Annotated in this window: 43 protein-coding genes, 1 tRNA gene and 1 riboswitch (1 of these 45 cut by a window edge); of the genes, 10 read left to right on the top strand and 34 right to left on the bottom strand. The window is 38.9% G+C overall.

All coding sequences use genetic code 11. From position 1 onward, the window contains the following. From EZ444_RS20485 to EZ444_RS20515, 7 genes are all read right to left on the bottom strand, one after another. Nucleotides 1–1,452 carry the 5' portion of a Gldg family protein gene (locus EZ444_RS20485; RefSeq protein ID WP_131611019.1) on the bottom strand. The gene continues 840 nt to the left of window position 1, outside the view, so the window shows 1,452 of its 2,292 coding nt (coding positions 1–1,452); it begins with the start codon at nt 1,450–1,452; the stop codon falls past the left edge of the window. A 31-nt stretch (nt 1,453–1,483) separates the two neighbouring features. After that, nucleotides 1,484–2,413 carry an ABC transporter ATP-binding protein gene (locus tag EZ444_RS20490; RefSeq protein ID WP_131611020.1) on the bottom strand — a complete coding sequence of 310 codons (930 nt, stop codon included), beginning with the start codon at nt 2,411–2,413 and terminating at the stop codon, nt 1,484–1,486. 50 nt (nt 2,414–2,463) lie between these two features. Beyond that, on the bottom strand, nt 2,464–3,822 hold the full coding sequence (locus EZ444_RS20495) for a RagB/SusD family nutrient uptake outer membrane protein (protein WP_131611021.1): 1,359 nt from the start codon (nt 3,820–3,822) through the stop codon (nt 2,464–2,466). A gap of 11 nt (nt 3,823–3,833) precedes the next feature. Next, entirely contained in the window at nt 3,834–7,463 is a 3,630-nt protein-coding gene (locus tag EZ444_RS20500) for a SusC/RagA family TonB-linked outer membrane protein (RefSeq protein WP_131611022.1), read from the bottom strand. Nucleotides 7,464–7,585: 122 nt separating this feature from the next. Further along, the gene (locus EZ444_RS20505; protein ID WP_131611023.1) at nt 7,586–8,782 is read right to left on the bottom strand and encodes a FecR family protein; all 1,197 of its coding nucleotides are present in this window, start codon (nt 8,780–8,782) and stop codon (nt 7,586–7,588) included. 86 nt (nt 8,783–8,868) lie between these two features. After that, complete coding sequence (locus EZ444_RS20510) at nt 8,869–9,459, bottom strand: RNA polymerase sigma factor (RefSeq protein WP_131611024.1); 591 nt, start codon at nt 9,457–9,459, stop codon at nt 8,869–8,871. Nucleotides 9,460–9,538: 79 nt separating this feature from the next. Continuing rightward, the gene (locus tag EZ444_RS20515) at nt 9,539–10,699 is read right to left on the bottom strand and encodes a cysteine desulfurase family protein (RefSeq protein WP_131611025.1); all 1,161 of its coding nucleotides are present in this window, start codon (nt 10,697–10,699) and stop codon (nt 9,539–9,541) included. A 59-nt stretch (nt 10,700–10,758) separates the two neighbouring features. Next, a riboswitch (SAM riboswitch) is annotated at nt 10,759–10,858 on the bottom strand. 184 nt (nt 10,859–11,042) lie between these two features. Between EZ444_RS20515 and EZ444_RS20520 the strand changes: the two genes are divergently transcribed. Both EZ444_RS20520 and EZ444_RS20525 read left to right on the top strand, forming a co-directional pair. Then, nucleotides 11,043–11,705: an HAD family hydrolase gene (locus EZ444_RS20520; protein ID WP_131611026.1), complete on the top strand. Its 663-nt coding sequence runs from the start codon at nt 11,043–11,045 to the stop codon at nt 11,703–11,705. An 18-nt stretch (nt 11,706–11,723) separates the two neighbouring features. Beyond that, entirely contained in the window at nt 11,724–11,993 is a 270-nt protein-coding gene (locus tag EZ444_RS20525) for a hypothetical protein (protein WP_131611027.1), read from the top strand. Nucleotides 11,994–12,010: 17 nt separating this feature from the next. Here EZ444_RS20525 and EZ444_RS20530 read toward each other — a convergent pair whose 3' ends face one another. Next, complete coding sequence (locus tag EZ444_RS20530; RefSeq protein WP_205945313.1) at nt 12,011–12,523, bottom strand: GNAT family N-acetyltransferase; 513 nt, start codon at nt 12,521–12,523, stop codon at nt 12,011–12,013. Nucleotides 12,524–12,673: 150 nt separating this feature from the next. Here EZ444_RS20530 and EZ444_RS20535 point away from each other — a divergent pair, with 150 nt between their 5' ends. Then, nucleotides 12,674–14,071, top strand: coding sequence for a DUF3943 domain-containing protein (locus EZ444_RS20535; RefSeq protein WP_131611028.1), 1,398 nt, complete (start codon nt 12,674–12,676; stop codon nt 14,069–14,071). A 78-nt stretch (nt 14,072–14,149) separates the two neighbouring features. On the opposite strand, the gene EZ444_RS20540 is transcribed toward EZ444_RS20535, so the two are convergent. From EZ444_RS20540 to EZ444_RS20565, 6 genes are all read right to left on the bottom strand, one after another. After that, on the bottom strand, nt 14,150–16,000 hold the full coding sequence (locus EZ444_RS20540) for an alkaline phosphatase (RefSeq protein ID WP_225874788.1): 1,851 nt from the start codon (nt 15,998–16,000) through the stop codon (nt 14,150–14,152). A 25-nt stretch (nt 16,001–16,025) separates the two neighbouring features. Then, nucleotides 16,026–17,558 carry a SusD/RagB family nutrient-binding outer membrane lipoprotein gene (locus tag EZ444_RS20545; RefSeq protein WP_131611029.1) on the bottom strand — a complete coding sequence of 511 codons (1,533 nt, stop codon included), beginning with the start codon at nt 17,556–17,558 and terminating at the stop codon, nt 16,026–16,028. Nucleotides 17,559–17,592: 34 nt separating this feature from the next. After that, nucleotides 17,593–21,081, bottom strand: coding sequence for a SusC/RagA family TonB-linked outer membrane protein (locus tag EZ444_RS20550; protein WP_225874789.1), 3,489 nt, complete (start codon nt 21,079–21,081; stop codon nt 17,593–17,595). 120 nt (nt 21,082–21,201) lie between these two features. Further along, on the bottom strand, nt 21,202–22,128 hold the full coding sequence (locus EZ444_RS20555) for a FecR family protein (RefSeq protein ID WP_131611030.1): 927 nt from the start codon (nt 22,126–22,128) through the stop codon (nt 21,202–21,204). Between the two features lie 57 nt (nt 22,129–22,185). Beyond that, nucleotides 22,186–22,782: an RNA polymerase sigma factor gene (locus tag EZ444_RS20560; RefSeq protein ID WP_131611031.1), complete on the bottom strand. Its 597-nt coding sequence runs from the start codon at nt 22,780–22,782 to the stop codon at nt 22,186–22,188. A gap of 151 nt (nt 22,783–22,933) precedes the next feature. Further along, nucleotides 22,934–23,269 (bottom strand): hypothetical protein, encoded by a 336-nt coding sequence (locus tag EZ444_RS20565; RefSeq protein WP_131611032.1) that lies wholly within the window; start codon nt 23,267–23,269, stop codon nt 22,934–22,936. Nucleotides 23,270–23,459: 190 nt separating this feature from the next. Between EZ444_RS20565 and EZ444_RS20570 the strand changes: the two genes are divergently transcribed. The 4 genes from EZ444_RS20570 to EZ444_RS20585 all read left to right on the top strand — a co-directional run bounded on the left by EZ444_RS20570 (nt 23,460) and on the right by EZ444_RS20585 (nt 30,656). Further along, complete coding sequence (locus tag EZ444_RS20570) at nt 23,460–24,668, top strand: glycoside hydrolase family 88 protein (RefSeq protein WP_131611033.1); 1,209 nt, start codon at nt 23,460–23,462, stop codon at nt 24,666–24,668. Nucleotides 24,669–24,671: 3 nt separating this feature from the next. Next, nucleotides 24,672–26,651 carry a heparin-sulfate lyase HepC gene (hepC, locus tag EZ444_RS20575; protein ID WP_131611034.1) on the top strand — a complete coding sequence of 660 codons (1,980 nt, stop codon included), beginning with the start codon at nt 24,672–24,674 and terminating at the stop codon, nt 26,649–26,651. Nucleotides 26,652–26,664: 13 nt separating this feature from the next. After that, a complete protein-coding gene (gene hepC / locus EZ444_RS20580; protein WP_131611035.1) occupies nt 26,665–28,641 on the top strand; it encodes a heparin-sulfate lyase HepC in 1,977 nt (658 codons plus the stop codon). A 77-nt stretch (nt 28,642–28,718) separates the two neighbouring features. Further along, on the top strand, nt 28,719–30,656 hold the full coding sequence (locus tag EZ444_RS20585) for a KUP/HAK/KT family potassium transporter (RefSeq protein WP_131611036.1): 1,938 nt from the start codon (nt 28,719–28,721) through the stop codon (nt 30,654–30,656). 14 nt (nt 30,657–30,670) lie between these two features. On the opposite strand, the gene EZ444_RS20590 is transcribed toward EZ444_RS20585, so the two are convergent. The 5 genes from EZ444_RS20590 to EZ444_RS20610 all read right to left on the bottom strand — a co-directional run bounded on the left by EZ444_RS20590 (nt 30,671) and on the right by EZ444_RS20610 (nt 36,664). After that, complete coding sequence (locus tag EZ444_RS20590; RefSeq protein WP_131611037.1) at nt 30,671–31,087, bottom strand: (R)-mandelonitrile lyase; 417 nt, start codon at nt 31,085–31,087, stop codon at nt 30,671–30,673. Between the two features lie 63 nt (nt 31,088–31,150). Beyond that, on the bottom strand, nt 31,151–31,642 hold the full coding sequence (gene msrA, locus EZ444_RS20595; RefSeq protein WP_131611038.1) for a peptide-methionine (S)-S-oxide reductase MsrA: 492 nt from the start codon (nt 31,640–31,642) through the stop codon (nt 31,151–31,153). A 115-nt stretch (nt 31,643–31,757) separates the two neighbouring features. Next, a complete protein-coding gene (locus tag EZ444_RS20600; protein WP_131611039.1) occupies nt 31,758–32,327 on the bottom strand; it encodes a DUF1579 domain-containing protein in 570 nt (189 codons plus the stop codon). A 200-nt stretch (nt 32,328–32,527) separates the two neighbouring features. After that, nucleotides 32,528–35,698 (bottom strand): chemotaxis protein CheB, encoded by a 3,171-nt coding sequence (locus tag EZ444_RS20605; protein WP_131611040.1) that lies wholly within the window; start codon nt 35,696–35,698, stop codon nt 32,528–32,530. A 120-nt stretch (nt 35,699–35,818) separates the two neighbouring features. Continuing rightward, nucleotides 35,819–36,664, bottom strand: a complete 846-nt coding sequence (locus tag EZ444_RS20610) for a helix-turn-helix domain-containing protein (protein ID WP_131611041.1) — start codon at nt 36,662–36,664, stop codon at nt 35,819–35,821. Between the two features lie 113 nt (nt 36,665–36,777). Here EZ444_RS20610 and map point away from each other — a divergent pair, with 113 nt between their 5' ends. Then, nucleotides 36,778–37,539 carry a type I methionyl aminopeptidase gene (gene map / locus EZ444_RS20615; RefSeq protein WP_131611042.1) on the top strand — a complete coding sequence of 254 codons (762 nt, stop codon included), beginning with the start codon at nt 36,778–36,780 and terminating at the stop codon, nt 37,537–37,539. A gap of 22 nt (nt 37,540–37,561) precedes the next feature. Here the strand turns inward: map and EZ444_RS20620 are convergent, their stop codons facing one another. Beyond that, complete coding sequence (locus EZ444_RS20620; RefSeq protein WP_131611043.1) at nt 37,562–37,954, bottom strand: RNA recognition motif domain-containing protein; 393 nt, start codon at nt 37,952–37,954, stop codon at nt 37,562–37,564. A gap of 187 nt (nt 37,955–38,141) precedes the next feature. Between EZ444_RS20620 and EZ444_RS20625 the strand changes: the two genes are divergently transcribed. Next, complete coding sequence (locus EZ444_RS20625; RefSeq protein ID WP_131611044.1) at nt 38,142–38,723, top strand: LOG family protein; 582 nt, start codon at nt 38,142–38,144, stop codon at nt 38,721–38,723. A 153-nt stretch (nt 38,724–38,876) separates the two neighbouring features. Here the strand turns inward: EZ444_RS20625 and EZ444_RS20630 are convergent, their stop codons facing one another. After that, nucleotides 38,877–39,752, bottom strand: coding sequence for an SDR family oxidoreductase (locus tag EZ444_RS20630; protein ID WP_131611045.1), 876 nt, complete (start codon nt 39,750–39,752; stop codon nt 38,877–38,879). 107 nt (nt 39,753–39,859) lie between these two features. On the opposite strand from EZ444_RS20630, the gene EZ444_RS20635 reads away from it, so the two are divergent. Next, on the top strand, nt 39,860–40,237 hold the full coding sequence (locus tag EZ444_RS20635; RefSeq protein ID WP_131611046.1) for a winged helix-turn-helix transcriptional regulator: 378 nt from the start codon (nt 39,860–39,862) through the stop codon (nt 40,235–40,237). 81 nt (nt 40,238–40,318) lie between these two features. Here the strand turns inward: EZ444_RS20635 and EZ444_RS20640 are convergent. From EZ444_RS20640 to EZ444_RS27455, 13 genes are all read right to left on the bottom strand, one after another. Beyond that, nucleotides 40,319–40,398: transfer RNA gene (locus EZ444_RS20640), tRNA-Leu, on the bottom strand. 60 nt (nt 40,399–40,458) lie between these two features. After that, the gene (locus tag EZ444_RS20645) at nt 40,459–40,743 is read right to left on the bottom strand and encodes a DUF3817 domain-containing protein (protein WP_131611047.1); all 285 of its coding nucleotides are present in this window, start codon (nt 40,741–40,743) and stop codon (nt 40,459–40,461) included. A gap of 80 nt (nt 40,744–40,823) precedes the next feature. Next, complete coding sequence (gene hscB, locus EZ444_RS20650) at nt 40,824–41,363, bottom strand: Fe-S protein assembly co-chaperone HscB (RefSeq protein ID WP_131611048.1); 540 nt, start codon at nt 41,361–41,363, stop codon at nt 40,824–40,826. 5 nt (nt 41,364–41,368) lie between these two features. Further along, nucleotides 41,369–42,703 (bottom strand): RIP metalloprotease RseP, encoded by a 1,335-nt coding sequence (gene rseP, locus EZ444_RS20655; protein ID WP_131611049.1) that lies wholly within the window; start codon nt 42,701–42,703, stop codon nt 41,369–41,371. 36 nt (nt 42,704–42,739) lie between these two features. Then, entirely contained in the window at nt 42,740–43,891 is a 1,152-nt protein-coding gene (locus EZ444_RS20660; protein WP_131611050.1) for a 1-deoxy-D-xylulose-5-phosphate reductoisomerase, read from the bottom strand. After that, entirely contained in the window at nt 43,892–45,424 is a 1,533-nt protein-coding gene (locus EZ444_RS20665; RefSeq protein ID WP_131611051.1) for a GH3 auxin-responsive promoter family protein, read from the bottom strand. A 9-nt stretch (nt 45,425–45,433) separates the two neighbouring features. Further along, nucleotides 45,434–46,219 (bottom strand): hypothetical protein, encoded by a 786-nt coding sequence (locus EZ444_RS20670; protein ID WP_131611052.1) that lies wholly within the window; start codon nt 46,217–46,219, stop codon nt 45,434–45,436. Then, complete coding sequence (locus EZ444_RS20675) at nt 46,216–47,184, bottom strand: glycosyltransferase (protein ID WP_131611053.1); 969 nt, start codon at nt 47,182–47,184, stop codon at nt 46,216–46,218. Before EZ444_RS20675 ends, EZ444_RS20670 begins: the two co-directional genes overlap by 4 nt. Nucleotides 47,185–47,187: 3 nt before the next feature. Further along, nucleotides 47,188–48,141: a glycosyltransferase family 2 protein gene (locus tag EZ444_RS20680; RefSeq protein WP_131611054.1), complete on the bottom strand. Its 954-nt coding sequence runs from the start codon at nt 48,139–48,141 to the stop codon at nt 47,188–47,190. Nucleotides 48,142–48,295: 154 nt separating this feature from the next. Next, entirely contained in the window at nt 48,296–49,522 is a 1,227-nt protein-coding gene (locus tag EZ444_RS20685) for a TlpA family protein disulfide reductase (RefSeq protein ID WP_205945314.1), read from the bottom strand. Nucleotides 49,523–49,527: 5 nt separating this feature from the next. Continuing rightward, the gene (locus EZ444_RS20690) at nt 49,528–50,862 is read right to left on the bottom strand and encodes a RagB/SusD family nutrient uptake outer membrane protein (protein ID WP_131611055.1); all 1,335 of its coding nucleotides are present in this window, start codon (nt 50,860–50,862) and stop codon (nt 49,528–49,530) included. Nucleotides 50,863–50,873: 11 nt separating this feature from the next. Continuing rightward, on the bottom strand, nt 50,874–54,464 hold the full coding sequence (locus EZ444_RS20695) for a SusC/RagA family TonB-linked outer membrane protein (protein ID WP_131611056.1): 3,591 nt from the start codon (nt 54,462–54,464) through the stop codon (nt 50,874–50,876). Between the two features lie 197 nt (nt 54,465–54,661). Continuing rightward, on the bottom strand, nt 54,662–54,852 hold a 191-nt coding region (locus EZ444_RS27455), incomplete at its 5' end, for a hypothetical protein (protein WP_205945306.1).

Here is a 54,852-nt window from a genome sequence, read left to right on the forward strand (position 1 = left end):
CATCGAATAGCGAAAGGTTTTCTCCTGTGCTACCATATTATAGCCACGGTCAGTCTTTCCATTACTTTCACGTTCACCGTGCCCGGTCAAAAAACCTACCTTTGGCAAGTCCATTACCAGTCTTTTTATTGCAGCAGTAATCTCAGCTTCTGATGGTTGACGACGCATGTCATCATATAAACGGAGAAATGTTTTTTGTCCGTTTTCACGTTCTAATACCCTTACAAAACGGAAATTTTCTGGTTCAAGATTTACTTTACCACTAATAGCCGAGTATGGGCTAATCTCAAAGTTCCATTGGTTAAATTTAATCAGGGTATCCAATCGCTGGGCATCATTCAATTTCGGATACATCCTATCCAGCTGTGGATTTTCTGAATGATGATGATAATACTTATAATCCATCTTGATATCCGGTTTAAACCTGATGTATTGTTCGAAATTTTCTACATCATTTTTATAGGAGATGGGAAGAGCGGTATAGCCGGTAGGATCAAGCATATTGCTATAGGTATGGATGCTAAAACCACCGGTTAATTTGGCCATTACTTCCTGACTGCTTTTTGTTAAGGTATTCTCTTTGGTGCGTGTCGCATCATAATATACTTTAAGCGATGGCATTGCACTTAAATAACCAATAAACATGGCCATAAAAAATACCCCTGCGTATTTGGCCAGGGTCAACATCCAGGATGTTTTTTGCCTACTTGCATGCAATTTGATGATGGTAAAGCCTAAGAAGAGCACAATTACGATGATAAAATACAGTACATCTTCGCTGGTGATCATACCAGAAATAAAGGTGCTGCTGCGCCCGGTTATGGCCAGCCAATAAGTTACATCACGTACAAATTCAATACTCTGCCCTACATCTTTTACATAACCAAGCAAAGCAAAAATACAAAGGGTACCTAAGGCTGCAACTACGCTATAAGAAGTTAAGGATGACATAAAAAGACCAATTGCCGCATAGGCACAAGTAAGCAGGTATAAACCCAATAAGCCGGTTAATAAATAGGGGATATCCACATTATCTACAGTAAAAATAGAGAAGATGGCCAGTATCCCTAGAACACCAATCAGCACCAAACCAAAGATCATTAACGAAAGGTATTTACCTAAAATGATTTGTGTGTTTGTAACTGGTGAAGAGTAAAACAGTTTAATGGATCCGCTGCTGAGCTCCCTGCTCATGATTCCCATGGTTAACAGCGGCATATAGAGGTACAAATAAGATTGTACTTTGGTAAATACACCTGCCCAGCCTCCAAATGTATTAATGGTGACACTGCTTAACGGCGTATTAATAGATTGTAGCCTAACCAGAAAATCGTAGGTCCCTGTAAATCCCATGCATACCTGGAAACTAAATATCACCAGGATTAGCCAGGCAACAGGAGAGTAAAACAGTACCTGAAGTTCTGTTCTTGCTATTTTATATATTGTTTTCATTTTTTTTTAATATGAGCGAAATCTGTTTGCGTTATTTTAATTTTTTCTTGCTTAATTCCGCGAAAACAGTTTCCAGTGAATTTTTCTCCAATGCTACTTCTATCAGGCGCCAGTTTCTGGCTACACTTGTTTCTACAAGTCGCTCGATTACATCCTGCGCATCTGTAAAACGTAAACGATACCTGATTCCCCCAAGTTCCTCCACACCTTCTATTCCAGGTATGGCAAGCAACTCTTCTACTGTAGGACTTGCCACCAGTGATACCACCAGTGTATTTGGTACAATGTAATTGTCAAATTCTGCCAGTGATCCGGAAAAAATCATACTTCCTTCATTGATCATCCAAATGTGGTCGCAAAGCGCTTGTACTTCCTGTAGGATGTGGGTCGAGAGGACTACTGTTCTTTCTTCAGCAATCTCTTTGATCAGCCCCCGTACTTCCAGAATCTGGTTAGGGTCTAATCCGTTGGTAGGCTCATCAAGCACCACAAAGTCGGGTTTATGGATGATTGCCTGTGCTATCCCTACCCTTTGCTGGTATCCGCCGGATAGGTTCCGGATTAAGCGTTTGTTGAAATGGCTAATACCGCATTTGCTCATTACTTCGGACACTGCTGCTTTTACCTTTTTTGATTCCATAAGCCTGATATTGGCACTATGGATTAAAAATTCTTCGACCGTAAGATCGTTCTGTAAAGGTGGCTGCTGTGGCAAAAAGCCAATATTACGTTTCGCTTTTTCAGGATGCTCACCAAGGTTAATTCCCTTGATCACAATGTCCCCGTGTGATTGCTTGATCACACCACACATCACATTCATGATTGTGGACTTGCCGGCGCCATTAGCGCCGAGCAGTCCATAAATTCCATTTTTTGTAAGTTCGAAATTAATATCGCGTACTGCCCACTGTACACTATAACGATGGGACAGACCTCTAACACTTACGATGGGTTCGTTCATATTTTTTGTTTGTTTTAATACCAGTAAAAGGATCGTTTGGGCCGATGTATTTATCTCGGATTCTGTACGATTTCGGGGTTTAATTGAATGTATTTTTCTGCAATACGGTAGGTATATCTATTGCTTTCAGGTGTAAGTGTATAAGTAACATCTTTAAAAACTCTGGTCACCGTGGTTATAAATCCAGGGTCCTGTCTTAAACGTCTCTGATCAAACCAGCGGAAACCTCGTCCTATAAACTCTCTCGTTCTTTCATCAATTACACGGTGCAAAGCTTCGTTACCTGTACTGGCAGTTAAGCCTACATAATGAGCATCATCAAAACGCTTTTTGCGTAATTCATTTAACGTGTTAATCGCCGCATCCGGTTTGTCTGCACGTGCTTCGCACTCTGCTTTAATCAACATCATTTCGGGTACACTAGGGCCAACATATGCGCCATCTACACTTAACCTGTGTTTATAAAAAACACGGTTATTGAAAGGAGCATTTGATTTAGTACGATCGGCAGTATACAACTGATACCGCAGGTCATTAAGATCATAAATGCTGATTGTATTTGCATTTATAGGCACATTTGGTAAGTATGATGCGGTACGCTTAAAAAATATTTCCTCAGGATTCGTTAACCTGTTTGGGAATGTCACATTTGGCGCAGTATACGCTTTAAGGTCAATTAATGTATTTTGAAGTGATAATGCCAGTTCACTATTGCGTTGTGCCTCAGAAAACTCCCTTGTATTTAAATACGTACGTGCCAGCAAGGCATATACAGCGGTTTTTGAAGGATTTGTGATAAAGTCTGCTCTATCAGCTAAATCCGGCAAAGCTGCATTCAGATCAGCTTTAATCTGATTATAGATCTTTTGCACACTTACCCTGGTTAAGTCGGTTGTAAACCTCGGCGTAAGCACCAAAGGCAAACCTGGATCAGTAGCCGCAGTTGCGGGGTCATACTGTTTTGCATACATATTAACCAGCGTAAAATAACTATATGCTCTATGTACCAAAGCTTCCGCCAATGCCCTTCTTTTTTGCTGATCAGTACCCCCTTGGCTATCCATTACACCATTGATTACAACATTACAGTTGAAAATTGTGTTATAGAACTTGCTCCATTCATTATCTTCTGCAGCCGCTTCATACATTCTATCTGCCCAGGTATAGGCATTTGCGCTCAACACATTTAAAGGATTTTGCCAGACTACCTCATCTGTTCCCATATCGTCGCTTGAAAGCACAGGACTAGAATAAGAAACTTCAAAAGTAATACCATAGTTAAGTAAAGCCTGGTAGTCTGAAGTAGCTGATAACACTTTCAAATTCTCAGGTGGAATTTCTACATATTTGCGGCAGGCAGCACAGCACAATACAGTACCGCAGATCAGTGTATATAATATTTTCTTCATTGTGGGACGAATTAAAGTGATAGTCTTAGGTTAAACACATAATTTTTTGTGGGAGGCAGATTATTATAGGCGTTGGTCATTTGATATTCCGGATCTATTCCTTCTTTATTCGCCACCCATAAAAGACCAAGGTTACTAACCGTTAAACCGCAATCTATGCTCTTAATAAAATGTGTTCTTTTTAATAAACTTCCAGGTACCCGGTAGCTAAGCGTAATCTGTTGTAGCCTGATATTACCTGCATCCCTTACATTCAGATCAGAATTCATAAACCTGCTGATGCTGGTTATACTTGAACCTGTTATTCCGGGAATGTCAGTGGTCGCCTCATCACCCGCTTTCCTCCACCGGTTCGTTAACCTGGTATTGTTGGCCAGCAGTCCTGAAAATTGCGCCGGACTAAATTCGTTGTCCACCGGATAGAACTGTTGATTGATCGTTTGCAATAAAAAGATATGTCCCAGATAATAAGTAGCCCTTACGGAAAGACTTAAGTTTTTATAGCTAACCGTAGTACCTAAACCGCCAAAATATGGTGCCGTTGTTCTCCCTTTATTAACAAGATCTTCAGGAGCCACAGTGTAGGTTTGATCTTTGGATGAGATCTTTTTTCCGCTTGCGTTATAGATTTGCGACTGACCTTTATCGTCCAATCCAGCCCAACGATAAACAAAGAAATTATCCACTGGTAAGCCTGTAATAATAGCTGAAACTCCGCCGTTAGCCAATCTATTCGGAAAACGTGAATCTGTAACCTTATTGGTATTGTAAGAAAGATTGAAATTTGAAGACCAGTTCCAATCTTTTGTCCTCACGGCATCCCCTGATATATTTAACTCTACACCATGTCCTTCTAAATCTCCTGCATTATAAGACAATGAGGAATAACCATAAGTAGAATTGAGCGGCAAGGACATAATAATGTCATAACTGCGCTTACGATAAATGTCAACGCCAACACTTAAACGGTTGTTGAACAAACCAGCATCTATTCCTAAATTTGTCGTCTTCGTTGTTTCCCAGCCAATATCCTGATTTGCAGGCGAGTTTATATAAACAAAAGGCAATTGGGTATACCCATCAAGTTGTCCGATACCTGCGATAGTTGAAAAATTAGCTGAGGTTAAAGGTGGATTTCCAGCTGTTCCTAGTGTAGCACGGATACTTAATGAATTGATCCATTCAATCTTATCCATAAAGCTTTCTTTCTTTATATCCCAGCGTAAACCTCCAGACCATAATGGAGTAGCTCTATCTCTCCTGTCTACCCCTAATAAGTTAATGTCATCAAAACGTACACTGGCAGTTGCAAAATATTTATTCAAATAGGAATATCCTGCACTGCTGTAATGAGAAAGGTTACGGGTGGTATTTCGAAAGATACTAGAATTTGTAAATGGAAAACGTCCTTGCCCCTGACCATAAATAGTAGCATAATTACCGGTACTTGTCGTGTTAACATTTACAGCAGAAGAAACATCTTCATTATAACCATATAATGTTTGTCCTGAACCAGTGCCTTTATTCTGACTGATCTCTGTACCCACAACCATATTAAACCTATGAACATCATTCCAGTTTTTATCAATATCTAGTTGAGCCCTCAAGCCATAAGCATTGCTGTTACTTCGGGTACTTTTGTAAATGCCACCTTTAGGAAAGCCAGAAACCAATTTCCCATTTACAGGCACCGTTCCAAGATTATACAATTCACGACCTAAATAACTGTCTAAGTTTTGAATTAAAACCTGGTCATTTAATGATTTCTGAAGCTGTCCTGATACTGATAAATTTAACCAATTTGTGATTTTACCCTTGATCGCGGCATTTACCCTTATGGAGTTTCTTTCAGTAATTGTGTTGTTGTAATTTAACTCGTCAATAGGATTATATGTCCAGGGCAGATGCTTATTGATCCGGATCAAACTATCTGCCGTATTTTTTTTAACAGTTACATAACTACCTATTCTATTGCCCTCGTCATCAACCAACATCTGGTAAGGCGCCATTCCATACCGACCAACACTTAAGGCCTGTATTGCAGCACTATTTACAGTCGATTTAGCATAAGTATAGTTTAATCCTGTACTCAATGAAAGTCGCTTATTTAAGAAATCGTTAGTTAAATTGGTGAGTACAGAATAACTTTCTCCACTGTTTTTCCTAAATACGGGTTGATCTTTGGTATAATTCCCAGAGACATAATAAGAACTGTTTTCAGCCCCTCCCGAAAAAGATAAATTGTGTTGTTGTGAGACTGCTCTTTGAAGCAAATACTCTTTTAACTGATCTGTATTTGAACGATTTGCCAGCACGTTTAAGGCTGCGTCTTTTTGAGCAGCTGTAATCTTCCCGCTTTTCGCATCAAACATCAATTGCTGAGCCTCAGAAACAGGTGCCTGTCGCCAGTCTGATGCAGGATTTAGAATAAATTTTTTATCAAATAGTTCCTGTTCAAAATCAATATACTGCTGATTTGTCATCGAGGTCATGTTCTTAAAATTAGCAGGTGCCGAGGTACTGAATGTCGTGCTAAAATTAATAGATGAAGTTCCCTTTTTACCTCTTTTGGTTGTTACAACAATAACACCATTTGCGGCATTAGCACCCCAGATAGCTGTTGCTGCAGCATCTTTAAGGAAAGTAATGCTCTCTATATCTGAAGGATTAAATGTACTGATGATCGCATTACCGGAAGTTTCTGGCTGGGTTGAATTTTTTGGATTTCCATCTAAGGTGCCAGATGTAATATTGGTTAAATTTTGATTTAGTGCGACAAAGCCATCTATAACAAGCAGCGGTGGACGTCCATTATAAGAGCTTACTCCTCTGATCTGAATTGAATTGTTTCTAAGATCAAACTTTACACCTGGTACTTTTCCTTCCAGGCGCTCCATTAAGTTTACACTTGGTGTTTCTTCAATTTCTTTAGCCGTTATTACTGAATATGAACCTGTTGTAGTTTTTTGCTTTAGCTGCTGATAACCTGTAGATACAATTACATCTTCCAGAACTTTAGTAGCTGCAAGCAGCTTAACGACCATACCGTCTTTAGCTTTCATCTCCTGCGCAAGATAGCCGACAGCAGATATGATTAATATATCGTCATCATTAAGGCCATAAAACATAAAAGTTCCCTGCTCATTGGCGACAACCATGCGGTTAGAGTTTTTAAGCTTAACGGTAACTTTAGGGATGCCATTACCGGTTTCTGCATCTATAACTTTACCTGTCACATTTACAGTCGCAAAAAAGCTGGTAACTTTGTCAAAAAATAGTGGCTCTTTTTTCTTAACAACAATGGTTTTATTGACCAGTTTATAAGTTAATTTTTGTGGTGTTAATACTTTATCCAGTACGACTTCCAATGGTGTGTTCTTGAATGAAGCATCTATTAGTTGTCTGTCGTTAACCTTCCCCTCTTCCCAAAATATATTGTAACCGGTCTGCTTCTTCACTTCCAGGAACAATTGCTTCAATGAAGCCTCTTTTTTATTAAAAGTTATCCTTTGTGCGAAGGTAGAAGCACTAACCTGTAGCAAGAAGGTGGTCATGATAAGTAGGATTAGCTTCATAATACGGAGTACTGAATTATTTATATAGGCAAAATGCCCAGATCTGTTTGGATCCTTAAATTTCATTACATTTGTTGTTTAGTGGTTTAGTTGTTATATGTGAATATGTCTCATCTGAATACCACTTATTGCCGGGGATGTTTGCCGCATTCCCGGTTTTTTATGGCATTCACTATAGTATAGTCAAATTATAGCATAGCGATTACCCTCCTTCCTTCAACTTTAAAGTGAACTGATCCTGTTGATTCTAATACTTCTAACAATTGGGATATATTTTTAAACCTGGACACTGTACCTCTGAAAGCCTGCGTTTTAAGTTCATTATTTTCAAACACCACTTCTACATCATACCAGCGCTCTACCTGCTTCATGATCTCTTTCAGCGTCTGACCAGTAAAAATAAAGGTGCCGTTTTTCCAGGCTACGGCTTCTTCAGTATCCACTTCAAAAACCTTCAATTGTTTACCTGCAACAACAGACTGTTGTCCGGGATTTAATACGACATCCTTAATACTGCTGTTGCCCATAAGGTCAGTAACGCGAACAGCACCTTCCAAAAGTGTCGTTTTAGTAGCTGCATCATCTGCATAACCTGTAATGTTAAAATGCGTACCGAGAACCTTAACTTCCTGCTTGCTTGTTTCTACTACAAAAGGATGCTGCTTATTTTTAGCCACCTCAAAATACGCTTCTCCATTCAATAATACCCTACGTTCTTTTTTACCAAACTGAACAGGAAATTTTAGAGATGAAGCGGCATTTAGCCATACCCTGGTCCCATCCGGTAATTCCACCTGATAAGTCCCGCCCCTTGGCGTACTTAATTTCACCTCATTATCTGGGGCAATTCCGTTACCAACCTGGGCTTGTTTTGAAGAAGCTACATCGGTACCATCGTTATAGGTTAATTTTCTTGCATCAATGACTACACCGGCTTTATTGTCGCTAAGCTGGAGTGTTTCCCCATTTGCGAGTGTTAGCACAGCTCTATTTTTTCCGGGGAGGATGTCTTTTGAAGTATTGGCTATACGTGAAGGTGTATTGGCAAAATAACTCGCATTAAAATAATATATACCTGCCGACAAAGCAATTATTAAACTGGCGGCAACGGCAAACCGTGGCCATAGTATTGTTTTTACTGTCGATTTTCTTGCTGCTTTAAATTGTGGTGTGCTGACGAGGTTTTGATAAAAAGAACCTATTTCTTCGGCTGTATAATTTTCCTCTGGACGGGTATTGTCCCAGATACCATCCATTGCAGCAAAAAGATCCTCATCGCGACCTCTAAGGTTAAAAAAACCAATCAATTCTGCATACTCCGATTGGCTGATGTTTCCATCTGCAAATTGCTGAAGTAAATTTATTATACGTTGCTTGTCCGCCATTTTTCACACTCCCTTTACATTGGGGTTATATTAGGCATTACAGGGCAAAACGAAATTAGGACTAGTCGATATGAAAATAAATATTTTTAACGTTTGAACAAGCCTGCTGTCAGGAGCAAAAAATAAGCTACATCTGATTGGTTGAAATGTGTCTTAAGCGTCTTTAATGCTGCTACAAGATGGTTTTTAACTGTATTACGGGAAAGATTAAGCTTTGCTGCAATTTCATCATAATTTAATCCCTCATATCTACTCATTCTAAAGATCAGTTGCTGCTGGGGCGGTAAATGGATCAGGGCGGCCTCTGTAAAACGCTGCAGATCTACTAGCAAAACTGCTTCTTCAGTATCATTGCTTACCTTTTCCATGTTCAACCATAACTGGTCAATTGCTTTCTGGGAAACTGCAATTTTCTGCAATACGTTAAGTGCAAGTCTTCTGGAAATGGTATATAGGTAGGGTGCAATGGGTAAATCTTCATTTAGTCTGTCACGATTTACCCATACACTGAGTAAGGTATCATTCACTACCTCTTCTGCCTGCTCTTTATTTTTTAGCAATCGGAAACAAAAACTGGCCAGTCTTTTGAAATTAAGTTCAAAAATTTGGCGGAAAGCAAATTCATCACCGGCTTTTAATGCAATAATGATGTCTCTTTCAGTCGACCCAATTGCCATCTCCTTAGCTTAACAATTTTTGTGCAAATACTTCCTTCATGAACTGCAATGTATACAAAGATAATATTAATTCCTTTTTTTATGGCCAGACAGTAGCGATTTCATTAACAATCTCTTTAGTAAAAAGATCAGCCAGCTTATCTGCAGCATAATCTATTTCTTCTGTTGTATTGTAACGGCTAAATGAGAACCTGATCGTTGTACTATCTGCCTCCGACCCCAAAGCACTTAACACATGAGAAGCTTTACCCGACCTGCTGTTGCAGGCACTGCCTCCAGAAGCACAAATGCGATGTTGGTCCAGGTATACCAAGGGTGACACCTCGTTTTCTGGAACCGATACACTTAAAATATTAGATAAACTTATGGCCTTATCCCTACAATTTCCATTAAATTTTATCCCAGGAATTTTATTATTGAGTTTATAAATCATCCTTTCCTTCAAATTGCTAATGTAATTTTCATTGAAAGATCTGTTGCTATGCGCCAATTCCAGTGCCTTTGCCAACCCAACTATACCCGCTACATTTTCAGTTCCGCTACGCTGACCTTGCTCCTGAGCACCACCATTTATAAATGATAACAATGGGTCCTTAGACCGCTTATACAAAAAACCTATTCCTTTGGGGCCATGAAACTTATGCGCTGAACCGACCAGAAAATCTGCTTTAAGTTTTTGTGTATCATAGGTATATTGTCCCATTGTTTGTACTGTATCGGAATGAAAAATTGCATCATAATGGCTACAAACATTCGCGATTTCATCGATAGCATTGAGGTTACCAATTTCATTGTTTCCATGCATTACGGAAACAAAAGCCCTTTCATTTGCCGCCAACAACTGGTCAAGGTGAGAAATGGACAGGTTTCCTTTTTCATCGTGTTTTAGATAAACCAACCTAATCTCCCCATTACGTTCCAATACTTTTAAGGTCTTTAATACCGCATGATGTTCAAAATGTGTGGTGATGGCCAGTTTAATCCCATTACTCCTGATACCTGATAAAATTGCAGTATTGTCGGCCTCTGTTCCACCAGAAGTGAATACAATATGCTCGGGACTGGTGTTCAAAATATCAGCAATTAGCGTGCGGGACTGGGCAATGGCAGCACGTGTTTGCCGCCCCAGGTAATGTGTGGAGGAAGGATTACCATAATTTTCAAAAAAATAAGGCTCGATGGCCTGGAAAACTGCTTTACTTAATGGTGTGGTGGCTGCATTGTCTAAATAGATTCTCATATCCGTTCTTGTTTTATTTAAATAAATAACACTTATCCGGATAGCATTGAGCTGAAACGATCTTATCTTTCCATTAAAAATGGAAGGAGTTAGCACCTTGTAATGTACAGGTTGCCAAGACTTCAAAGGGCCTTTTCCCTCAGTCTTTCTGGATAAGTGTAATAGACTACAAAAATAGTATACTTTTTTCATAAATACTACTTATTTAGTAGAATATATTTTATCTTAGCCAAAACTTTAGATATATGGTACATCTCTAAGTTTTGTTCAAAATAAGGCCAGACTGGATGGTCTGGCTTTATTTATATGCTGCAATACGAAGAAACTTCGTTAAATTTGCCTAATGAACAATGAGATTGCAGTTATATTTGATATGGATGGCGTAATTTGCCACACAAATCCTTACCACTCCCTTGCCTTTCGTGAGTTTTTTGCCGCAAGAGATTTAGCGCCTACTGATGAAGAATTTGCCGAACACATGTTTGGTAAAAGCAATAGTTATATCTTAAGTCACTTTTTTAAACGTCCCGTTGCCGGAGCCGAGCTATTGGAAATGGAACAGGAAAAAGAGGGATTGTTCCGCAAAATTTACGAGCCTTATGTTGAGCCAATCACGGGGATTGTGGAATTTATGTCGGATTTAAAGCAAAATGGTGTAAAACTAGGTGTAGCCACTTCAGCTCCTTATGCCAACCTGGAATTGATTCTGAGCAAAATTGACATCCGCGAAAAACTGGGTTCGATCATGGCCAGCGAAGATGTGAAAAAACACAAGCCAGATCCAGAGGTATACCTGAAGTCGGCCGAAAATCTAAGTGTAACTCCTGATCAATGTCTGGTATTTGAAGATTCCTTTTCGGGTATCACAGCGGCCTTAAATGCCGGAATGCGTGTGGTTGGCGTACTTAGCTCTCATACCAAAGAAGAACTACCTCCTTGTAATTTATACATCGACGATTACACCGACTTATCTTACAATAAGATCATTGAACTTTTCAATTCATAATACCAGCTACTACTTACCATGGAAGATGAAAACAAAAATCCTTACGTCCAATTTAACGCACAAATCCTTAAGGATTGGAAAGACAATGGTGTAGATTATATCAAATTGGTTGAGCTGGTGACCGACTTACCCGTTAAATTTTTCGAGCTAGTCCCCAACTCCGAAATCCCTGACGCTGGTGAAACGATTTACCATATCGATTCAGAAGACATTACCGAGCTTTTAGAACCTTTAAAACACGTAAAATTTTTAGTGCACGAAATCTATCTGGAAGAAGACGAAGACTAGCTTCTGAAAAAGCGTCGCTAGTTCAACTTAATCTCAAATAAACTGAATGTTCCTTTCGCATAGTGCAAAGGCAAACCAACAGTATTGGTTAATTTTGTTACGCCGAGGTAAGTGAAACCACAGCTCACATAATAATTATTCAGCTTCTCATTCCCTGCTCCTGTATCCATTCTGATATAGGATTTTTGCTTTTCCACTGCATAATTTTTAACCCATCCTACGATATGCTTTACAAAATGCATTCCTCTAAATTTAGGATTGGTAGCAATGCGGTGTATATATACTGCAGGGTCTTTATCTTTTTCTTCCCAAATCAGAGGATCACTTAAAGTTAAAGTAAATACACAGGCCATCTCCCCATCTACAACAATCTGCCACTGAAGGTCATCTTTGATTGTCTGTGCTACCATAGCCCTTTCAAATCCCAACCAATTGATTGATCCAACTACTTTTTGGTACGCCGTAGCGGCATCATACAATTCAAATATCGCGTCTATATCTTGATCGGTACTTTTTATAACTTCCATCATCTCCTTATTTGTTTCTTACAAATCTATGCAGCTTTGATAAACTATAACAGCTACAGAAATAAAATATTTTAGGGTCACAGATGTTCCAATATTGAACAAACAAACTGCGCATTCGGGTGTTACAATTTTTGCAATACTTGTTGCTTGACCATGATAGGGAACCTTCATTTCAAAACGATACTGCTCCTCATTTTTCTATGTATTTCTGCCCCTATTTTTGCTCAAATTTCATTTTATAATCAACATTATCATAGAGATTCTCTAGCCAGAGGGCCAATCACAGAAAACCCTGTTCAAAAAAGGTTTGCCCGTGCCGCGTTGCTACTCTCAGCTACAGAAGTACTACCATGGATCTACGACAGACATATAGATAATGCTGACTTTGCTAAAATCAGCTTCAAAAGCATGGGGAATAACTTAAGGCCCAGCAGCTGGGCATGCGACATTGATGGATTTGCCACCAATCAATTGAGCCACCCCGCTCATGGCAGCATATTTTTTAATACTTTCCGCTCTAACGGCTACAGCTTTTGGCAATCCATTCCAGCTACAGTTGCGGGCAGTTACATTTGGGAGACTTTCGGAGAAAATCAGGCACCATCAACAAACGACTTCCTAAATACCTCTTTCGGTGGCGCTATTATTGGCGAAATGGTTCACCGCCTGGCGGGAAAATTAATTAATAACCGCAGTAGAGGTTTCAGAAGGCAGGTTAATGAAACCATGGCCCTATTGATTAATCCAGGCAATGGATTTAACCGACTCCTGGACGGAAAATGGGGGAAAATACCAGACCCAATGGATATGGATTCTTCAAAAATAGATTTAGAGATCGATGCAGGTCTAAGGAATTTTAACATGAACGATCGAAATACCCGCTTTAGAGGATATGGCCGTATCAAATTATTATATGGTAGTCCCTTCGAGAATTATAAAATCCCCTTTAGCACCATCACCGTTAATGCGGAGGTTGGAAAAGACGATAGCACTTTTGTAAACTCAATCAACCTTTTTGGTTCCATCAAAGGATGGCCGGTTGGTAGAAGCAACTACTCCAGACATATCATAGTCCTGACTGCTAATTACGACTACATTTTTAATCAAGCTTTTTCTTACAGCGGACAAAGTATTAAATTCAGTTTATACTCAGAATTTGGTGTAAAACGTAAAAACAGGATGAATACTTCCGTAGGTGTTGGCCCAATATTGCTGGCAGCCATTCCCGAGAAGTATATATTCAACCGTAGAAACTACGATTATTGCTCCGGGTTTGGCTTTAATGCCAATGCTGAAATCAATATCAATAATATTTTCTTTTATGGCATGACCTATAACAACGGGTTCTTTTATACCTGGAATGGAAATACATCCAGCTTTTTCTTACAAAGTCTTTCTGGCGAGTTGAGATATCGGTTTCTCCATAATCTTTCTTTTTGCACTGAACCCGGATATTTTGTCTTAAGGGAAAATTATAAAAGCAACGAACGGGTAACCAGAACCTATCCGTATTTAAAAGTCGCTGTGAAATATAACATTAGTATTCAATAGCGATAGCCTAATGATTGTTAGAAACAAAAAAGGTGCCCATACTTGGACACCTTTAGCAAACAGGTAATACCTGAATTCTTATTTTAACAATTCTAAAACCTTATTAGGAATCTCGAAATTTTGCAGAAATCCGGTAAACCTATCGGCTCCAGGACCATAGCTCAATAATGGAACTGGCAAGCCAGTATGGTCAGTAGTAGTATAGGTACTCACCACTGTTCCCGTTTTATAATTACCATCCAATACAATTAAGCCACCAGTTTCGTGATCTGAAGTGATAATAACCAGCGTTTCGCCATTTTTATCAGCAAATTGTAGGGCTTTACCGATCACTCGGTCAAAACTCAGGTACTCATCAATGGTGATCTTTAGTTTATTGCTATGCCCACCCTGGTCAATCTTTGCACCTTCAACCATCAGAAAAAATCCTTTCTTATTGTCGCTAGATAACAGTTTTAAGCTCTCATCAAAAGCATGTTCAATCATCCTGTAATTCTCTTCAGGGCGATCGGTATCAAAACAAAGTATTTTCTTATTTTTAGCCTCTTTAGGGAGGTTACCAACACCTTTATACACTTCAAAGCCACCTGCTTTAACACGGTTTAAAATGGCATCATTGTTCGCGCCAAAAGCATCATGGTAGCCGGCAATAACCAGTGCGGCAGGGCTTCGGCTCAGATCAGCAGCGATGCTATCACTCTGATCACGCTCGGTTCTATGCGCAAAAAAAGTTGAAGGTGTAGCCCCGGTCACACGGTCATTACTTACAATGCCCGAACGGACACCTATTTTAGCCAGTCGCTCCGGCAAATTCGGCACCTCCTTACCATTAACGTCCATCCCGATATAGCGATTATTGGTTTTTTCGCCTATCGACATGGCGCTACCGCCAGCTGCAGAGTCTGTAGTGTAATCATTCGCAGCAGAGGTATTTGAAAAACCTACATGCTTGATATTTGTTGCATTCAAATACCCACCATTAGCAGTTGCTGCAGCCCAAAAAGAGGAGAATCCAGATCCATCGCTAATCAGCAAAATCACGTTTTTAGGCTTAACCTTTCCGTTGTCACTCTTATAAGTAGGCTGGTAAATGCTGTGCTTTGAAGTTGCAGTATAATTATTACTTGGATAATTATTCAGAAACTTCGCCATTTCTGCTGGCGAATCTGTATTCAAATAATCCACACCCATTTTAATAAAAGCCTGCCAGCAAGTTTTTGTATCTGGGTTACCCCAAAAACGCACCGGTTTACCAACACGATGTACCGAGTCCACAAAATTCTTTGTTTTCAAAGAATCCGGTGCTACCATCCTACCTAAACCGTTCCATTTGCTAAACTCTTGAAGGCTTGCACTAAAAAAGGCCACCCGTGTCAACTGCTCCTTCGTGTACGGAGTATTGCGTTTCCCATCAAAGAAAAAGATCTCATCAAAATCTTTAAATTGATCTGCAGCAGGTGCAGCCCCGCTAATCACCAGCTTTATTGCATCTGGATTATTTTTCACATCAAAATACTCGCGAATAGGCTTTAATTTAGCCTCCAGACATCTTAAAGTAGGTAGGCCAGCAGTTTTTAAGTCGATCATAAACTGTAATTTTCCCCCATCTTTATACGCTTTATTGTTGCCATTCAGCTTAATCTGTCTCAAAAGCGGTTCTATATACAAGCTTTCTATCGTATGCTTAGGGTCGATATCTTTTTTGTGATGCGCCACATACAATTCATTCCCTTCCAGAAAAACATCGATTTCCATCGAGGCAAAATGATTGCCATGTGCGGCATAAAAAGGCTGACTTTGCAAGTAATCATTATGAGAATGGGCATTTTTGCCCACCTCATATTGTTGTGCATAGGTAACTGTCCCCATTCCCAGTACCATCAGGCAAAAAATTGCTGTCCGTATCGTATTCGTTCTTTTGTTCATCATCTTCATTGTTCTTATTGATCAGCTATTAAGGCTGAAACCAAACTTTAGTGTTGTGCGTCGGCATTTTACCGCCCATATTTTGTTGAACCCAAAGAATCAAGTTAGGGTTATTCTGCTCATTATCCGAATATACGTAACGTACAGGTATTGGTGATAAGACAGAAGGGCCAGGAACCAATTGAGGGTATCCCAATCTTCTCCATCCAGCCCATCCTTCAAAACCATTCAGATAAGTGTCTATCCATAATTGCTCGGCAATTTGTTGTAATGGAGCTGTAGTAGAAAGTGCTGCCGATGGCTGATCCAGATAAGCCTTTTTCTGTTCTTCAGAGATAAATGGCATCTCTGATTGCGTTGCTGAACCTAATGCCGGCCATTTTTCCAGGGAAGCCTTCACTGCTGCCAGGTAAACTTCTGCCACTGTTCCATTCACCCCCATATTACGTTGTATGGCTTCGGCTTTCAGTAGCATCAGTTCCGTGTAGGTCATTAGAAAAGCACGGTTTTCTTTACGGATTCTTTTACCAATTACAGAGTAATCATCTTTGTTCAGTCCAGTATTGGTGTAATCAGCCTTTTGCTCAGCATTACTCAATCCAGCGCGCTGACCTCTATAAGCCAAAGGCGTGGCTGGATTAGCTACGTTAGCGAGATAAGAATTTTTGGTTGGTGCAGCAAAAATAGTCAGTCTGGGGTCATTCTTGCTTTTCAATAGGTTCACCATCACGTCACTTACCCTGGTATTGCTACCAAAATCTACGCCACTACCATCAACCGGAGGATTCTGGATAAACCAATAGTACAAATCTGTACCGTTGTTATAAATCAATGTAGCCTGGTCGCTATTACCTTCAAAAACAGGATATTCTGTTGGATTGTTAAATATAGCGGCTACAGCAGCCTTAACATCTATTTTAGCGGATTGTCTCATCAGGATACGCAACTTTATTGAATTGGCAAATTTCCTCCAGCGGTTGGTACTCCCATTAAACAGGATATCCCGTTTTACGGTAGTTCCTGCAGGCAGATTTTTCAATTGTTGATTCGCAGATTCCAAATCCCTTAGCATCAGTCCATACACTTCCTGCTGCGCTTGATAGTGTGCAAATTCCATTCCGCTCACATTACCCATACCAGCCTCATTGTAAGGAATATCACCGTAGGCATCAGTCATTAAGGAAAGGATATACACTTTAAGAATGGAAGCCACCGCAACGTATTGAGGCAAGTTGCTTTTAGCACCAATCTCCTTCAGCTGATTCACATCTTTAATTAAACGCATCGGACCATTCCATTCTTCCCGGAAAGAAGCACCGGTCAGGTTGTATCGGCCATCCTCTTCACTAGTGCCACCCAGCCAGGCCAAGTGTTGTACATATTGCCCGGCACGTGTACCGCTACTGCTCATCGCGTTTGCTGCACTGGCAATAATTGGAGGCAACAGCATTTCCGCTGGAACCGTAGCCGGATTGTTAGGATTCACATTTATTTCTTCAAACTTACCACAAGAGCTCAGCAATACGAGCATAGCACCTGTTATTATCGAGAATTTCTTCATTTGCTATATGTTTATAGAATTTGATTTAAAAGGATTAGAAATTAAGATTAAGCGCAAAACCAATGCTTCTTAACGAAGGAAGGGACATTGCCTCTACGCCCTGGAACTGACCATCATAGGCCGAAACTTCAGGATCAATATTTGGCACATCAGACCAAAGCAAGAGGTTACGCCCCACAGCAGAGATAGAACCAGTTTTTACTGCTATTTTACGCAACAATGAAGTTGGCAATGCATAGCTTAGCTTTACCTCTCTTAGTTTTACATAAGAAGCATCAAAAGTGGCAATGGCATCATTGTTATAGTAAGCACGCCAATAGTTTCTTACCGTTACTTCGGTTTTATTTGGATTGCCAGTGTCTATATCCGTACCACCTCCAATCATGTTTCCGGCACCATTCGCATCGCGATTTACCAGAGATTCTTTTAAGCTACCTGCGTTAATACCCTCTATATAAGTACGTGAGTGCACTACGCCACCTTTTTGCATGCTAAACAATACACTTAGCGACAGTTTTTTGTACCTAAAATTATTGGTAATTCCGGCGGTGTAATCAGGGTTTACATTACCGATGAAAGCCCAGTCGCCATTTTCTTCTTGTGGTAAACCATTTTTGTGCGTTAAACCTGCATTATTGTAAATCAGGTAATCACCATATAAAGAGCCAAAAGAGCCGTCACCTTTGGTATTTAGGGTACGTAATTCAAGCGATGCCCAACGCTCTAACTGGCGGATGCGGGAGATCCCGATGTTTTCAGCCAGAGAGATCACTTTATTGCGATTCATGGCAAAGTTAACCGACATATCCCAGCTAAAATCCTTTAACTTAACCGGGCTGGCATTCAGCATCACCTCTAGTCCCTGATTATTCATTTTACCCACATTCATCAGCTTCGTATCGTAACCCGCCGAAGGGTTTAAGGTAACAGGAATGATCAAATCAGTTGTGGTACTTTTGTAGTAAGTCACATCCAAACCAATACGGTTATTTAAAAAGCGGGAATCGAAACCAAACTCATAAGAGTCTACCTTTTCCGGGCGGATATCCGCATTCGGGTAATTGTTGTTGTGAACCGCCACCGTTTCGCCATTCCATCCCTGAGCGATCTGGAAGTTTGATGCCGTTTGGTAAGGCTCTAAATCCCTACGTACAGAAGATACACTTCCTCTTAATTTTAGAAAACTTACAACCGGACTAGTCAGGTTAAATAACTCTGATGCCACCACACTCAATGATGCGGATGGATAGAAATAAGAATTGTTCTTTTTTGGTAAAGCACTAGACCAGTCATTTCTACCTGTTAAATCCAAAAACACCATGTTTTTATAACCCAACTGCGTAGTCGCATAAATAGAGTTGATCTTTTTTTCCTGATAAGTATTACCAGCTACAATTGGAATGGCATTGTTAGACAAGTTGTATACGTTAGGAATGGCCAATCTACCCGCAATAGCCCCCAGTCGCTTAGATTTCTGGGTTAGCAAGTTACCACCCGCGTTCGCATTAAAGGTAAAATCGCTACTAAATTTAGTATCGTAGGATAGTAAAAAATCATGGTTGGTCTCCAGGAAATACACGTCATCCTCCTGGTAATATCCATTTACAAATTGAGCCGTAGAGGTAGCATGTCTCATGGTACGTTTGTCGTTATAAAAATCGCGACCTGTCCTTACCATCAATTTTAAATTCGGCATAAAATCGTAACTCAGCTTTACGTTGCCATATACCCTGTCGCGGTTATTGCCGTTCAGGTTTTCATGGGCTACAAAGTAAGGGTTGTTCAATCTTGAACCATTTGGACTATAGATCGGTGTATTTTGTATCGTATTTGAAGATCCCGGCAACCAATAATTTTTCAAACTTTCTACATTCACGTTTCTGGGCATGTACAAGAAAATCTTCATGATGGCATCATCATTCTTAGCACCATAACTGGTCCTATTGTCACTGGCTGTATTGATGTAATTCATGTTTACATCGACCTTCAGTTTCGGGGTAATGTTATAACCCGAATTTAAACCCAAAGTATTACGACTTAAACCTGTATTTTCTACAATACCGGTTTGTTCGGCATTGGTATACGACAAACGGAAATTCAATTTATCATTACTCGAGGCAATAGACAAGTTATTCGTATAAGTTTGTCCGGTAACAAAGAAGTCTTTCAATTGATTAGGATATGCCACAAAGGGAGTAGGGATACGTTTTCCTGTGATCGGATCTATTGGTGAATCAAACTGCGGAATCAGTTGTCCATTCATAGCAGGGCCCCAGTTTTCCATAATGTTATCATTGGTCCCACCGCCCATTCCGTCTACATACGCATACTGACCATCGCGACCCTGACCATATTTATATTGATAATCAGGTAATTTCAACGGAGATTCATAGCTCGCCTGCGAGTTAAAAGAGATGCCAACGCCTTTAGTGCCTTTACCAGATTTTGTAGTGATGAGCACCACCCCGTTGGCTGCTCTAGATCCGTATAATGCCGCAGCATTTGGACCTTTTAATACGGTAATGGATTCAATATCATTAGGATCAATCTCTCCGGCAGCATTACCGTAATCCACTTCGCCCTCGCCATTCGTTAAGTTTGGATTGTTATAATCTTGTCTACCTGTATAAGCACGGGTAGATTGTTCGTTGTTGTTACTTACCGGTACTCCATCCACCACAAAAAGTGGCGAGTTGTTATAATTGTAACCACTTACGAAGTTTTGTCCACGGATCTGGATGTTGGCCGAAGCGCCTACCCCACCTGATGAATTGGTGATCTGTACGCCGGCTACTCTACCACTAAGCGTATTCAGGAGGTTGGTTTCATGTGATTCCTGCAACAGATTTCCATCTACTTTTTGGGCAGAGAAACCTATGGATTTGGCCTCACGGGTAATTCCCAAAGCAGTTACCATCACTTCATTCAGTTTATTGTCGTTTTCAGACAAGGCAATATTAACCACTTGACGAGCGCCAACAGTGATCTCTTTAGATGCATATCCTACGAAAGCAAATACCAATACTGCATTTTCATCAGGAACCGTCAACTGGTAATGCCCTTTGTTATCCGTTACGGTACCCAATGTACTGCCTTTAACCCTAATGCTTACCCCTGGAATTGTTCCTTTTGTGTTGGCATCGGTTACTACACCAGTAATGTTTTTACTTTTCGCCAGCACAATTGAATTCTCATATTCCTGATACGAAATGGCATATGGTGTTAGCAATTTGTGCAGAACATACTCCAATGGCTCATCTCTAAAAGCTGCATTGCTAACTTCGGCTTTTTTAAGGTTAAGCGAAGCTGGATCGTAGGCAAAATTTAATCCTGTTTTATTTTTAATTTTCTGAATTGCGGTTTCCAGATTTTCTTTATCGAAGGAAATAGAGATCCTTTGTTTTAAAATACCCAGACTGAATAATTTTTTTGCATAAAGCTGACTTGTGGTTAAAAAGAGAAATAACACACAGAAGCCCATTACAGTTGATGTTTTTAATACGGTATGTATAATTTTTTTCATCAGTATATAATTTGTTTTTCTATTTTTGATTAAAACATTGAGTAATTGATTTTTTAATAGTGATGCCCTAGGCATCCTATTTAGAGGCTGCTGTTAATTCCAATAACAGTAGCTTCTTTTTCATCGATACAGTATTACTTTTCCATTTTCAGTTCTTGTATGAAGTCCGTGAATTTTTGCTATGATTTTTAAGATGCGCTGGGCATTGTCCGTTTTGCTGATGCTGAAGGTGTATCTCAATTCTGCTATCCCCCCATCGGGTGCTAGCAGTTCAATGCCGTAACAGCTGTTAAAAATATAGCCCAGTTCTTTAAAGGATACGTTGTCAAGGTCCATAGTCGACTTGTTCCATGCAGCTACATAATTGGTATTGATGCTATCCAGTTTAAAGGTGCCTGATTTGGTATTAAACCTGATAAGCTCCCCTTTGCTGAGATAAGCCAGACGATGATCTTTGTTATTTACCTGCACTTTCCCGTGCGAAACGGCCACTTCGACCTCAGTTAAATCCGCTTTATTTTTAATGTTAAATGCCGTACCTAATACCTGTGTTGAAATTTGTCCGGATTGAACAATAAATGGGCGTTCAGGATTTCTTGCAATTGAAAAGTAAGCTTCACCACCTTCCAGTTTCACTATGCGTTTATTAGAGGTGGTAAATGTTGCAGGGACGTATAACTTTGTTCCGGGGCGTAAAGTTATAACCGACCGGTCTGTAAGTGTTATGGTTTTTGTCTCGCCAGCTTTGCTGGTATAGGTCATCCAGACCTGGTTTTTGTTTAATCCGACTGTATCGTTAGCTCGGTATAAGGCAACACCTATTGAAGCGATAAGTAATATGGCCGCCGCAGCTCTTATAAAAAACAGCTTAAAACTTTTATGGGGATTTATTTTCTGACGTACCAGATCGAAGATTTCATCTTTGATCCTGTTTTCTTTATCTACATCTCCGAAAGCATCAAAGGGAATCTTGTCGTCTGTCTGATGGAACCAGGTTATGGCCTGTTGGTCTATGTCTTTTTTGAAGCGGCTATTTGTCTTACCCATATACTAACTCATCATCGCCAAAGTCAAAAAGTACTTTAAGCGCGGGTTATGTATAGGTTAAAGTTTTGTTAAGGCAATTGTAAATAGTGCGGCGAGGTTTGTAGGATCGGAATAAAACCTTTTTGTTTTCTTTTTGAGCCTTTCTAATGCCTGAGAAATGTTGTTTTTTATAGTCTGCTCTGATAGCGAAAGCTCGGAAGCAATTTCACGAATAGACTTATTTTCCTCTCTGCTCAGTACAAATGCCTTTCGCATGGTATCAGGCATATTTTCAATTTCTTTATTAAAGAATGCTTTCAGCTCGTTAGCTTCCAGGTTGTGCTCAATGGAATGTTGTAGTTGATCATCCTGAAAAATACTATTCCTGGAAAAGTCGGCCAGGTTCTTTTTGTAAAAACTAATGGTTCTGTTTTTTGCGGCGGTATTTAAATACGGAGCAAGGGTACTTTCTATGGTAATGGCCTTTCTTGAAGTCCATAGGTTTACAAAGATATTCTGGACAATATCTTTAGTGGCCTCTTCATCACGTATCCTTCGGTATACCATATTGTACACTTCTTTCCAATACCGCTCATATAAAACCTTAAAGGCCGACTGATCTCCTTTTTGCAAACCAAGAAGTAAATTATCATCAGTATCAATGGCATTATACATGCCTCAAAGGTATAGCTCGGTTGTTAAGCTAAGGTTAAGATCAAAAAAAGGATGAGACTAGCGTATAAAAGCCGGTCCTTATCTGCAGAAATATTTTTGCAGATAAGGACCGGCTTTTACGATATTTATTTAATCAGGGACAACCAGATTATTATTGCTTAGGTTTTCTTATAGATATGTTAAAATCTTTCCAGATTTGAGCTTGCTCAGGCGTCATGATCACTTTTTCTTTGGCAGACATCTCTTTCCTGATTACAGTAACTTTTTCCTTTTTTTGTTCGTCAGTTAATGTTGCATCATCTTTAATTGCCTTTTGTGCTTTACTGCTTTCTGATATCGCATCATGCATTTTTTGTCTATTTTCATCACTAAGCTTCATCACAGTAAAAACTGAATCTCTCCGTACTTTCATACTTTTAGGTTTGTCCTGAGCAAAAATTGTAGTTGCTGCCAACATCAACCCGAATAACAAGGCTCCTTTTTTCATAATTACGATTTTATATGTTTAATTTATTATTTGCTCAGTAATATCTGGTATTATTTGATAAAAACGAATCTAACAGCTAAAATTCATCAATTTCAAACTATTTCTGGAGATATTCGAAAGTCTGTTTTCACATTCTCTCCTACCTTCACGCTGACAAGCAATAAAACCTATTATCAGAAAAGATTGAACGATGAGAAAAACTTTCAGCATGCTTTTAGCGGCTTCAACCCTTGCTTTAACCAGCTTTGCCCAATCCGAGCAAGACACCTCCTTAAAGTGGTTAAAGACTAGTACCAATGTAATTAGCTATCAATTAAACAAAGCGTCAAAAACTTATAAACCAGGCAAAAATCCCCGTTCGGTGAATCCAGATGGTACGGTTAGGCTTGCTCCTTATAAAGATTGGACCACTGGTTTTTTTCCAGGTTCATTATGGTATGGCTATGAGCTTACCGGAGACAAAAAACTAGCAGAAAAGGCAAAACGTTTTACCCTGGCTTTGGATTCTGTCCGCTACCTTACACATACTCATGATTTAGGTTTTATGTTGTATTGCTCATACGGAAATGCTTATCGCATTACTGGTGATAAAACTTATTTACCTGCATTAGCCGATGGCGCAAAACATCTTTTTGCCAGGTTTAATCCTAAAGTTAGCGCTATACGCTCATGGGATTTCCCACAATGGCATTTCCCGGTAATCATTGATAATATGATCAACCTTGAGTATTTATACTGGGGTGCAAAAGAATTCAACAAACCTGAATATGCACAGGCAGCAAGGACCCATGCCATTACAACCATGAAAAACCATTACAGAAATGACCATAGCTCGTACCATGTAGTGGATTATGATCCTGAAACTGGAAAGATCCTACGTAAGGCGACACACCAAGGCCTTACCGACGAATCGGCATGGGCACGTGGACAAGCCTGGGGACTTTACGGCTATACCATGTGTTATGAAAACACCAAAGATCAAAAATTCCTTGATCAGGCAGAATTGGTTGCTGCTTTTATCATGAATCATCCGCGTATGCCTAAGGATAAAATTCCGGTTTGGGATTTTGATGTGCACAACGCGCTTGATGTCGATGAACGTGCTCCTAGAGATGCTTCAGCCGCGGCTGTTATTGCATCAGCTTTACTGGATTTAAGCACTCAGGTAAAGGATGGTAAAAAATATATGGACTATGCAGAGGCGATACTCAAAAGCCTATCTTCGCCAGCTTATTTGGCCAAACCAGGTACAAATGGTTTATTTATCTTAAAACATAGTGTAGGTGCTTTCCTTTACAATTCTGAAATCGACACCCCTCTGGATTATGCTGACTATTATTACCTGGAAGCTTTGAAAAGATATGCCAACATCAAAAAAATAGATCTTTCAAAAATTTAAAAGATGAAAAAAAAAGGAATTGTTCTACTGGCTATTATAATCCTATCTTGTCGTTTAATTTACGCTCAAGAAACAGGTATTACTAAATCGAGCTTTGACCACATCAATCTCAGCTATCCCGGCTTAGAAAAAACCAATAAACTCTTCTTAGCGGGTAAATACAATGATGCGGCCAATGAACTTTTAAAATACTACCGCAATCGGACTAATGTGAAACATCTTGATTTTAATGTTAGTGACGCGCAAAAATTTGCGGGTAAAAAAGTAAACCAGAACACCGTAGATCTGGCCAACAATATTTTACTTCACAAATTTAAGCCTCACAAAGGCTACCCTGCTTATGATTACGGGAAAGACATCAACTGGCAATATCGCCCCGTGCAAGACCAATTGTTAACCACTTTTTTGCATCGTACTGCATTTTGGGAGCCACTTGGGATTGTTTATCGCAACACAGGGGATGAACAGTATGCCAAAGAATGGATTTTTGAAGTACGTGACTGGATCAAAAAGAATAAACAAGGTGCTTATCCAGATGATAAAGAATACGCATGGAAAGCATTTGTAGTTTCCTTCAGACTGAACCATTGGAGCGGATTTTTCAATCTATTCTTAAACTCTCCTAACTTTACTTCCGCTTTTTTAATGGAGTTTTTAAACTCGTATAATGAGCAAGCCAATTATGTAACAGCTAATTATACAGATATAGGTAACCACCGTTTGTACCAGGCCATACACCTGATGTACGCAGGCAGTGCTTTTCCTGAAATGAAAGCAGCCACAGCCTGGCGCAAAAGTGGCATTAGGGTCCTAAATGATGAAATTGCGAAACAAGTATTACCTGATGGCGTACAGTTTGAGCTTTCTCCATCCTACCATATCGGCACGATAAAGATATTTTTAGACGCATTGCAGATTGCCAAAATGAACGGTGCTGAGAATGAATTTCCGGAAAGTTACCGCAGCCTCGTAGAGAAAATGGTGATGGCAGTTGGCAAATATTCTTTTCCTGACTACACTTTCCCGCTATATGGTAATGCATTTTTAACCAACAAAGAAGCCATGCTTAAAAGCTATAAAGTGTGGGCTCAGGTTTTTCCGGAGAACAAGGTGATTCAATATTACGCTACCGAGGGGTCTTCTGGCAAACAGCCTAATTATCTGTCTAGCTCCCTACCTAATGCTGGTTTTTATGCCTTTAGAAATGGCTGGGATACAAAATCAACCGTAATGCAGATCAAAGCTGGTCCACCAGCAGAGTTTCACTCCCACCCTGACAATGGCACATTTGAACTATGGGTAACAGGCCGCAATTTCACCCCAGATGCGGGTAGCTTTGTATATGCCAATGTTGGTGACCAGGAAAACACAAAAAGGGACTGGTACCGCTCAACTAAAGCGCATCAGACGCTTACATTGGAGAATGGCAACCTGACCAATAAAGCCCAATTAAACAAATGGGAGACTGATAAAAGCTTAGGTATTTTAAGCTATACGAACCCTAGTTATACCAACTTAAGCCATCAACGTACATTTTTATTCGTTGATCAAACCTATTTTATCGTAATCGATAGGGCAATAGGAACAGCAACAGGTAATTTAGGTATTCATTATGTTTTAAAAGAAGATAGCAAACCCATTTTTGACTATAACAAAAACAGCGTAAATACAAATTATGCCGATGGTAATAATCTTTTAATTCAATTACTGAACAAAGATAAAGTTAGTTTAAAAGAAGAAAAAAGCTTTGTATCTTATCAATACCAACAAGAAGTTCCTAGACCAGCCCTTGTATTTGAAAAGCCTAAGAACGATAATAAGACTCACAGTTTTGTTTCGGTGTTATATCTTTACCAAGGCAATTCGGCACCTGAGATAAAAGTTACGGAAAATGCGGGTCACGATCCGGCTACCGGAAAAATCAATATAACTATCAACATAAATGGCAAAATCAATTCTATCAAACAGGATTTAAATCCATAAAAGCCCAAGAAGTATGCAACTTAAAAAAACAATAAGTCTTTGCAGTCTGCTTATTTGCGCAGTACTAAGCAAGGCGCAAGATCCACAGATCACAAAACAAAGCTTTGATCCAATTAACCTCAGCTATCCGGGCCTTGAAAAAACCAACCAGCTTTTTACGTCCGGCAAATATGAGGATGCGGCTAAAGAATTGCTGAGCTATTATAGAAAAAAAAGCAAGGCTAAAGCACCAGATTTCAGCAACTCTGAAAAGCCGGCTGATTTAAGTAAGCCTATTGACAACGCTACTCAGGAAATGGCAGACAAAGCGTTAGTCCACCAGTTTCAACCCCACAAAGGATATGGCTATTTTGATTATGGCAAGGATATCAATTGGCAAATGTGGCCGGTAAAAGACAATGAGGTACGCTGGCAGCTACACCGTGTAAAGTGGTGGCAAGCGATGGCTCTGGTTTATCATGCTACAGCCGATGAAAAATATGCTAAAGAATGGATATACCAATACAGCGATTGGGCTAGAAAAAACCCACTAGGCCTATCAAAAGATAATGATAGATTTGTATGGCGCCCGCTTGAAGTGTCGGACAGAGTACAAAGTTTACCACCAACTTTTAGTCTCTTTGTAAACTCTCCTAATTTTAGTCCTGCCTTTTTAATGGAGTTTTTAAAAAGCTACCATCAACAGGCGGATTATTTATCTGAAAATTTTGCCGAAAAGGGAAACCATCGTTTATTTGAGGCACAACGTACCTTATTTGCCGGTGTATCATTTCCTGAATATAAAAATTCACAAAGATGGAGACAAACTGGTATAACTGTGCTAAACACCGAAATTAAAAAACAGGTATATGCAGATGGAATGCAGTTTGAGCTCTCGCCGATTTACCACGTAGCTGCCATTGATATATTCTTAAAAGCGTATAGCTCCGCACAGCGTGTAAATTTGGAAAAAGAATTTCCACAATCTTATGTACAAACCGTAGAGAATATGATTATGGCGGTGATTAGCATTACACTGCCAGATTACAACACCCCTATGTTTGGCGATTCATGGCTTACTGATAAAAAATTCAGAATGAGTCAGTTTGCAAGTTGGAGTAAAGTTTTCCCGACAAATAAAACCATTAAATACCTCGCTACTGATGGTAAAGAAGGTCAGGCTCCTAGCTTTTTATCTAAAGCATTGAGCAATTCGGGCTTTTATACATTTAGAACTGGATGGGATAAAAATGCAACCGTTATGGTGTTAAAGGCTAGCCCTCCGGGAGAATTTCATGCCCAGCCAGATAATGGAACTTTCGAGCTTTTTGTAAAAGGCAGAAACTTTACACCTGATGCTGGTGTATTTGTATACAGTGGAGATGATGCCATTATGAAACAAAGAAACTGGTATCGCCAAACTCGTATACACAGCACACTTACCCTTGATAACCAAAACATGATGATTACCAAGGCACAACAAGACAAATGGGAAACTGGTAAAAACTTGGATATCCTTACTTATACCAACCCTAGTTATACTGAGCTTAATCATCAGCGTAGTGTACTTTTCATCAACCACAAATACTTTTTAGTTATTGATCGTGCGATCGGTAAGGCTACAGGAAACCTGGGTGTACACTGGCAACTGAAAGAGGATAGTAAAGCTGTTTTTGACAAGTCAAAAAACCGGGTTTACACTTCTTATAGTGATGGAAACAACTTATTGATCCAATCGCTAAATAGTGATAAGGTAACACTTACTGAAGAGGAAGGTAAAGTATCTTATGTTTACGCCAAGGAACTATCTAGACCTGCTTTTGCATTTGAAAAGCTTAAAAAGGATGATAAGACACAGAATTTTGTGAGTATAGTTTACCCTTTTGATGGCGAGAAAACGCCAAATATCAGCATTAAAGAAAACGCGGGTAATGATTTTGAAAAAGGTAAGCTCAACATTAGCCTTACCATTAATGGAAAGCAACAGGAGATAAAAATAACGCTGAATTAATAAAAATTATAATAAAAAAAGACAACCTTCAGGGTTGCTTTTTTTTTATACATTTACCGCATTATTATTAATGTGTAATGGGTCATCATAAAAACATCCAAAAATTAAGTGCTGCCGGTTTATTAATTAGTTTAGGTATCATTTACGGGGATATCGGTACTTCTCCTCTATACGTTTTCAAAGCCATCATTGGTGAGCGACTAATTACACAAGACCTTATTCTAGGGGGGCTATCCTGCATCTTCTGGACGCTTACTTTACAAACCACCATTAAATATGTTGTCATAACTTTACAGGCTGACAATAAAGGTGAGGGCGGGATTTTCTCCTTATTCTCTTTAGTCAAGCGGAAAGCAAAATGGTTAATCATACCTGCCATGATTGGTGGGGCAGCATTGTTGGCTGATGGTATAATGACCCCTGCGGTTACGGTTTCATCCGCTATTGAAGGTCTCGGATTAATCTATAAGGATTTACCTACAGTACCTATTGTACTGGCTATCATTATCTTTCTTTTTGTTTTACAGCAATTCGGAACTTCCTTGGTAGGCAAAGCCTTCGGGCCTATTATGTGGCTGTGGTTTACCATGATCGCGGTTTTAGGTTTTGCACACATTATGGAACTTCCTGAGATTTTAAAGGCTATTAATCCTTATTATGCTTATCATATACTAACCACTAATCCACAGGCATTTTTAATTATCGGAGCGGTATTTTTATGCACTACGGGAGCTGAAGCTTTATATTCTGACTTAGGTCATTGTGGACGCTCGAACATCAGAATCAGCTGGATTTATGTTAAGACCTGTCTGGTTCTAAATTATATGGGGCAAGGTGTATGGTTGTGGAAACTACAGGGAACCCACCTGGGGGATGTAAATCCATTCTATCAATTGATGCCGGGTTGGTTCCTGATCTATGGAATAGCGATAGCAACCATTGCTGCTGCAATTGCGAGTCAAGCACTTATTTCTGGCTCATTTACGTTGATTGCTGAGGCCGTTAGGTTAAATCTATGGCCAAAGGTTAGAATTAATTACCCAAGTGAGCAGAAAGGTCAGCTTTATGTCCCTTCTATGAACTGGATATTAATGAGCGGATGTATTGTTGTGGTATTGATCTTCCAAAAATCCGTAAACATGGAAGCCGCCTATGGTTTGTCGATTACAGTGGCTATGCTCATGACTACAATCTTGGTATCTGTATTCCTTTTAAGAAAAAAAGTCCCGAAATACCTGATCGCGATATTTCTAACGATATATGGATTTATTGAATTGACCTTCCTGGCTGGAAATGCGGCGAAAATACTTCATGGTGGCTGGTTTACAGTAATTCTGGGTACGGTGTTGTTCTCTGTGATGTGGACTTGGTACAATGGTCGCAGAATCAGGAACAGATACATGAAGTTTGTCGATATCGAAGAGTTCTACCCTGTAATTAAAAACATTAGCTCGGATCATACGATAGCTAAATACGCTTCCAATCTGGTTTACTTAACCAGTGCAAACTTCAATACGGAGATTGAATCTTCGGTGATTTACTCGATTATCCAAAAGCACCCAAAAAGAGCTGATGTATATTGGTTGCTCCATGTGGATGTAACGGATGAGCCTTATACAATGGAGTATGAAGTGGACCATATGATACCAGAGAAACTGATCAGAATAGACTTTAGATTAGGTTTCAGAGTTGAGCAACGGATAAATGTCCTATTTAGAAAAGTAGTAGAGGAATTGGTAAAAAGTGGCGAAATTGACATCACCAGTAAGTATGAATCACTAAAGGCCTTAAAAATACCTGGCGATTTTCGTTTTGTAGTAATTGAGAAAATTCTATCTAACTCGAGCAGCCTTCACTTTATAGAACGTTTAACAATTGCTTACCATAGAATCCTTAAGCTAATGAGTATTTCAGAAAGAAAAGGTTTCGGACTGGATTCAAGTTTCGTGAGTGTAGAGCAGGTTCCATTGATTGTGGATGTTCCAGATCCTATTCATATGAAAAGGATCAAGTAAAACCTACTTTACTTTTAATGTTCGGGGTCAAATATAACTTTGTTATACTGATCATCTGTCACTTGCTCCATCCAATCTACTGGTGATCCGTTTAACTTTTCCTGGATGGCAATGTGGCTCATCGCTGTAATATCTGTAGCGCCGTGCCAATGCTTTTCTCCCGGGAAGAAGTATATCACATCGCCTTGGTGAACATCATGTCTTACATCACCTTTATGTTGCACCCAACCCGAGCCTGCGGTAATGATCAAGGTCTGCCCAAAGGGATGCGTATGCCATGCCGTACGTGCTCCGGGCTCAAAGGTGACTAGTGCCATCGCTACGCGGGATGGTCCTGGTGGATTAATCAAGGGGTCAATTCTTACTGATCCGGTAAAATATTCTGCGGGACCTTTACCTGAAGGTTGTGAACCGCTGCGTTTAATTTCCATAATTGTTCTCCTTTGATATAAAGTAAACAATAATTACGCTATAGCGCAATATAGAATTAAGTATTAGCTTAATTTCCAATCAGGTCTTTCAAAGTGACAGGTATATCCGTTCGGGTTCTTTTGCAAATAATCCTGATGCTCCACTTCGGCATTCCAAAAATCAGTTGCAGGAACAACTTCCGTTACAATTTTTCCTGGCCATACGCCCGAAGCGTCCATTTCTGCGATTAAAGCTTTTGCTGTTTCTTGTTGCTGCTCATCCAAAAAGAAGATGGCCGAACGATAAGAAGTCCCGATATCATTTCCCTGCCTGTTTCGTGTCGATGGATCATGAATCTGGAAGAAATATTCGAGGAGTTTACGATATGATAATTGTGCAGGATCAAAGATGACCTCTATACCTTCAGCATGTGTTCCATGATTCTTATAAGTCGCATTAGGTACATCCCCACCAGTGTATCCAACTACCGTTGAAATGACACCTGGATAATGTCTGATCAATTCTTCTACTCCCCAAAAGCAACCGGCTGCCAGAATGGCTTTTTCAGTATTCATATCAATTCTCTTTTAATAACCCAAAGGTACAGCGCTATTGTGTAAACGGCAAGCCATTTTTCTTTTACATAAAAAAGCCAATAACAATATTGTTATTGGCTGTATCCGTTTTTCATTACCGTCTACTGAATTTAATTTCCATGGTTTTCATTTCCTTACCTTCGGTAGTACAATACATCTCCAAGAATTGATTGTTATCATCCACTAGTTTAAATACCTCCCGAACATCCATATCCTTGCCAGTAGTGGGATCAACGCATTTCCCTTTAAAATTAATGGTTTTTGTTGCATCATCCCAAGTTCCGTCCATCACCATTATACCTGTACCCATATTGTCTATCCAAGTAGAGGTAAATGTTTTTTTAGCATTGTCGTAGCCTAGAAGGCTCATTCCTTCAAATGGCATCCCCATCATCGTACCTTTATGAGTAGACTGCTGGTATCGTCCACCCAAAATCATCTTATTCTCACAAACGCTTTTACTTTTTTCTGGTGGAGCACCTGGTTTCATCCATGTGGTTACCTCACTATTCCAGGCACCATCACTTTTTGCAATCATTTTGTGTACATCGCCTGGAGTCATATAGGCTTGCCAGGCTTTCATCATGGCATCGTCCTGAGCTTTAATACCAGTGATTACGGCTAGCAATAGCAAAGCCATAACAGATAATGTTAACTTTTTCATATCAAATAGAATTAGTTTTCCCTTACCTAAATTTACGAAAAAAAAAGTCTATAATGCCAAAGAGCTCCGACATCCATCTGAGCTCTTCAATATCAACTAAACCTAAACTTTATAAATACTAACCAAATATTTATACTACAAAGGTAAAGGCCCTTCATTAAGGCAGTGTTAACTCGACATCAATTATTAAGGCTTATTTATCAATTGATATTCATTTTTAATTGGATGGTGAACTTACTGCCTTTATTTGGTTCACTTTGAACATTGATATCTCCACCCGCTGCATTTACGATTTTTTTAGCAAGGTACAACCCAATGCCGCGACCTTCTACATCCTGATGAAGTCTACCATACATATCAAAAATATGATCAAGCCCTTCTTTACGCATACCTCTGCCATTATCTTGTACGGTTAAGACGATATGATTATCCTCCATTGAGGTATGGATATGAATTACAGGAGGCAGGTTACCTTGGAATTTTATTCCATTTGATATCAAATTAAATAAGATACTCCTTAAGTTCTTTTTTGAAAAGAAGACCTCTTTAACTTCAAGATCTCGGGTAATCACCGCACCTGATAATTTGATCTTATTGTCTAAGCTCCACTCTATATTTTTGATAATCTCCTCGATATTAACCATTTCCATCATGTCGCTTTCTAATTTCGCTACTGTGGCAATATCGTTGATTAACTCCCGGAATTTTTTAACCGAGGAATTGATGATCATTAAAAACTTATTTAAATCCGGATCCGTTACTTTTCGGTTCATGACATTAATACTCACTTCAATGTTACCTAATGGGGCCAACAGATCATGAGAAGCAGTATTTGCGAAATTATCAAGATCAGCATTGATACGTAATAAGCTTTCATTCTTCTTATCTAGCTCAAGTTGTGTCTTTTTTAATTCGGTAATATCATTAAAAGTGACGATTGCGCCCTTCTTTTTATGATTAACCTCCTGGATATAAGGCATCGTCATGATCTGATACCATTTGCCGTTATTGGTTTCAATTTCTTTGGTGATGATATCTCCTTTGGCAATTACCTGTTTAATATCTTCTAAAATAGTTTCAAATTTTATATTGGTAGAAATATGGCTGATCGGCCTGCCAATATCAGATTCCTGAAGATTGATTTGCTTTACCGTACCTGGCGAAAATTTCATTAACAGTAGATCACTATCGATAAATAACTGCCCATTGATGTTACTTCTAAAGTAATTATTCAAGTCGTCATTAACATCCAACAGTTCTTTGTTCTTCAGCTGGTAGTCCGAATTAATCGTATGCAGTTCTTCATTTACCGATTGCATCTCTTCATTGGTACTTTGCATTTCTTCATTGGCAGAAATCAATTCTTCGTTAAAGGATTGGAGATTTTCAGCAGAAGAATCAAGCTTTTCATAGGCCGAATGAAGCTTATCTTTTAGCTCCTTCAATTCCTCTTCCAAGTTCAAAGTGTATTGATTCAGATACGTTTTTTCATCAAATACAAGACCTTCTTCCCCCGCAGGGTTAACCAACTTATCCTCGCTAATTGCAACCATTAGGAACCTTTGTTCTCCTTTTTTAACAGGTAAGGGTGCCACTGAAAGCGATACTTTAACGGTAGTTTGTCCACGTTTAATTATTATTCCATGAACAGTAGTACTTTCATTTGTTTTTAAAACCGTTTTACTTATGGTATTAAAGGCTATTAGCAGTGGCTTTGGCAAAAGCTCCACGAGGTTTGAAGTAAAATGTTTTTGGAGAAGATATTTTGTGGTATCTCCATAAGACTTTAAGACCCGGTTATGCTCATCAATACAAACAGCCATGTAGTCCAGTACTTCCGCCAAGCTTGCATTCATGGTTTCAGTCAACGTATTGGAAACCTCTTTGATCGTGTGTTCTTGTGAGAATGAAGAAGAACTACGTTTTAAATCCATTTCTGGCAATGAAAATGCATCCAGGCTTATCGTCCGTTTAGTTTCAAGGCTCTTATATATTTTCCATTTTTTATTGACAACTTCCAATTTTTTAATAATTGGCATTGGATTTTCACTGGAACCCAAAAACAAGTATCCTTCCGTTTTAAGTCCAAAAAGCAGCATAGTGAATGTTTTTTTCTGCAAAACTGGGCTCATGTAGATTAACAGGTTCCTACAACTGATCAAATGCATATTGCAATATGGCGGGTTCTTTACCAAATCATGTTGGGCAAAAATCGCCATCTTTCTGATCTCTGGCTTAATTCTATAGTTTTTGCCTTCTTTTAAAAAGTATTTATGAAGCCGTTGGGGAGACATATTTCCTTCAATGGCCGGACTGTAAATCCCCTTGGCTGCATGAATTAATGCGGAATTATCAATATCGGTTCCAAAAATCTTGACAACGGTATCTTTGTATTTTCCTGTTAACTGCTCTGCAATCAATATGCCCAGGGAATACACTTCTTCGCCGGTAGCACAGCCAGCCACCCACATCTTCAATTCTTCGCCAGGGCTGAGTCTTTTAAGTATTTCAGGTAATACATTACTTTGTATGAAGTCAAATGCTTCTTTATCCCTAAAAAATGAAGTCACACTGATTAGAAACTCTCTAGAAAGCGCGGTTACTTCTTCGGGTGTTGTTTTTAGAAAATTCAGGTAATTTGCAAGCGAGGTACAGTTATGATAGAGTGCCCTTCTTTTAGTTCTTCTTAGGATAGTTGCTTGTTTATAATCTGAAAAATCAAGAGGTGAGTTGTCTTTGATCAAGTCAACAATTGCTGCCAGATTTTTTTTATCATCTGAACGATCAGCTAATAGCTCCATTCCGTATTTTACATAATCTTCAATTGCGCCAGGCATTAATTCGGGTTCCAAAATGAAATCTACTATTCCTGTAGCTAAAGCATGGGACGGCATACTGCTAAATTCTGAAGTTTCAGGATTGCGTACCATCACCATACCACCCTCTTTTTTAATAGCCTTTATGCCTTCCGTACCATCAGAGCCTAAACCGGACAAAATTATTGCGATAGATTTTTCACCGGAATTTGCAGCAAGGGAATTAAAAAAAGTATTGATCGTCAGATGAGGGCTTTTGGTCTTTTGTTTATCCGTCAAAAACAACGTATTGTCTTCTATGGTCATAAACTTATTGCTCGGAATAAGATAAACTTGATTTCTTTTTACTTTAGTTCCGTTTTCAGCCTCTTCTACCACAAGTTTACTATGCCGGCTTAGTAATTCAACCATTCTGCTTTTAAAATCCGCAGATAAGTGCTGAATAATTATATAAGAAACACCATCTAAAGGAGTATGATCAAAAAAAGAATTGATCTCTTCCATACCCCCTGCAGAGGCACCAATGGCAATAATATGGTCTGGCTCTCTTGTCATTTGAAATGAAAGTTATTAAAATAGCTTCTGGTATAGAAAATATGGAAATCAAAAATACGACTATATTATTGAAAATGAGAAATTTCGAAGTATATATAGAAATCTCGATCCCTGCACAGCTTATTTGCTAGCAACCCGTCTCTGATTGAAAATCAAATACCCTAGCGGGGTTTTTCCGGTATAGGTTTTAAAATCTTTTAGAAAGTGATTCGAATCGTAGTATCCATTTGATATTGCAATTCGCATCAAATCGACATCCTCACTTCCAACCAATTCAAGGTACGCATGAATAAAGCGTTGGAGTTGAATATACTCTTTAGGCAAAAGTCCAATATGCTGCACAAAACTTCTTTCCAGCCATTTATAATTTACGCCAGCATCATTTGTCACATTTCGAACAGTGCTTTGTCCTTTTATTTTATGGATATAATCTAATGTTTTATGTAAAATTTCAGGGGTATCTATCTTCCTAAAATAATTTTGAACATATGTTTCGACAAATGCCACTTTTTCTTGAATAGAATTGGATTCAAAAAATTCGTTAATACTGAAGTTAATGTGCTTAGCAATAGATTCAAATGGAACAACTGGATTATATCTAAAGTATTGAGCTTCTAAACCAAACAACTGATAGAAAGTACCTGGATGGAACCTAATTATAAAAACCTGGTCTGTATTATTGTTGTATCTTACATAAACATTCTTAATTGAGCCAGCACTTGCCCATGCAGCTTTAACTTCGAATGTATCGTTTTCTCCTCTTACCGTTATTGAGTCTTCGCAACTTTGCAAAAAAACAAGCACAGGAAAGCCATCATTGAAAATAAGATGGGTATCATGCTTTGAGTCTCTGGAGAAAACATAAAATCCCTCGATAACAGACGCTAAGTCTTTAGATGGACTAATTCTGTAACCGTCCTCATTAAATTCCCCTAATTGTATCTTCTCCAGATAATTTATCGGCATGTCGCAAATTTACGGGAAATGTAAATAGCTAAAGAATAATACGATGTCTAATATTTACTATGAGCTCAATTTAAATGCTCCTAACTTTGTGCAAAACGGAATAGCGTTAATTTATGATTGTAAAAACTGAAGAAGAGCTACTTGGTATGCAACGCGTGAGTGAGGCTGTTGGCCTTACCCTACAAAAAATGCGTGCATATACCCAGGTCGGCATGTCCACAAAAGACATAGACGAGTATGGAAAACAAATATTAGAAGCTCTCGGTGCAAAATCTGCTCCATTCGAAACCTATGGTTTCCCTGGCTATAGCTGTATTAGTGTCAACAATGAATTTGCTCATGGCATCCCATCAGGTAAAGTCATATTGAAAAATGGAGACATTATCAACATTGATGTATCTGCAGAGTTAGGTGGCTTTTGGTCAGATAATGGCTGCTCGTTTGTTATTGGAGAAGACATTCAAGGGCTACAACATCTGGTAGATACTTCAAAAGAAATATTACTTGAAGCAATTTCTCAAATTAGCGGTGGAGTAAAAATTGCTGATATTGGAAAACTAATAGAGACCAAAGCCAAAAAATCAGGATACACTGTCATCCGAGATTTAGGTGGTCATGGGGTTGGACTAGGTTTACATGAGGAACCCGATGCCATAATGAATTATTATGATCGTTATGATAAAAGGCGATTTAGAAAGGATTCTGTTGTCGCTATTGAAACGTTTATCTCCACCCAATCTACATTTATTGAGAAGGCCGCAGATGGTTGGGCTTTTGTAGGCAATAATGGCGGTTTTGTAGCCCAGCATGAACACACGATATTGATTACGTCAGGCAAACCAATAATTTTGACAGCAGCGAACGGAATCCGCTAAATCCGCTCTACTGTCACCAGACTTAGTTCTCCGCTCTGAATGTATTTGACATTAGTTTTCTAGGGCGCTTACTTTTAAAGGACTCTGGGTCACTTGCCGCACTACTTGCATTGCCCTGTAATTCTTGAGAACGGAAGTGGTTTGTTTTAACCGTTCTCGGCCGCTCTGCCCTATCCTCATCAGCTAATTTGACACGAATCTTCCTACCCTTTAACACCATGCCATTTACAGCAGCAATAGCCCTGTCGGCGTCTGCTTGCTCCTCCATCTCGATAAAGCCAAAACCTTTATGTCTTTGGGTCACTTTATCTTTCAGTAACTCTATGCTATGTATTGCACCATGGATACTAAATATCTCCATCAGGTCGGCTTCTTGTATATCTAGTGGATATCCCACTACAAATAATTTTATCATGATTATATTTAAAAAAATTCACAAAATTGTATGAAAGCAAAAACCTTAGATCTCTCTAAGGCTGTCAAAGGTACCGTTTCTTGGGAGTACTTTAGATATTTAGATGATATTTCAGGCTTTTACACTCCTATTATACAATCCATTGTAGAGAATACCGATAATTGCTTAAAGCGTAAATAAAACATACATGAAGAGGATAACAGTATTTTGTGGTTCTAGTTTCGGAACTGAGAAGGACTATGAAGCACAGGCCAATTTATTGGGTAAAACACTAGCTGGAAGAAACATCGGTCTTGTATACGGTGGAGCGAATATTGGATTAATGGGTGCTGTTGCAAACGGGGCAATCGAAAATAAGGGAGAGGTAATTGGTATATTGCCTCGTTTTTTACAAAACAAAGAAATTGCTCATAAAGGATTAACGGAATTAATTATAGTAGAAACTATGCATGAGCGGAAAACCAAAATGAACGATCTTAGTGATGGCGTGATCACTTTGCCTGGTGGTTTCGGAACTTTAGAAGAGTTTTTTGAAATGCTGACCTGGGCACAACTTGGTCTCCATAAAAAGCCAATTGGGATTTTAAATATCAACGGTTTTTATGATGAACTGTTAGCATTAGTAGAAACAATGGTAAAAAAGGGATTTCTGAAAGTAGTGAACCAAAATATGCTGTTAACAAGTGATAACATTAACGATCTCCTTGACAAAATGGCATCTTATGAAGCCCCAACTGTTAATAAATGGATATCTAAAGATGAAATATAAGTCGTTGATTCCAACTCCACATGTTTACAAAATTAAAGTCCATAGAGGTACATTCAAAAATTGACAAAAACCAAAAAACCCTCTTCATTATATAAAGAGGGTTTTAAGAAAATTATTTTTCACCAATAATCAGTCCGATTGAGATATAGAAACCTAATAAATCTGAGCGATAAACTGGGACATGGTTGTAGGCTTTCTACCTAAGAATGCTTCTAACGTATCATCCACGACATCCATTGTGCCTTGCGCCTGAGCCATCGCCCACATGGTAAACATACCAATATACAAGTCTGGAACTCCAAACTGTTTCATTTTAGATTCAAATAGGTCAACTTCCAGGGATTGATATTTAACATCTTTTCCCAATTGATCGCCTATGGCCTTAGCTATCTCACTAAAAGAGACCGAAGTCGAATTAGTTAAACTATAAATTTGCTTTTCATGTCCTTCGGTAGTTAATACATGTGCAGCAGCTTCTGCTAACTCATCTCGAAGAACATAGCTTGCTTTACCGTCCCTTGCAGGGAACAATATGACGCCAGTCTCAGCTACTTTTTCTCCAGCAAAAATTGGTATCATTTCCAGATAAATACCATTTTGAAGAATAGTATAATCAATGCCACTATCTATCAGATAAGCTTCTGTTTGTACATGTGAATTCTGGAATGCGGCTATAGACGAATTTTCAAAATTTGTTTTCCTTACAAAAGAGGTATAAATAAGATGTTTAACATCGGCCTCTTTCGCAGCCTTTATGATGTTTATGTGCTGGGCAGTCCTGTTTTCGAAAGCTTGTCTATCGTTACTAGAAACCAATAGTAGTTTCTCTACTCCCTGAAATGCTTTAACCAATGAATCATAATCTGTGTAATCCCCTACTTTTACTTCAATTCCCCTACTTTTAAGATGGTGGCCATTTGCTACGTTTCTTACTAAAGCAGAAATTTCAGATGGTCTAACACCTTTGTTTAATAAATGGTCAATGGCTTTCGAACCGAATTGACCTGTTGCACCTGTTACTAAAATCATATTTTATATTTTATTATTATGTAAACCTAGTGATATTAATATACTAAGTATACTTTGTTATTAAACATTAGTACTATACTTTTGTATACTAAGAATAACGTAATAATATGAGTGATTTCAAGGAATTAATAGATAGAGATAAGGTGCAACAGTGCCCACGACATTATGTCCTGGCCTTAACCGACACTTTAAATGTTATGAATGGTAAATGGAAGCTACCGATAATTGCCTCGCTGCTGCATGGGAAAATCCGGTTTAAGGATTTACAAGAAAACATCGATAAAATAACTCCCAGAATGCTGTCAAAAGAACTGAAAGAACTAGAACTCAACGGCATCATAGAGCGTAAAGTGTACAATCAAACTCCTGTATTAATAGAATATATTCTAACAGATTCTGGTAAGAATATAACTAGTGTAATTGACTCGATGATTGATTGGGGAATGCTCCATAGAACTGAAGCTATCAAAAGTAGGTGGCCATGAGTTACTTGAACACCATTTGACGCATTTATGCCGTGAAATGAGCAATAAAAAACCGGAATCGATGTGTTCGATTCCGGTTAGTACCCAGCGCCGGAGTCGAACCGGCACGGTTTCCCACAGGTGTTTGAGACCAGCGCGTCTACCAATTCCGCCAGCTGGGCATTTGCTTATTCAGCGGGTTGCAAATGTATGAATTGATTTTATATTTGCAAACTTTTATTTCAATTTTCTTCTTTTAGCTTTTTATCCACCCAAAAAGGGGCAAAAGGTAGCAAGGAAGCAACCCCAATTAAGGCTGATTTCTTAAAACTCCATTTATATTCCACCCATGCCATAATTAAAAACATAATATAAAGCACGAACAGCAAGCCATGGGCCCATCCCGTGTATTTAACGGCCAAAGGCATCTCTGCCCAATACTTTAGCGGCATCGCAATAAATATCAGCAGAACGTAAGAAATACCTTCAGCGACAGCTACTTTTCTAAAAATTGATAATGTATTCATGCAATTGATTTAAGGCCGAAATTACCGCAAATAAACAGTGTAAAAAAGCCTTTAAATGCTTTTTTACACTGTCTTAACAACTAAACCAGACTAGCAGTTGCCTTATTTATACTTTCACGTATGCGCAATAAATACTTATTGCGGTAATATAGATCCTTAATCGATATCAGAGAAGCTGCTTGTTCAGCTGCATCCTGGCGATCAAAAGAAGTCGTTAATTTTAAAATTTCATCAGCTATCCCCTTTTCAATCAAGGCTACCTCATCTTTAAGTGCCGCCAAACGAACTGCATCAGGATCAAACTGCAAATCCATCAAAGCCTCATTCACATCCATCATTTCCATTAAAAAGCCTTGTGGAAGCACATAATTTTCACCTTCCGTTAATTGCCCCTTTAATTCTAAAATGTAGTGCAAACGCTTTTGCGGATCACTTAAAACCTGGTAAGCCTTATTATTCAGCGTACTCATTTCTAACACCTCCGCCTGCTTTTCTTCAGACTCGTTAATGTAAAAATCAGGATGATACTTTTTACTCAGGGCATAAAATTGTTGTTTTACAGCTGCTGCATTAGGGTTAAAACTAACCGGCAGACCATAAAAACCAAAATAGTCAGTCATGCGCCCTAATGCTTAAAGAAAGCTTTAAAAATATCGTTACCCAGTACAAATACCATTAACGACAACAACATCACAAAGCCAACTAACTGGGAACGCTCCATAAATTTATCCCCCAGTGGTTTTCCTTTAATCATTTCAATCACCAGGAACACAACATGCCCACCATCCAATGCAGGAATCGGCAACAAGTTCATAAATGCCAATGCGATTGAGATAAAGCCTGTAGAAAGCCAGAACTTCGTCCAGATCCACTCGCCACCATAAACCTTACGTGCGATCTCAACAGGACCAGAAAAGGCCTTATTCGCTTTAATATCGCCTTTTAAAACTTTCCATATCCCTTTAGCGTTATCGCTAAAAGTTGTCCAGGCTTGTTTTATACCAATTGGCAGTGCTGCCAACAGACTATACTTGATGGTCTCTTCTCTAAGCTCTTTAATATTAAAGTTAATACCGATTGTCCCCAATGTATCTACAGGAACAGCGTAAGTTAAGTGCTCAGTCCCCCTAGTTACCTCAAAAGTTAAAGTCTTCCCTTTAAACTTAGGGATCAATTCTCTTACATCAGCGTCATATTTAACTGGAATGGAATTTACGGCAACAATACGATCACCTTTTTGAAGACCCGCTTTAGCCGCAGATTTCCCAGGCACGATGCTATCAAGTGTTGTAGTTAAAAGCGGCATTCTGCTAATAAATCCTTCTACTCCAGAATCAGCTATCTTATTTAAGATATTATCAGGAACTTTAATATCGATGGTTTTATTACCTCGTACAATAGTTAAATTACTATTGCCCATCAATACTTCAGAACTGGTCAATTCATCAAAACGGATTACCTTATTCCCGTTCACGGCAATAATCCTATCTCCTTTTTGCAAGCCAAGCTCCTTACCAACAACCCCTGGATTAACACCATTAAGCGCTGAACTATTCGCAATATAGCTTTCTCCATACATAAAGGTCATGATCCAGAAAATAAAAATACCAACTACGATGTTCACAACTACACCACCAAGCATAACGATTAAACGCTGCCAGGCTGGTTTAGATCTGAATTCCCAAGGCTGTGGCGGTTGTGCCATTTGTTCGGTATCCATAGACTCATCTATCATACCGGCAATTTTAACATAGCCACCCAGAGGTAACCAACCTATGCCGTACTCACAATCGCCCATTTTAAAACTAAACAGTTTAAAGCCCCAGGCATCAAAAAACAGATAAAATTTTTCAATTTTAATTCCAAAGGCACGTGCCGCCAAGAAATGTCCTAACTCATGTAAAATTACCAAGAACGATAATCCCAACAATAGCTGGGCAGCCATAATCAATCCACTCATATTTTTCTTTTAATATTCTATTTGATCTTAAAAATTCTATTTTGTTACCAGTTGACTTGCAAATATACGTGTATGCAGATCTGTTTCTAAATAATTACTCAGGCTGGGCTGCTCAATAAAGCCTATCCCTTCCATACAAGCTTCAATCACATCACTCATTTGTAAAAACCCAATCTTGTCTTGTAAAAAGGCTTCTACCACCACCTCATTAGCTGCATTGATAATACAAGGCATATTTCCTCCTTTACGCAAGGCGACATAAGCCAAGTCAAGATTTCTAAACGTCTCCGAATCGGCTTTATAAAAATTAAGCTCCGGATAGTCAATAAAATTGAAACGTTTAAAATCACTACTTATTCTATCTGGGTAGGCCAAGGCATAATGAATCGGCAAATTCATATCTGGCAAGCCCATTTGCGCTTTCATCGATCCATCATTAAATTGCACAAGTGAATGTACAATAGATTGAGGATGCACGATCACGTCGATCTGATCTACATCCAGATCAAATAACCATTTGGCCTCAATCACTTCCAAGCCCTTATTCATTAACGAAGCTGAATCTATAGTAATCTTTGCCCCCATCACCCAATTAGGATGCTTCAAAGCTTCTGCCTTTCTAACTCCTTTAAGAAAAGAACGATCCTTACCTCTAAAAGGTCCCCCGGAAGCTGTAAGATAAATCTTTTCAATTGAATTTGTCGACTCCCCAACCAAACACTGAAAAATCGCCGAATGCTCAGAGTCCACAGGAATAATTCTTACTCCATTTTCCCTTGCCAGTTGTGTGATCAGGTCACCCGCAACAACAAGTGTTTCTTTATTTGCCAAAGCAATATCTTTACCCGCCTTGATTGCGGCAATGGTGGGCTTTAACCCTACCGATCCAACAATTGCGGTAAGCACTATATCTACGCCATCCAAAACTGCAGCTTCGCACAAAGCTTCTTCTCCTGCCAGAACCTTAATATTTGTTCCAGCCAAAGCCATTTTTACCGCTTGATATTTACTTTCATCTGTAATTACAACCAGTTCTGGTTTAAACTTTAAAGCTTGCTCAATTAACAATGCTGCATTCCCGTTCCCAGTTAACGCAGAAACCCTATACAATTCAGGGTTCCCCTCAATAACCGTTAAAGCTTGGGTACCTACAGATCCCGTAGCACCTAAAATGGATATATTTTTCAATTAAACTCCCCTCTCTTCTTCGTCATCACGCTGACGAGTTATAAAACTACTTAAATCATCCGCTATCTTCCTGTCGTTGGCAAGGCGTGGAACTTTATTTTGCCCCCCCAACTTACCTTGCGTCCTCATATAGCTTACAAACGCATCTTTTTGTAAAGAACGAATGATCAAAGGTTGCAATATTTTCCCCTCAATAAGGTCAAAATAGTAAATATTCTTTTTTTGCAAAGCCTCATCTACCTTTTTACTAAAGGACACCATATCTGCTGGCGGATTAGAAAACTCTACAAACCACTCATGATAAGGCAATTCGCCTGCAGGGGTACTCACTTGAGGAGCAACCGTAAATTCGGTAATTCCAACCCCCTCTTCATTGGCAACCGACAACAATGCATGTTCAACCTCTTCACCAATCACATGCTCGCCAAAGGCCGATATAAAATGTTTAATTCGGCCTGTCACCATAATCTTATATGGATCTTTAGATACAAACTTAACGGTATCCCCAATCACATATCCCCAAAGTCCGGCATTCGTATTTAAAACCAATGCATAATTTGTATCCAGCTCTACTTCGCCCAAACTTAAGCGGGTAGGATGGTCATTGTAAAACTCATCTGTTGGAATAAACTCATAAAACATTCCAGCATTTGCCAGTAGCAATAAGCCTTTATCTTGCTGACTATCCTGATAAGCAATAAATCCTTCTGATGCAGGGTACGTCTCTATCGAATCTATCTTTCGGCCAATACTAGCTTCAATTTTTGAGCGATAAGGTTCATAATTCACGCCACCGTAAACAAACAATTCAAAATTAGGGAAGATGTCTTTGATCTTTTTACCACCCGACTTTTCTGTCAGTCTATCAAAATACATCTGTACCCAAGGTGGTATCCCCGAAATCAGGGTCATATCCTGGTTGATTGTTTCATCCACAATCGCATCAACCTTTTCTTCCCAATCCTCAATGCAATTTGTTTGATAAGAAGGCAAGCGATTCTTCTGCAAATAAGCAGGAACCAAATTGGCCACAATACCTGATAAACGACCTACATGGATACCGTTCTTTTTGCTCATTACCGGACTGCCCTGCAAGAAAATCATCTTACCATCAATAAAGCGCACATTCCCTGTCTCATGAACATAGGTCAATAAGGCATTACGTGCAGCCTTAATCTGCTCGGGCATAGATGCAGCAGAAATGGGAATGTATTTTACGCCTGATGTTGTGCCAGATGTTTTTGCGAAATATTGAGGCTTGCCCTTCCACATCACATTCTTTTCTCCGGCCACTACCCTATCAATATAAGGTCTTAGCTCTTCATAATCCCGTATAGGGACATGCTTTTTAAAGTCCGCGTAGGTTTTTATCGATGCGAAATGATGGTCTTTACCAAAAGAAGTGCCCTTTGCCGCAGCCACCAGCTGCTTAAGCGTATCCTGCTGAGCCTTTACTGCATTTTTTTTCCATTTGTCGATACCTTTTACTACAAAGGCAGCAAATGGCTTACTTAATGCCGCTTTTAATCCCATAAATACTGATTAAACTATATTATGAATAATGTCTGGCTCACCTTCACCTTTGTATTCGCTCATCATTTTTCTGTAGGCAATTGTTAATGCCACACTTGATAAGGGAACAACAATGAATGAGCTTAAAACATTAATAAAGAAAGCAATAACAGGCCATTGCAAATAACTAACGAACAAATACAGCAAATGAAAACCTCCTAGAACCAATAACAGTAATAAGATTTTGGTAAAGTTTCCTTTGGTGATGGCCAGACTAAATTTGATAGACGAAAAAGGTGGCAGATTCTTATCAATGATAAAAAAGGGAAAGAAAGAAATTCGTATCCAGGTAATAAATATAGCGATTATACCTACCGAAATGGCAATATTGGTAATGATGTCCATATTAATTCCGAGGTAAATAAACGGGAATGCAATTAATATCACTAACGAATAAACGCCAATGATACAAAGCATAAAATATAACATGGCCACCAGAAATCTAATGATTTGCTTACGGGTGGGGATTGTACTTACAATACTCACATTCAAATCATCGTCCAGCAGGTGAAAGATGTATTTAAAGAGCGAAAGGTTGATGGTAAAGTAAAACATAATGAAGAAAAACGCCATCAATACGCTCAATCCCATATTTACATCCTTTAAAAAGAATGCCATTAAGCCCGAAGCGTTGGACGTAATGAACATTAAAAAGCAAAGGGTGGCGATGGAAAAGTAATTCTTCTTGGTTACCGCCCAAGCCTTGCCTATTACCTCATTTGTAGCAAACGTACTTTCCTTTAAAAACTCTATCATTGTTGTTTTAATACTATTCTTTTAAAAAAATCCTGCATAAACCCTAAGCCATAGGCTGTCAGTTGAATAAACGCAGCAATAATACTCAAAAATGCAACCTTTAACGATTTATTAACCTGCCATGAGTGAAAAAATATCAACATCAGGTATAACAACAATATAAAGTTACACAAATACGCTAAAGGCCAATAAAATATATTCATCAGCACTGTAAATATTACGCCACAGGTAAATACTGCCGGAAAAAAGTGCACCAACTTCAACTCTGCCGGAAAATGTTTATAAATATTTATCCTTGCCCGTCCGAAAAAGTGCAATTGTTTATAAAACTGTGCAAAACTTGTACGTCTTTTATGGTAGACTACCGCTCCCGGGATCAATCCAATTTTAAATCCATTGGAATGGATCCGAATGCTATATTCAATATCTTCCCCCAATCTGGTTAAAATAAAGCCGCCGACTTTTTCCCAAACCTCGCGCGATACGCCCATATTAAAACTTCGGGGATGAAACTGCCCCATGTGTTTTTTATTACCTCTAATTCCGCCAGTAGTAAATGGAGAAGTCATGGCATAACTGATGGCCTTTTGTATGGGTGTAAAACTTTTATGTGCGGCATCCGGACCTCCATAAGCATCCAGCTTATGCTCAAAAAGATAATCTTTAACGGTCTCCAGGTAATCTTCAGGAATCAGACAGTCGGAATCAAAGACCACAAAGTAATCGCCTTTGGCACGTTCGAAACCATAGTTCCTTGCAAAACCTTGCCCCTCGTTGGGTTTAAAAAAATACTTTACATCCAGTTTATTGGCATATTTTTCTACAATCGCCTTTGCATCATTTACGGATCCATCCTCTATCACCAAAACCTCAAACTGTAAATAAGTTTGTTTGGTTAAAGTATTCAGCAATTCGTCAATTTCCTGCGGACGGTTATAAAGCGGAATAATTATTGAAAAAAACATGGATTATAGGATCTCTTTTTCAATCAGGTAATGGTTACGTTCGGTCGCATTTCTAGTCACCAGCTCGGCCACAAAGCCTGTTAAAAACAACTGTGAACCTACGATAATCGCCACAAGCGCTATATAAAATAAAGGCTGATCTGTGACATCCCTTTTGTAAGGGGTACTCATCCAAATGTGATATAGTTTAACGCCAATCAGCCAGATCGCCATAAATGTTCCCAAAAGAAAGCTCAATACGCCCAACGAACCGAAAAAGTGCATTGGTCTTTTACCAAACTTCCCTACAAAGAAGATAGACAACAGATCCAAAAATCCGTTGATAAATCGGCTAAGTCCGAATTTGGTTACGCCATACTTACGTGCCCTGTGTTCTACAACCTGCTCTCCTATCTTTTTAAATCCTGCCCATTTAGCAATTACAGGAATATAACGATGCATCTCTCCGTAAACTTCAATGGTTTTCACCACATCCTTACGATAAGCTTTTAAACCGCAATTGAAATCGTTTAATTGTATCCCCGACATGCGGCGTGTTGCCGCATTAAATAATTTAGTAGGAATGGTTTTAGTAATCGGATCGTAGCGCTTCTTCTTCCAACCCGAAATGATATCCAGCTTCTCTTCGTTTATTCTACGATAAAGCTCAGGTATTTCATCTGGGCTGTCCTGTAAATCGGCATCCATGGTGATAATTACATTGCCTTCTGCTGCAGCAAAGGCTACATTTAGCGCTGCTGATTTACCATAATTCCTCCTGAATTTGATGGCTTTCACCCCATCGTACTCCGTTTTCAATTCTTCAATAACTGCCCATGAGGAATCTGTACTTCCATCATCAACAAAAAGAATCTCGTAAGAAAAGTTATTTTCCCGCATTACCTTGGCTATCCAAGCTGTTAATTCGGGAAGAGACTCGTCTTCATTATATAAAGGGATGACTACAGAAATATCCATGTGTGCTTATAAACGCTAAAAACCAAATGCAAACTTAGAGAAATAAAATGTCCTTCCATTAAATCCGGAGAAAATTTTATCTGATATAAAGATGCCGGCCTTCAGTCGAAAGCCGGCATCAGTTTTATAATTAAAACTAAAATATTATTTATGACTATTTTAATAAAGAGTCAAGCTGTTTCCTCAGCGCTGGATCCGAAGGTCTCTTCGCATCGCCAGAAACGATTTTACCTGTCGGATCAATCAGAATAAACCTCGGAATAGAATTGACATTAAACTTCTTCACAAAATCAGACTTAAAGTCCTTGTCGGCTATTAACTGAATACCTTGCAATTGATGATCTTTCACATAACTGATCCATTTGGCTTTATCGGCCATACGGTCAACGGAAAGACTTACAAAATGAATATTCCTATCGTGATAATCTTCCTCGAGCTTGGTTAAAAATGGAATTTCCGCCTTACAGGGAGCACACCAGGTTGCCCAAATATCAATATATACATATTTACCCAGCAGATCCTTCAAAGAAATTGATCGACCATCAACATTGGGGTACGTAAAATCGGGTGCAGCCCCTTGCTCAGACATCATTTTATCATTGGCATACATTTCCTCTATTTCAGCTTTATAATGTGGAATGGTAGCAGTGGCCATAAAACCACGAAAAGCATTAGCCCTTACGTCCTTATCTTTAGCCATCTTGATAATAAAACCCGTTGCCCTATAATTCATGTACTCCTTAATAAAAGGATTACTGATTTCACTATTGATCACTTTAATCTTTACTACACCATATTCCACAATGCTGTCCTCCTTATACTTTGTAGCACTTAACTTTGTAACATACCCATCTAACCAATTCCTATAAGCCACCGAACGTTTAAACAATGCCTCATCATTAAGCGCTGCATTTTCCTCCACAAATCGACTTAGCTTTACCTGTTCTTTGTCACTAAGTTTTTTAACAAAAGCCTTCTTATAGGCCGAATCAATTGAGCTATCATCATGTTTTTCTTCCATCAATTGATGAAGCCGCACAATGGCCAGAGAATCTATTCCATAAGACTCCATGTAACGAGTGGTTACATTTCTAGCATTGAAATCCGCATCTTTTATTTTCAACGACTTAATGGCTTCATCTTTTTCATCAGCATACTGAACACTTAGCGCAATCTTATAAGCATTCATTTTTTTAATGAACACCTCAGGCTTCATCGCATAAAGCGTATATAGATAGGAACCTTTACTCATAGGTATATATCTTGCCAACACAACCTCCTTATTTTTCAACAGGTCATCTTTTAATCCCGGCTCACCAGATTGAGCATAAGTTTTTACACTTAATAAAAGCACCAGGAGAAAATAAAATACTTTCTTCATGTCGATTAATTAATTTCCATTTTTGGATTAAAGTTTCTTACTCTAACAGGTATCTGAAAAGTATATGTATTACTGTGTGGTTTTAAAAATGCAAGGACATCACCAGTTTTCTTATCAACACGGGTTACTTCAGACATACGACCTTCTTTGTCGAGCCTTTTCATATCCATCCACCTCACACCACTATACGCCAGTTCACGTCTTCGCTCGTTAAGTACTAGGGCTAACGCAACATCTGGATTGTTCGCAGTCAAAGGTTGATAAGCTGCCGCCTTAATCCTTACTGCCCTAATCTTATTAACCAGATCCATAGCCGTTCCAGGTTCGCCATTGCGTGCTGCAGCTTCTGCCACGATCAAATAAAGTTCCTGAAAGGTAATTCCATAATTGGGTCTTCCCGGAGATGTAGCACGCGTTATACCTTTAACATTATTACTGGTCAGATACGTATATCTAAGATCCGTAGTATTAAAGTAAGTCTTCAGTTCATCTGAATATAGCATACCTGCCGGAATTAAGAATTCTTCACATGCGCGTTGCCATAAAATTTCGGGGTTCAAATCCGAAATAGGAATTCCACTTTTATTAGAAATCTTATTATAATCTATTAGCTGATGATCGGCTTTTAAGGCAAGGTTAGCATATTTAGCTGCATTTGTATAATCTCCTGTATAGAGATAAACCCTTGCCAAAAATCCTTGTGCAGCGGCTTTAGTACCGCGATACCGATTGATATTACTTACCGGCAAATAGTCTACAGCACGCAATGTATTATTTATAATCGTATCCATTGTAGCTTTTAACCTGGACCGCTGCGGCGCGACTTCAGTCACATCATTTGAGGTCACCAAGGGCAAGCCAGGGTTTACGGCCGCAGTTGCAGGGTCATAAGCTTTAGCAAATGCCGTAAGTAAATTAAAATAGGCATCTGATCGCACTAACAAAGCCTCTCCTAAAACTTCTTTCTTCTTCTGTTCAGAAGCCTCCTTCGCATTCATCGCATTTTTAACAATCACATTTGCATCGTAAATAACACGATACAACTGCCCCCATATAACAGAACTTACCTGATCATTAATATCAAGTTCTTGACGCCAGAAGTACGCGTTGGCCAAAACACTCCTGTCTGTAGGACTGTATTCGCCGTAATAATCGTCTGTACAATACAATAAAGTAGAAGGAAAGGTTTGTGTCATTGTAAGTGAGTTCAATAAACTTTCATAATCTGAAAGCTTTTCCGGAATGATTACTCCCTTTGGCTTCACTTCTAAAAAGTCTTTACAAGAGGCTAAACTAAGCAGTATAAATACGCTAAAAATGCAGTATAATATTTTTTTCATTGCGCTTTAATTTAAAAGTTTGTGGAAAGTGTTAAGCTGTAAAATGGCTGCTGAGGCAACGTTCTTATTCCTGTTCTTTTGTTGATCGCTTCCGGATCTACATCATTGCCACTAAATGTGTATTTAAAAGGATTCTGTACCTGAAAACGAATCTGGGTATTGCTGACCCCTGCTTTCTTAAGGACATCATTTTTCAGATTATAAGTTAATATAATATCTCTTAGCCTGATGTAATCCGCTTTTCTTACATAAGTATTTCCATAGGTAAAACCGTATCTCGCTGCATATCCAAAATCACCCGGACTACCATACACAGGGAGTCCAGGGATTTTTGTATCCAACTCATCACCTTTTTCTTTCCAGTAATTGGCTGCCCCCTGCAGTGGATATCCACCAAACATATCCGTTGGATTAGCCTGTTGTACCCGCATCACATGTCCACCATAATACATCAGTAAGAAAGAGAAATCGAAAGCACCCACTGAGATCTGGTTATTTAAACCCATTACATATTTGGGTGTTGTAGTTCCACTGTATTCCAGATCGTCCAAATCAACATCTACAATGACTCCTCCAAAATCACTATTATCGTTCATAACCTTAATGTTTCCATTTCTATCATAAACTCCGGGCTGGCCTAATTCGTTTAAACCTGCATACTTATAGCTAAACACCGCATTCATCGGATATCCTTTCTGAAGATCCGTACCTGTAACTATATCATAGGATGATCTTTTGTCCTTTGGTTGAACTGCCAATACTTTGTTTTTGTTAAACGAAGCTGTAACACTGGTTCTCCACTTGAAATCTGTAGTATTGATATTTAAACTATTCACCATCAGTTCAAGCCCTTTATTTTCAATTGATGCGGTATTGGCACTGTATTGATTAAAACCTAGGGTTGGGTCGGCAGACATAATTCCAAATACATCCTTAGTTTTTTTGTAATAAAAATCAACTGTTCCGGAGATTCTATTGTCCAGCACCCCGTAATCTAAACCAAGATTGTAATTATTCGTCGTTTCCCAACGGATCGACTGGTTCTCGGGCGACAATACATCGTAATAAGTCAAGGAAGAATTCAACATCGTATTTAACCGCGAATTCAGCAATAAAAATGGCCCGTTAAAACTACTTGGAACATTTCCATTAAAACCAGTAGCAGCTCTTACTTGTAGCGCATTAACCCAAGTAAGCGGTTTCATAAATTCTTCTTCAGCTAAAACCCAGCTGACTCCAGCAGACCAAAGTGGTTTATTTTTATACTTAGGATCTACACCAAAAAGATTTGACTGGTCAACACGTAAACTACCTGTAGCCACGTACCGACGGTCATATACATAAGTTCCCTGTGCATAATAAGAACGGAACCTACGGTCATTGTAAGCCTCACTAAAATAATTGGCACTGTTAAACCTTGACCCATAATCTCCTACCTCAGAAAAAGCTGGTGTAACCGTAGAGTTCAACACCTGAAGATTAACAGGTTTGTTGATCAGCGACTGTCCATCATAGCCAAAAAAAGTAGATTTATATGAGTCCGATTGCGTTTTGCGTTGTTCAATACCAAAAATACCAGAAACATTATGTTTTCTGTCTTTTGAATAATAGTTGGCATTAAACTGTCCGCGCAATGTATAGGCTACATTTCTTAAGGTTTGTTTCGTCAGAAAATCTCCTTGGGGTAAATCCGTAAACAAAGGCGTTCCTTTTACCGGGTCTTTCTTTGCTTTGGAATTGACTATATAGCGAACATTATAAGCATCATCGGTGCTCAACAGGTCATTCAAACCTTGCTCATTCTCATAGGCTCCTCCCAGATCTAAACTTAACCAGCTGGTAATTTTAGTATTTAAACGTCCCTGCGCTCTAAATGAGTTCAAAGAATTTTTGTTCGTATTTGCATACAGCTCCGCATAAGGATAATATTGCTGATCATACAAGCCCAGAGCCTTTGCCCTGTTGTTATAATCGGCATTTATGGCATAAAAGCCTTCCTTTAATTCGCCAAACGTCGCAGGCAAAGCAGTCCCGTTATCATCAACCAACCGGTCATAAGGAAGTAAATCTGTGTAAGGTGGCGTTTTTCCGCTCTCTATTTTATTATGCGTATAAGTGCCTTTAAAATCAAACGAGAATACTTTACTAAACTGATAGGTATTGGCTACATTTAATATGACACGGCTATTTTTCGATCGTACTTCATTTTCTCTTTCTCCAACATAATTCAAACCTAATAAATAGGTGCTTTTTTCATTTCCTCCACTTACATCAAAATTAATTTGCTTGGCCTGCCTGGTTTGAAAGAAAAGCCTGCTATAATCAGCAAGATTGTTATAAGATCCAATGGATGCTATTTTTTCATTTGCCTGCTGTTCAGTAATCAATTGATCTTGCTGATCGAATAAGACCAATCTAACCGGATCTATCGCATTATATTCATTATAATAAAAACGGGCATCGTTTTCCGTATTTACAATATCTCTGTTTAACTGAATATACTCGGGTGTTCCAGCATATTTCAGATATCCAAAATCAGGTTTAGCAGAAAAACCAATTGTACTTCGAAAATTAAAAACCGGCTTACCTGACTTACCTCTGCGCGTTTCTACCACAATTACACCATTTGATGCTTGTACACCATAAATGGATGCCGCAGCTGCATCCCTTAGTACAGATACCGAAACGACATCATTAGGATTGATACTGCTTAAATCTATTTCTGTTGGAAATCCGTCCACGACAATCAGCGGTCTCTTAACTGCATCAAAGGTACTTACTCCTCGAATGGATATCTCTCCAGATGCACTATTGTAAACCAAACCAGGCACCTTTCCCTCTAAGTTTTCCAAAAAATTACCTGTTACTGCCGTGCGCTGATTATAATCCTTCTCGCCAATTGTACTAGCCGCGCCTGTTAGCTGATCTTTTTTGATTTTTTGATACCCCGTACTGATCACCCCTACTTCTTCTAAATCTGAATCAGCAGACTCAAGATTAATACTCATTATCCCTTTTACAGGTACTTCTTTCGTTTTATACCCTAAATAAGAAATTACCAGCACTGCTTTTTCATCAATTCCGGTGAATACAAAACTACCGTTAGCATCAGTAATCACTATCCTATCCGAATTTTTAACTTTTACTGTCGCACCTGGTAAGGGCTTACCCTTTTCATCACTTACTTTTCCGCGAACGTCAATTCCCGCAAAAAAAGAATTCACAATATCCAATAAGGGTTCTTCCTTCATTGCAACAATTACCGCCCTATTTTTTAAGACATAAACCAGTCGCTGGCTATTAAATATCTGTTTCAAAACCGTTTCCAATTGTTGCTGTTTTGCGTTTATCGTTACTGGCTTTGCCATTTTCAGCATTTCATCTGAATAAAGAAAATCATAGCCAGTCTGCAATCGCAATTCCTTAAACAACTGTAACAATGGAGCATTCTTTGCCGATATCGTAACTTTCTGCGCAACACTTTTAGCGCTCACTTGTATAAATAAGGCAGTAATTATGATGATGGTTAACCTCATAATACGTATTAATTGACCAGCACGATAGGTTTTAAACCTATGCCGGGTTAGATCATAAAAATTCATAAATTTGTTTAGTTTGGGTTGTGTTGATAATTATTGTTTAGTCGCAATTCTGATAACCGTTTCCCGAACACAAAGCCAGGGGCCTCTCACCGAGGGCACTGAAAAAGTTCCTCATTTATGAGCCAGCTTAAGGAACGATCAAGTAGAACATGTTTTTTACTTGATCGTTTTTTTTATTGAACAAAGTTGAGATTTCGTTATACTGATTTTTTGATCAATATATACCTGTCTTTTTCGAAGGATAAATAAGCATTTTGGTTGCAATTGACTGGATTTAACTCAGATTTATTGAATATTAGATCAGTTTTAGGATTCTTTTTAAGTTTACGGTAAAAATTGCCATAGCCCCCTGCATTTCCATATTCTGTATTCCATAGGAAGTCGCACG

This window comes from Pedobacter hiemivivus, assembly GCF_004331685.1.
Taxonomy (GTDB): Bacteria; Bacteroidota; Bacteroidia; order Sphingobacteriales; family Sphingobacteriaceae; genus Pedobacter; species Pedobacter hiemivivus.

Bases quoted from the DNA above. Each gene is read 5' to 3' on its own strand.
- EZ444_RS20490 (WP_131611020.1), bottom strand. From the start codon at position 2,413: ATGAACGAACCCATCGTAAGTGTTAGAGGTCTGTCCCATCGTTATAGT.
- EZ444_RS20495 (WP_131611021.1), bottom strand. From the start codon at position 3,822: ATGAAGAAAATATTATATACACTGATCTGCGGTACTGTATTGTGCTGT.
- EZ444_RS20500 (WP_131611022.1), bottom strand. From the start codon at position 7,463: ATGAAATTTAAGGATCCAAACAGATCTGGGCATTTTGCCTATATAAAT.
- EZ444_RS20505 (WP_131611023.1), bottom strand. From the start codon at position 8,782: ATGGCGGACAAGCAACGTATAATAAATTTACTTCAGCAATTTGCAGAT.
- EZ444_RS20510 (WP_131611024.1), bottom strand. From the start codon at position 9,459: ATGGCAATTGGGTCGACTGAAAGAGACATCATTATTGCATTAAAAGCC.
- EZ444_RS20515 (WP_131611025.1), bottom strand. From the start codon at position 10,699: ATGAGAATCTATTTAGACAATGCAGCCACCACACCATTAAGTAAAGCA.
- EZ444_RS20520 (WP_131611026.1), top strand. From the start codon at position 11,043: ATGAACAATGAGATTGCAGTTATATTTGATATGGATGGCGTAATTTGC.
- EZ444_RS20525 (WP_131611027.1), top strand. From the start codon at position 11,724: ATGGAAGATGAAAACAAAAATCCTTACGTCCAATTTAACGCACAAATC.
- EZ444_RS20530 (WP_205945313.1), bottom strand. From the start codon at position 12,523: ATGATGGAAGTTATAAAAAGTACCGATCAAGATATAGACGCGATATTT.
- EZ444_RS20535 (WP_131611028.1), top strand. From the start codon at position 12,674: ATGATAGGGAACCTTCATTTCAAAACGATACTGCTCCTCATTTTTCTA.
- EZ444_RS20540 (WP_225874788.1), bottom strand. From the start codon at position 16,000: ATGATGAACAAAAGAACGAATACGATACGGACAGCAATTTTTTGCCTG.
- EZ444_RS20545 (WP_131611029.1), bottom strand. From the start codon at position 17,558: ATGAAGAAATTCTCGATAATAACAGGTGCTATGCTCGTATTGCTGAGC.
- EZ444_RS20550 (WP_225874789.1), bottom strand. From the start codon at position 21,081: ATGAAAAAAATTATACATACCGTATTAAAAACATCAACTGTAATGGGC.
- EZ444_RS20555 (WP_131611030.1), bottom strand. From the start codon at position 22,128: ATGGGTAAGACAAATAGCCGCTTCAAAAAAGACATAGACCAACAGGCC.
- EZ444_RS20560 (WP_131611031.1), bottom strand. From the start codon at position 22,782: ATGTATAATGCCATTGATACTGATGATAATTTACTTCTTGGTTTGCAA.
- EZ444_RS20565 (WP_131611032.1), bottom strand. From the start codon at position 23,269: ATGAAAAAAGGAGCCTTGTTATTCGGGTTGATGTTGGCAGCAACTACA.
- EZ444_RS20570 (WP_131611033.1), top strand. From the start codon at position 23,460: ATGAGAAAAACTTTCAGCATGCTTTTAGCGGCTTCAACCCTTGCTTTA.
- hepC (WP_131611034.1), top strand. From the start codon at position 24,672: ATGAAAAAAAAAGGAATTGTTCTACTGGCTATTATAATCCTATCTTGT.
- hepC (WP_131611035.1), top strand. From the start codon at position 26,665: ATGCAACTTAAAAAAACAATAAGTCTTTGCAGTCTGCTTATTTGCGCA.
- EZ444_RS20585 (WP_131611036.1), top strand. From the start codon at position 28,719: ATGGGTCATCATAAAAACATCCAAAAATTAAGTGCTGCCGGTTTATTA.
- EZ444_RS20590 (WP_131611037.1), bottom strand. From the start codon at position 31,087: ATGGAAATTAAACGCAGCGGTTCACAACCTTCAGGTAAAGGTCCCGCA.
- msrA (WP_131611038.1), bottom strand. From the start codon at position 31,642: ATGAATACTGAAAAAGCCATTCTGGCAGCCGGTTGCTTTTGGGGAGTA.
- EZ444_RS20600 (WP_131611039.1), bottom strand. From the start codon at position 32,327: ATGAAAAAGTTAACATTATCTGTTATGGCTTTGCTATTGCTAGCCGTA.
- EZ444_RS20605 (WP_131611040.1), bottom strand. From the start codon at position 35,698: ATGACAAGAGAGCCAGACCATATTATTGCCATTGGTGCCTCTGCAGGG.
- EZ444_RS20610 (WP_131611041.1), bottom strand. From the start codon at position 36,664: ATGCCGATAAATTATCTGGAGAAGATACAATTAGGGGAATTTAATGAG.
- map (WP_131611042.1), top strand. From the start codon at position 36,778: ATGATTGTAAAAACTGAAGAAGAGCTACTTGGTATGCAACGCGTGAGT.
- EZ444_RS20620 (WP_131611043.1), bottom strand. From the start codon at position 37,954: ATGATAAAATTATTTGTAGTGGGATATCCACTAGATATACAAGAAGCC.
- EZ444_RS20625 (WP_131611044.1), top strand. From the start codon at position 38,142: ATGAAGAGGATAACAGTATTTTGTGGTTCTAGTTTCGGAACTGAGAAG.
- EZ444_RS20630 (WP_131611045.1), bottom strand. From the start codon at position 39,752: ATGATTTTAGTAACAGGTGCAACAGGTCAATTCGGTTCGAAAGCCATT.
- EZ444_RS20635 (WP_131611046.1), top strand. From the start codon at position 39,860: ATGAGTGATTTCAAGGAATTAATAGATAGAGATAAGGTGCAACAGTGC.
- EZ444_RS20645 (WP_131611047.1), bottom strand. From the start codon at position 40,743: ATGAATACATTATCAATTTTTAGAAAAGTAGCTGTCGCTGAAGGTATT.
- hscB (WP_131611048.1), bottom strand. From the start codon at position 41,363: ATGACTGACTATTTTGGTTTTTATGGTCTGCCGGTTAGTTTTAACCCT.
- rseP (WP_131611049.1), bottom strand. From the start codon at position 42,703: ATGAGTGGATTGATTATGGCTGCCCAGCTATTGTTGGGATTATCGTTC.
- EZ444_RS20665 (WP_131611051.1), bottom strand. From the start codon at position 45,424: ATGGGATTAAAAGCGGCATTAAGTAAGCCATTTGCTGCCTTTGTAGTA.
- EZ444_RS20670 (WP_131611052.1), bottom strand. From the start codon at position 46,219: ATGATAGAGTTTTTAAAGGAAAGTACGTTTGCTACAAATGAGGTAATA.
- EZ444_RS20675 (WP_131611053.1), bottom strand. From the start codon at position 47,184: ATGTTTTTTTCAATAATTATTCCGCTTTATAACCGTCCGCAGGAAATT.
- EZ444_RS20680 (WP_131611054.1), bottom strand. From the start codon at position 48,141: ATGGATATTTCTGTAGTCATCCCTTTATATAATGAAGACGAGTCTCTT.
- EZ444_RS20685 (WP_205945314.1), bottom strand. From the start codon at position 49,522: ATGAAGAAAGTATTTTATTTTCTCCTGGTGCTTTTATTAAGTGTAAAA.
- EZ444_RS20690 (WP_131611055.1), bottom strand. From the start codon at position 50,862: ATGAAAAAAATATTATACTGCATTTTTAGCGTATTTATACTGCTTAGT.
- EZ444_RS20695 (WP_131611056.1), bottom strand. From the start codon at position 54,464: ATGAATTTTTATGATCTAACCCGGCATAGGTTTAAAACCTATCGTGCT.